The following is a 44,232-nucleotide window of genomic DNA, read 5'->3' as shown; positions in this document are numbered from 1 at the left end:
AGCAGTCGCGAATGAAGGTGTCACTGTGAGTGGCAGCGCCAGCATCGACGACCTGCTCACCTTCGAGGAGGAGCCGGCGAGGCGCGACGACCGGAACGGGGGCAGCCGGGCCGGGCGGGTGCTGCGTGCCCTGGCCGGCAACGCGGCGGTGGTCGTCGTGCTGATCGTCGGCCTCCGCGCGGTCGGCCTGAAGGTCTCGCTGGTGATCCTGGTCGCCGGGGTGTTCGCGGTGTTCGCGGTGCGCCGGGTCGCCGCCGCCGTGGCACCGCCGGCGGCGGGCAGGTCCCGGCCTCCGACCATCCGCTACGACGACGGCGCCTGGAACTGGGGCGCGCGGGACGCGCTGCGCGCCGCCATCAACGGCTGGGAACTGCCGCTGGACTGGTCCACGACACGGCCCGAACGCTTCAGCGGGGTGATCCTGCCTCGGCTCGCGGAGCTGGCCGACGAGCGGCTGCGCCTGAAGCACGCCGTGACCCGTGAATCGGACCCAGCCCGCGCTCGTGCCCTGCTGGGTGACCGGCTGTGGACGTTCCTGGAAAGCCCGCCCCGACGCCCCCCGTCGCCGCGCGATCTCGCGGTGATCGTCGCCGAACTGGAGAAGATCTGATGAACGACGTGGACCGGAGCATGCCCGCCGCCGAGGTTGGCCGCCTGGCCCGGGCGGTCCTGGACGCGGTCGGCACCGTCGTGGTCGGCAAACGGGACGCGTTGGAGTTGGTCCTCGCCGGCATCCTGGCCGGTGGGCACGTGCTCCTGGAGGACCTGCCGGGCCTGGGCAAGACGCTCACCGCGCGGTCCTTCGCCCAGGCGTTGGGGTTGGATTTCCGCCGGCTCCAGTTCACCCCGGATCTGCTCCCCGCCGACGTCACCGGCTCGTTCCTCTATGACCAGCGCAGCGGTGACTTCGCCTTCCGGGCGGGGCCGGTCTTCACCAACCTGCTCCTCGCCGACGAGATCAACCGGACGCCACCGAAGACCCAGTCCGCGTTGCTGGAGGCCATGCAGGAGAAGCAGGTCTCCGTGGAGGGCGTCACGTACAAGCTGGACGAGCCGTTCCACGTGCTGGCCACCGCCAACCCCATCGAGTACGAGGGCACGTACCCGCTGCCCGAGGCGCAACTGGACCGGTTCCTGCTGCGGGTCTCGTTCGGCTACCCGGAGCACGAGGAGGAGTGGGAGGTGCTGCGCCGCCGGATGGGCCGTCGCCGTGAGGAGGCGGACATCAAGCCGGTGGTCGACGCGGCCACCCTGCGGGCGATGCAGGCCGCTCTGGAGGACGTGGTGGTGGAGGACTCCATCGGCCGCTACATCGTGTCCCTCACCGCGGCCACCCGGGAACACCCGTCGGTGCTGGTCGGCGCCTCGCCGCGCGGCTCGCTGGCGCTGCTGCTGCTGGCCCGGGTCCGCGCGGTGTTCGGTGGCCGGGACTACGTGGTGCCGGAGGACGTCAAGGAGGTGGCGGCGCCCGCGCTCGCCCACCGGATCACCCTGCGCCCGGAGATGTGGCTGCGCCGGGTCGACCCGGCCTTTGTGGTCGGTGAGGTGTTGGAGGCGACGCCCGCCCCGGCCAGTGGCGCCCTGCCCAGCTACGCCGCCGGTGGGCTCCGACGCTGATGACCGGACCGACCGCGCCCGTGCCGCGATCTACCGAGCCGGACTCGACCGCCGGCTGGGCCCCCACCCCCGCGCTCGCCCGCGCGGTGCTGCTCGCCGGCCTGTTGCTGGTGGCGGGGGTGCTGCTGGGGCGCATCGACCTCGTCGTACTGGCCGCCCCGTTCGCGCTGGGCACCGCGTACGCGCTGCGTCGCCGGCCCACCGCGCTGCCGCAGGTCTGGGTCACCGCTGGTGACGACGGGCCGCTGGTGGAGGGCGGTGCGGTAGCGGCGACGGTCAGCGTCGGCAACCCCGACACGGTCGGCTACGACCTGGTGGTGGTGCGGTCCCGGGTCTCTCCGTGGCTGCGGATCACACGGGCGGGCTTCGCCGGTGCCGAACCCGCCGACGGTGCTGCTCCTCCGGGTGTGGCGCCTACCGGGGAGCCGGCGGACGGCACGGGTCGTTCCGCCGCCGACCGGCCGTTCGTGACCTCGGTGCCCGTGGCCGCGGTGGTGGATCTGGAACTGGCCGGCCGGGCTCTGCGCTGGGGCCGGCACCCGGTCGGCCCGGCCGGTGCCCGGGTCGCCGCGGCCGGTGGTCTGCTGGTCTCCCGGTCGGTGATCGTCGAGCCGGAGGCGGTGCGGGTCTACCCGCGTACCGAGCCGTTCGAGGCGGTGGAGGCGATGCCCCGGGCCGCCGGCCTGGTCGGCGCGCACCACTCCCGCCGGCCCGGTGAGGGCGGCGAGTTGGCCGGCGTGCGGATCTTCGCCCCGGGCGACCGGCTGCGCCGCATCGACTGGCGGGTTTCGCTGCGCGCCCGACAGTTGCACGTGGCGGCGACCCTGTCCGACCGGGACGCCGAGGTGGTGGTGCTGCTCGACGTACTCGCCGAGGCTGGGCGCTCCGGCGGGGTGGGCGGTGCCGCCTCGGTGCTGGACACCACCGTGCGGGCGACCGCCGCGATCGCCGAGCACTACCTGCACCGGGGTGACCGGGTCTCGCTGTTGGAGTACGGGCCGGGTGCTCGACGGCTGCGCCCGGCCGCCGGCCGCCGGCAGTACCTGACCGTCCTGGAGTGGCTGCTCGACGTACGGGCCGAGGCCTCCCAGCACGAGCCGTACGACCAGGTCTTCGGCCCGCAGATGCTCTCCTCGGACGCGTTGGTGGTGGTCCTCACCCCGCTGCTGGACGAGCGGTCGGCGCAGATGCTGGCCCGGCTGGCCCGCTCCGGGCGGTTCGTGGTGGCGGTCGACACGCTGCCGACGGACCTGGCGCCGCCGAAGGACCGGGGCTGGGCCGAGGTGGCGTACCGGCTGTGGCGGCTGGATCGGGACACCATGATCGGGCAGCTCCGGGAGCACGGCGTGCCCGTCGTGCGCTGGGCCGGCGCCGGCAGCCTGGACCAGGTGCTGCGGGACGTGGCGCGGCTGGCAACGGCCCCAAGGGTCGGTTCCCGGTGAGCGCGAGGAGTGAGCCGGTTTTGCGAGCCCCGCAGTCGCGAGCCCAGGGCGGTCCGGTGAGCGCGAGGAGTGAGCCGGGTTTGCGAGCCCCGCAGCCGCGAACGAATTGTGGCCCGGTGAGCGCGAGGAGTGAGCAGGGTGGGTGCAGATGATCGACGCGGTCACTGGGCGGGTCCGGGCGGCGCAGAACGCCGTGGCCCGGGTCAGCGCCGTTCCGCTCCTGGTCCGGGCGGGGATCTTCGTCACCGTGTTGGCCGGGTTCGCGCTGGCGTTTCCCGCCGAGGTGTTGCCCGGTCGGCCGTTGCTGTTCCTGGCGGTGGCCGCGCTGCTGCCGGCGGTGGGCCCGCGCCGGCCGTGGCCGACCTTCGTGGCCCTGGTCACGGTAGGTGGTTGGCTGCTCGCCACCGACGGGTACGGCCGGCCGGTGGCGCTGTGGCGGCTGCTGGCCGTCGCCGCGTTGCTGTATCTGTCGCACTCGCTCTGCGCGTTGGCGGCGTTGCTGCCGTACGACGGGGTGGTGGATCCGGACCTGATCAGCCGGTGGTTGCTGCGGGCGGCGGCGGTGCTGCTGGGTACGTCCGTGTTGGCGGTGCTGCTGTTGCAGGTGGCGGGCCTGAGTGGTGAGGTCGGCTACCAGTGGGTGACGGTGCTGGGGCTGCTGGTGGCGGTGGGTCTGGTCGGGCTGCTGGGTTGGTTGCTGCGGCGCAAGTAGACCGGTGGGGCGGCTGGGTTACCCAGGTCACACGGGTTGTGCTCCGTCACAGATGGGGGGCGCGAGCGGGATTACCTGAGCCGGCCGGGGAAAGATAGATGGCGTGAATCCGAAGCGGATCCTTGTGGTGGGTGCCGGGCATGTTGGTCTTTATGCCGCCCTGCGACTGTCGAAGAAGCTCAGCTCCCGTGAGGCTGAGGTCATTGTGGTGGACCCTCAGCCCCACATGACCTATCAGCCGTTCCTGCCCGAGGCGGCGGCGGGCAACATCTCCCCACGCCATGCGGTGGTGCCGCTGCGTCGGGAGTTGCGCCGATGCACGGTGGTGGCGGGCACGGTCACCCGTATCGAGCACGACCGCAAGGTGGCCTCCGTGCAGCCGATCGCCGGCCCGGCCCGGGAGATCGCGTACGACCACGTGATCGTGGCGCCGGGTTCGGTGTCCCGTACGTTGCCGATTCCGGGCCTGCACGAAGAGGGCATCGGGTTCAAGACGATCGGTGAGGCGATCTACCTCCGCAACCACGTGCTGGACCGGCTGGACGTGGCGGCTGTCACCCCGGACCCGGACGTTCGCCGCTCGGCGCTGACCTTCACGTTCGTCGGTGGTGGGTACGCCGGCATCGAGGCGCTCGCCGAGATGGAGGACATGGCCCGCGACGCCCTGCGCTACTACCCGGAGCTGAAGCCGGAGGACATGCGCTGGGTGCTCGTCGAGGCCACCCAGCGGGTGCTGCCCGAGGTGGACCGGGACATGGGCGCCTACACGGTGCAGCAGCTCCTCAAGCGGAACATGGACATCCGGCTGGACACTCGCCTGGAGTCCTGCGTCGACGGGGTGGTCAAGCTCTCCGACGGTGACAGCTTCCGGTCCGACACGATCGTCTGGACGGCTGGCGTGAAGCCGTCGCCGATGCTGGACGCGACCGACTTCCCGCGCGACGAGCGGCGGCGGGTCACCTGCCTGCCGACCCTCCAGGTCGTCGACGGCGATCGGGTGGTCGAAGGTGCGTGGAGCGCCGGCGACTGCGCCGCCGTTCCCGACCTGACGAAGGAGCCGGGCAACTTCTGCTCGCCGAGCGCGCAGCACGCGGTGCGTCAGGCCGCCCGGATGGCCGACAACATCGCGGCGGTGGTCCGGGGCCGAGAGCCGGTCGACTACAAGCACAAGCACGCGGGCAGCGTCGCCAGCCTCGGCCTGCACAAGGGCGTCGCCCAGGTGTACGGCATCAAAATGACCGGCTGGCCGGCGTGGTTCATGCACCGTACGTACCACATGAGCCGTATCCCGTCGTTCAACCGCAAGGTCCGGGTCGTGGTGGACTGGTCGTTGGCGTTCTTCCTCAAGCGTGAGGTCGTCGCCCTGGGTCAGCTGCACGATCCGCGCGAGGAGTTCGTCGAGGCGTCCCAGCCCGTCGGCGCCCCGCGGGTCTAACCCCGTCACCCACCCTCGCCGATCTTGCACTTCCGGACGCCGATACGCGTCTTTTGGCACGTATTGTCCGGGCAGCAAGTGCAAGATCGGCGGGCGGGTCGGCGTGGTCGGGCGGGTCGGCGTGGTCAGACCCGCCAGGTCCAGGCGTCGGCGATGCGGGTTGCCGGGCCGTAGAGCTGCTCCAGGGTTGCGCGGAGGCTCTCGGCGTGGGGGGCGTCGTCGGTCAGCGCCACGCAGGAGGCACCCCAGAACTCCGCGTCGCGGGCGGCCTGCCGGCGCTGCTCGTCGCCGATTGCCGGTTGGTCGCCGCGCCGGGCGACGTCGGCCAGCAGGGCGGAGGTGGGCTGCTTGAAGGTGCCCATGGCCGCGGTGCCGCCCCGCCCGTACGGGCCGATGAAGAAGCCCTCGGGCAGGCCGAATCCGGCGTTGGCGGCGGTTGCCCAGCGCATCGGCCAGGGCTCCTTGGGCGTGGGCAGCGGCACCGGGACGAGCACCCCGCCGGGGCGTACGCACTGCCGCCAGTGCCCGCCGGTGATGAACTCGGGAACCTCGGGCCGCTCGGCGGTCGGCAGTGGAGTCGGGAAGATCGGCAGCAGCGTCGCGACGACCGCCAGCGGCACCAGCCGTCGCGCGCGTCCGGTGGTACGCAGGGCCCGGTCGACCGCCAGCACCAGCAGTGTCGCGATGATCGGGAGCAGCGCCAGGGCGAACCGCATCGGCAGCGCGCCGTCCACCACCGGCAGCCCGGCCAGCAGGGCGTACGGCCCGGGCAGCGCGGTGCGGGTGCCGCCGAGCACCACCTCCGGGCCGAGCGAGAGGGCGCCCATCACCAGCGCGGCGACCACGCAGCTGAACACCAGCCGGCGTCGGCCGGCCCAGATCGCGCAGACCGCGGTGACCAGCAGCAGCGGCCAACCGAGGAACGTGTTGTACTCGGCGGGGCCGGTCGTCAGCCGGGACGCCTGGTCGCTGCCGGCGACCGACAGCGGGGAGATCGCCCACCAGCTGCTCAGGTCGGCCGAGAAGTAGGCCGGGCTGAACATGCCGTCGGCGACGCCCTGCGGCCCGGCGAACTGGAACCACAGCGGGTATCCGAGCACCATCAGTGCCAGGCCGGCGGCGATCGCCAGTCCGCCGGCGAAGCCGGGCAGGGCCCGCCGGGCCAGGTCCCGGTCCGCCACGGCGTAGCTGATCGCCATCACCAGCAGGGTGACGGCGGCGAGGAAGAGCACCTCCTCGCCGATGAAGACCTGCGCGGTGACCGCCGCGGCCAGCCCGGCGGCTGAGCTGACCATCCGTCGCCGGTCCGGCCCGGTGGGCAGGGCAGCCACGGAGCCGGCCGGCGTGGGGCCTGGATCGGCGGCCCGCAGCAGCCGGACCACCAGCCAGACGATCACCGGCACCAGCCACTGGGCGGTCATGTGCAGGTGACTGTTGGTCTGCGAGACCATGCCCGGGCCGAAGCCGCAGAGCCCGCCGCCGAGCGCGGCGGCCAGCCGGCGGGCGCGCAGCGTCCGGTGGAACAGCAGGTACCAGGCGAGGGCGGTGCCGGCCAGGTTGGCGGCGGCGAGCAGCGCGAAGGTGACCGGCGCACCGAACAGGAGGGTGAGCGGCGCGCAGACGATGCCGAGCGCGATGACCGTGGTGTTGGCCATCAGGTTGACACCGTCGGGGGCGTTGAGCCGGTCGGTGAGCAGGCTGAAGTCGCCGAGCAGCGCCCTCGCGTCGACCGCCAGGAACCACTCGTAGAGGGCCTGGTCCTCGGGGTTGAGCGCCAGCGTCCGCCCGCCCGGGTCGGGCCACAGCCCGTGGGTCAACCAGCCGGCCAGCACCACCCAGATCAGCGCGACCAGCAGGTCAGCCCGGTGGCGGCGCACGGCGGCCAGCAGCCGGACGGCCCGGGTTCGGCGGTCGACCTGATCGACGAGGCGCAACGCCTGGTCAGGGGCGGCGTCGGGGGCCGTGGGGGCTGCGCTGCTCACGGCATCGACCCTAATGTGGCCTGCCCGTCGGGGTACGCCGGGTTGCCGACGACCGGCTACGGTGACACTGCACCCGCGCGTGTCGGCGCGCCGGTGCCACCCGCCCGGGTGGTGGAAAGGCAGACACGGCCGCCTTAAAAGCGGCTGCCGCAAGGCGTGCGGGTTCGACCCCCGCCCCGGGCACCGGTCGGCTCGCACACATTCTCATTCGTGATCACCAGGACTTGGCTGGGCCGTTTACTCTTGGAGGGCACGTTCACGTGCAAACGACCCCCTGAGGGAGGCCAGAAAGTGAAGACCTCGAACCCGGTGCTCGCCCGGCTCGGCCAGGCGGCCGAGCGGGAGCGCTCCGCCGGGTACGCACCGACCGGGCCGTACGGACAGCCCGGCATTCCCCAGCAGTACCCGTCCCAGGCCGGTTACCCGGTCGCACCGCCCGCCGTGGCACCCATGACCGTCGACGACGTGGTCGTCAAGACGGTCGCTCTCCTCGGCATCCTCGGCATCACCGCCGCGGCCGCCTGGGTGCTCGTGCCCGACTCGCTGGTCGGGGTCGCCTGGATCGGCGCGGCAGTGGTCGGCCTGGCCCTTGGCTTGATCATCTCGTTCTCCCGGATGGCCAACCCGGCACTGGTCATCGCGTACGCGGTCGTCGAAGGTGTCTTCGTCGGCATGGTCAGCAAGGCGTTCGAGACGCGCTACGACGGCATCGTGCTCCAGGCCGCCGTCGCCAGCTTCGGCATCTTCTTCCTGATGGCGATGCTCTACAAGGCGAAGGTCATCCGGGCCACCCCGGCCTTCGTCAAGGGCATGATCGCGGCGATGGTCGGCCTCTTCGCCGTCATGATGATCAACCTGGTGCTGTCGCTGTTCGGCGTCAACACCGGCCTGCGCGACGGCAGCCCGCTGGCCATCGGCTTCAGCCTGGTCTGCATCGTGGTCGCGTCGCTGAGCTTCGTGCTCAGCTTCAAGGAGGTCGAGGACGGCGTCCGGATGGGCCTTCCCCAGCGCTACTCCTGGGTGGCCGCGTTCGGCATCCTGGTCAGCCTGGTCTGGCTCTACATCGAGATCCTGCGTCTGCTGAGCTACTTCCAGGGCGACGACTGACCTCGTCCGCTCTGTCGACCGGCGCCCGCCCCCGCTTCCGTGGGGGCGGGCGCCGTCGTCCGCGCCGTTTCGCCGTCGCCGCCGGGCCGCCCGGGGCAGAGTGACTGCGAGGGGTACGCGGGTGAGGGAGGCGACGGTGCGCAGCAACAATCCGGTGCTCAACCGGCTGGACGAGACCGGCCGGTTCGAGAGCCGGGTGCTCGGCTCCCGGGATGTCGAGCCGATGACCGTCGACGACGTGGTGGTCCGTACCGTCGGGTTGCTCCTGCTCACCGGCGTGGCCGCGGCGGTGTCCTGGGTGGTGGTGCCGGAGGCGGCCTGGCTGGGCGCCGCGCTGGCCGGCAGCGCTCTGGCCTCGATCGCGCTGGTCCTGGTCATCTCGCTGCGGGGGATCACCAACCCGGTGCCGATCGCCGGCTACGCGCTGTTGCAGGGGCTGCTGCTGGGGGTGGCCAGCCGGACCTTCGAGCAGATCTACCCGGGCATCGTGGCGCAGGCGGTGGCCGGCACCTTCGGCGTCTTCCTCGGCATGGCGGCGCTGTACCGGGCCCGGGTGATCCGGGCGACGCCCCGGCTGGCCCGACTGGTGATCGGCACGCTGCTCGGCATCGCCGTGCTCAGCGTGGTCAACCTGGTGTCGTACCTGATCTCCGGGCGACCAGGGCTGGCGACGTACAGCGTCAGCGGGGAGGTCGGCTGGCTCGCGTACGCCTTCTCGGTGGTGGCGATCATCGCCGGCGCGTTCAGTTTCATCCTCGACTTCGATCTCGTCGAGCGCTCGGTGCGCGACGGCCGACCCCGCCGGTACGCGTGGCTGAGCGCGTTCGGCCTGGTCACCGGCCTGGTCTTTCTCTACTGGCAGTTGCTGCGGCTGCTCAGCTACCTGCGCCGGTGACCGGCCGGGGGTGTCGGGGCCGACGCCGGCCGTAGACTCGGCGGCGATGAGCGCAGCGGAGTTGGATGAGGTTGTTCGACTGCTGGTCCGTCAGGTCGGGCACTGGCAGCAGCCGCGCTGGGCGGCGGCAGCGACGACGGCGAACATGTCCCGCGCCGACCTGATGCACCGGCTCGTGCAGGAGGTCGCCAACCTGGCCGCCGACGCCGAGGGCGAACCTCGCCGCACGGTCCCTCGGCTGGTCAACGACCTGGCGCTGCCCGACCAGTTGCGGGTGGTGACGGCGGACCTGCTGGCCGCCGGGGCTGATGCCGAGGCGCTGGCGCGGGCCGCCGCCGAGGTGACGGCGACCCGCGCGGCGCTCTGACGTCAGCTCAGTTCAGCCGCTCGAGGACCATGGCCATGCCCTGGCCGCCGCCGACGCACATCGTCTCCAGGCCGATGGTCTTGTCGTGCCACTCCAGCGCGTTGAGCAGGGTGCCGGTGATCCGGGCGCCGGTCATGCCGAACGGATGGCCGACCGCGATCGCGCCGCCCATCACGTTCAGCTTCTCCTCCGGGATGCCCAACTGCCGGTAGGAGGGGATCACCTGGGCGGCGAACGCCTCGTTGATCTCCACCAGGTCGACGTCGTCGATCGTCATGCCGGCCCGCTTCAGCGCCTGCCGGGACGCCTCGACCGGGCCGAGGCCCATGATCTCCGGTGACAGGGCGGTGACGCCGGTCGAGACGATCCGGGCCAGCGGGGTCAGCCCCAACTCCTCGGCCCGCTGGGCGCTCATCACCACCACGGCGGCGGCGCCGTCGTTCAGCGGGCAGCAGTTGCCGGCGGTGATCCGACCGTCGGGGCGGAACACCGGCTTCAGCCCGGCCACGGCGTCCAGGGTGACGCCCGCGCGCGGACCGTCGTCGGTGCTGACCACGGTGCCGTCCGGCGTGGTGACCGGGGTGATCTCCCGGGCCCAGAAGCCGTCGGCGATGGCCTTCTCGGCGAGGTTCTGGCTGCGAACGCCGAACTCGTCCATGTCGGCGCGGGAGACGTCGTGCACCTGGGCCAGGTTCTCGGCGGTCTGGCCCATGCTCAGGTAGATGTCCGGCAGGTCGCCGGACTCGCGCGGGTCGGTCCACACGTCGGCGCCGCCCTGCGCGCGGCGCTTCGAGCGGTCGTGGGCCGCGGCGAACCGCGGATTCTCCCAACCGCCGCCGACCAGCGCCTGAGCCTCCGGCGGCAGACCGTCGGAGTTGCCCCGGGCGAACCGGGAAACCATCTCGACGCCGGCGGAGACGAACACGTCGCCCTCGCCGGCCCGGATCGCGTGCAGGGCCATCCGGGTGGTCTGTAGTGACGAGGCACAGTAGCGGGTCAGCGTGGCGCCGGGGACGGTGTCGAGCCCGAGCAGGGTGGTCACCACGCGGGCCATGTTGAAGCCCTGCTCACCGCCGGGCAGGCCGCACCCGAGGTAGAGGTCGTCGATGGTGGTCGGGTCGAGCTGGGGGATCTTGGCCAGGGCGGCCTGGACGATGGTCGCGGCGAGGTCGTCGGAGCGGACATCGCGCAGGGACCCCTTGTACGCCCGGCCAATGGGGGAGCGGGCGGTAGCGACGATGACGGCGTCGCGGGACGACTCAATCGGCATGGGCCCAACGTTAACGCGGCGGTAACATGGCGCGGAAGAAGCAGAGACGGCGGGAAATGTCACCCTGAGCGGGTCTGATCTAGCGTCGGGAGGCGACCGCCGCGGCGGCCGCGACCGCCGGCAGCAGGGCGTGCGCCCACACCCGGTAGCCGTCGGCGGAGGGGTGGAAGCCGTCGTGGCAGAGCGTCCCCGCGTCGGCCCGGAACACCGGCCCGGTCTCGGTGGCGAGATCGACCACCGAGCCGCCGGCCTCCAGCACTGCCGCGGTCTGTGCGCGTGCCATCCGCCGGCCGGACCAGCCCACCAGCTGCCGCAGCGGGGGCGCGATGGCGCGTACGGCGCCGAGGTCGGGGCAGGTGCCCACCACCACCTCGACGCGGGCCTCCCGCAGCCGGTGCACCGCCGCCGCGAGGTACGCCGACGCGTCGGCGGGCCGGCGCATCCCGGTGGCGTCGTTCGCGCCGATCAGGATCAGCGCCACGTCGGGTCGCTCGCCCAGCAGGGCCCGGGCCACCTGGGTCGCCAGATCGGTCGAGCGGGAGCCGGAGACGCCGACGCTGGACAGGTGCACCCGACGGCCGGCCGGACCCTCGGCGAGCAGGTTGGCCAACTGCCCGCCGATGGTGTCGTCGAGCCGGTCGACGCCCACACCCAGCGCCGACGAGTCGCCGAGCAGCACCAGCCGCAGCGGCGTCGCGCCGGCCCGGCCGACCGTGGCGCGCAGCGCCAGACCCAACTCCGGCTGGGCGTACCGCCGGTGGCGTGCGACGAACGCCTCACCGGCGAGGACGGCCGCGCTGCCCACCGTGCCGGCGAGCAGCGACAGCGCCGCCGCCCGACCCAGTCGGCCGGGAAGGCCGGCGGTCACGTGCCGCTCGCTGCGCTGGTTCATGCCAGTCCCTCCACTGTCGACGTGTCCGGTGCGGCGCCGTGCTGCGGCACCGCGTTGACACCGAAGAACGCCCGGCGGCGCAGTTGCGCCCACCGGCCGGCCGGCCCTCGGTCGCGGCCCCGGACCTGGACGCCACTGACCTCGGTGCCGGCGTGCCGGGCCGCCTCCTGCGCGGCCTTAGGCAGCGACCGTACGCCCTCACCCCGTGCCGTGGTGGCCCGTCGTTCCTGCCCCGTGCCGAGCGCGGAGAGCATCGTCGGCAGCAGGGCTGCGGCGGCGACCGCGTACCCCTCGGCGGAGGGGTGGAACCGGTCCCAGGCGAACATCCGGTGCGGCTCGGCGGCGAACCGTGGACCGAGCAGGTCGCCCAGGGACACCGTCCAGCCGCCCGCCTCGACCACCGCGACCGTCTGGGCGGCGGCGAGCTGGCGGCTCCACCGGTGTGCCAGCCACCGCAGCGGTGGTTGGATCGGCCGGATCGCACCCAGGTCGGGGCAGGTGCCGACGACCACCTCGCAACCCGCGTCCCGCAGAGTCTGGACCGCCTCGATGAGGTATCGCACGGCCAGCCCGCGCGGGGTGCGGTTGGTGATGTCGTTGCCGCCGATCAGGATCACCGCGATGTCGGGCTCACACTCCAGCGCCGCCTCCACCTGGTGCCGAAGCGCCGACGAGATGGCCCCGACCACCGCGAAACGGCGCAACAGAACCGGACGGTGCAGCCGGCGGGACAGGCCGGTGGCGAGCAGCGCGCCGGGCGTCTCGCGGCGGCGGTGCACGCCGTAACCGGCCGCCGACGAGTCACCGAGCACGACCACCGTGAGCGCGGGGCCGGGGAACTTCGCGCCGTACATCCCGTCGCAGCGCGGCGGGGGCGCCTCGGCCATCGGAATGGTGCGCCGGGCCTGCCGGGCCTGGCCGAGCAGCACCCCGCCGGTCGCCATCACGGCCGCCGCGGTGGCGCCCGTGCCGATGGCCGCCAGGCGAGCGATCCGCCAGGCGTGTCGCCAGCGCGGACCAACGGGCACGACAGAACCAGCCACCCCCATACAGCGACATTATCGCGCCGGCCCGACACGCCGCTGTCGTCGTCACGGCTGGCGGATGCCTGGAACCCGACGCGACGGGGTATCTGTCCGGTGGAGGCCGGCCATACTTGCGCCGACCCGCCACGCTGATCCGGCGGAGAGGAGCGCAACCATGGGTAAGACACTGAAGCGCAGCGCGGCGTTCGCGGCCCTGGCCCGGGCACTGACGGCGGGGGCGCGCGGCGGACCCTCGCTGGGGACCCGGTTGGCAGCGCTGCCCCGGATGATCCGCGCCACCACCAAGGGCGAGTACGACGGCGGCCTCCGACTGGCCCTGATGACCGCGGCGACGGCGTACATCGTCTCGCCCTTCGACCTGCTGCCGGAGATCCCGCTGGCGATCTTCGGGCTGGCCGACGACGCGGTCATGGTCACCTGGCTGGCCGGCAGCGTGCTCGCCGAGACCGAGCGTTTCCTGGAGTGGGAGGCCCGTCGCAGCTCGGTCATCCCCGGCGGGTTGGTGCCCTGACAGCACGTACGCTGGGCGGCGAGGATAATTCTGCCCGGCCGCCGTTGCCGGTGCCGCGACGAAGGGCACACCGTGCAGTTCTACGACAACGTCGTCGACATGATCGGCAACACCCCGCTGGTACGTCTGCGTAACGTCACCGAGGGCATCCAGGCCACCGTGCTCGCCAAGGTGGAGTACGTCAACCCGGGTGGCTCGGTGAAGGACCGGATCGCGCTGCGGATGGTGGAGGACGCCGAAGCGGCGGGCCTGCTCAGGCCCGGCGGCACCATCGTCGAGCCGACCAGCGGCAACACCGGCGTCGGGCTGGCCCTGGTGGCCCAGCTCAAGGGCTACAAGTGTGTCTTCGTCTGCCCCGACAAGGTCAGCCAGGACAAGCAGGACGTGCTGCGGGCGTACGGCGCCGAGGTGGTGGTCTGCCCGACCGCGGTCGCCCCGGAGGACCCGCGCTCCTACTACAACGTCTCCGACCGGCTGACCCGGGAGATCCCCGGCGCCTGGAAGCCCAACCAGTACAGCAACCCGGCCAACCCGCGCTCGCACTACGAGACCACCGGCCCCGAGCTGTGGAAGCAGACCGAGGGCGGGCTCACCCACTTCGTGGCGGGCGTCGGCACCGGCGGCACCATCTCCGGCATCGGGCAGTACCTCAAGGAAGCCTCCGACGGCCGGGTGAAGGTCATCGGGGCCGACCCGGAGGGCTCGGTCTACTCCGGCGGCACCGGCCGGCCGTACCTGGTGGAGGGCGTCGGCGAGGACTTCTGGCCGGAGACGTACGACCGGGGTGTGGCCGACGAGATCGTCGAGGTCTCCGACAAGGCGTCCTTCGAGATGACCCGGCGGCTGGCCCGCGAGGAGGGGCTGCTGGTCGGCGGTTCCTGCGGGATGGCCGTGGTCGCTGCACTGGAGGTGGCCCGCCGGGCCGGGCCGGACGACGTGGTGGTGGTGCTGCTGCCGGACGGCGGCCGGGGCTACCTCTCGAAGATCTTCAACGACTCGTGGATGGCCCGGTACGGCTTCCTCGACAACTCCGGCGCCGAGCCGACGGTGGCCGACGCGCTGGCCAGCAAGCCGGGCGGCCTGCCCGAGCTGGTGCACGTCCACCCGACCGAGACGGTCCGCGACGCGATCGACTACATGCGCGAGTACGGCGTCTCGCAGTTGCCGGTGCTCAAGGCCGAGCCGCCGGTGGTGACCGGTGAGGTCGCGGGCTCCATCGCCGAGCGGGACCTGCTCGACGCGCTGTTCACCGGTCAGGCCCACCTGCACGACACGATCGAGCGGCACATGGGCGACCCGCTGCCGATGATCGGTGGTGGCCAGCCGGTGAGCGAGGCCGTCGGGCTGCTGGAGAAGTCCGACGCCGCACTGGTCCTCGTCGACGGCAAGCCCCGGGGGGTCCTCACCCGCCAGGACCTCCTGGCACACCTCGGCGCCCACTAGCTCTCTATTTCGGGCCCGTCGCCTGCCCTGCCCACCTCGGGGCGGGCGGCACCGGATACCTCTGCCGCGTCCTTTGCTCTGCTTCACTCCACGCACCACCGAGTGTCCGATTACCGGACACTCGGTGTTGCGTATGTTGAAGCAGAGCAAAGGGCGCTGAAGTAGGGGTGGGTGGGCGCGCCCCACGCACCGCACGAGCGCCGGGGCGGGGCGTCAGAGGAGGCGGGTGTAGCGCAGTTGGGGGGTCGGCGCAGCGCCGATGAACTCGTCGCGTTGCATTCCCGTCGGAGTCCAGCCGCCGCTCTCGTAGAAGGCGCGGGCGTGGGCATTGTCCCGAAGCACCCAGAGCGCGGCGCGGCGCCAGCCCAGCGTGCGCATGGCGTCCAGGGCATCCACCATCAACAGGCGGCCGGTGCCCCGGCCCTGCTCGGCCGGGTCCAGGTGGATGGCGTTGAGCAGCCCTGTCGCCGGGTCGTCCTCGTCGTCCGGGCCCAGGTAGCTGAACCCCACCAGCGCCCCGGCCCGCTCCGCGACCGTCAGCCGGTGGGTGTCCCGCTCCCATCTCCACCGCTCGGCCCAGTACGCACCCATCGCCTCGGCCGTCGGGTCGGCCAGCGCCTCGGCCGGAACGAACGAGGAGTACGCGGCGACCCGGGAGCGCTGGTGCAGGGCGCCCACCCCCATCAGGTCGTCACTGGTCGTGGGACGGAGCGTGACGGTCATCCGGCCGAGGCTACCCGGCGCGGCGGCACCTGCACGGTGCTCAGATCCTCGGCGATGATCAGATCCCCGTCGAAGTGCGCGCGGGCCTCGTCGTGGAACCGGCGCGGATCGGGGTAGCGCTGGGAGAAGTGCGTGAGCACCAGCCGGCGTACCCCGGACTCGGTGGCCACCCGCGCGGCCTGCGCCGCGGTCAGGTGGCCGACCTCGGCGGCGAGCGCGGCCTCCGACTCCAGGAAGGTCGACTCGATGACCAGCAGGTCGGCGTGCTCGGCGAGCGCGTAGACCCCGTCGCAGAGGCCGGTGTCCATCACGAAGGCGAACCGCTGCCCCGGCCGTGGCACGCTCACCTCGTCGCGGGTGACGCGACGCCCGTCGAGGTCCAGGTGCCCGACGCGGATCAGCTCACCGACGGCCGGCCCCGCGATGTCGTACGCGGCCAGCTTCTCCGGCAGCATCCGGCAGCCGTCCGGCTCGACCAGCCGATAGCCGTACGTCTCGATGGGGTGCCGCAGCCGGCGGGCCTCCAGCGTGCCGCAGCGCAGGGCGATCCGCTGCCCGTCGGCCTCGATCGGGGTGACGGCCAGCTCCGCCGTCTCGTAGAACGAGGTGGCGTGCCGCAGCCGGGCGAAGTATTCGGCGCCACCAGCCGGGAAGTGCACGGCGACCGGGTGGGCCACCCGGTCCAGGGAGAGCCGCTGGATGGTCCCGGGCAGGCCCAGGCAGTGGTCGCCGTGGAAGTGCGTGACGCAGATCCGGGTCAGGTCGGTGGCGGTGACCGTGGTGTGCAGCAGTTGGCGCTGGCTGCCCTCACCAGGGTCGAAGAGGATGACCTCGTCGTCCCAGCGCAGCACGTACCCGTTGTGGTTGCGCTGCCGGGTCGGCGCTTGGCTGGCCGTTCCCAGGACCACCAGCTCGCGCATCGACATCGCCGGTCCTCCGGATATGAAGCGACCCCCGGGGTGCTCCACGCTTGCGCGCGGGCCGGCTGGACTGAGGCCGGCACCCCGGGGGTCGGGTGGCTGTCGTGGATTCGCCGCACCGCTGCCACACGGTCTCGACGATGGTGCTGGTGCCCGCCTGTTGGCGAACCGATCACTGTCGAGGACAGCGGCTAGCGGACAGCCACCTCACGAGTCCGATTGCTATACAAGTCTGGACCACCTCCTTTCACGTGTACCTGCACGCTATCGAGTCCCCGCCGGGCTCGGCAACGGATTTCGATCACACGGCCAGACGGGAATGCCCGGCCACCTCGTGGGTGGCCGGGCATCGCGGTTTCGTGCAGGTGGTGACGGTCAGCCGGCGGTACGGGCCACGCCGACCGGGCAGCTCAGCCCGTTCGGGCCGTGGTTGCAGTACCCGTTCGGGTTCTTCGTCGGGGCCAGGTACTGCTGGTGGTAGTCCTCGGCGAAGTAGTAGCTGCCGAGTGGGGCGACCTCGGTGGTGATTTCACCCTTGCCGGCGCGGGTCACGATCGGCTGGAAGGCGTCCCGGGACGACTCGGCGATGGCGCGCTGCTCGTCGGTGGTCGTGTAGATCGCCGACCGGTACTGGGTGCCCACGTCGTTGCCCTGGCGCATGCCCTGGGTCGGGTCGTGGTTCTCCCAGAAGACCTTCAACAGGTCCTCGTACGTGATCTTGCTGGGGTCGTACACCACCTGGACGACCTCGGCGTGCCCGGTCCGCCCGGAACACGTCTCCTCGTACGTCGGGTTCTTGGTGATGCCACCCGCATAGCCGGCGGAGGTGGTGAACACGCCGGGCAGCGTCCAGAACAGCCGCTCGGCACCCCAGAAACAGCCCATGCCGAAGACGGCGACCTGGAGCCCCTCGGGGAACGGGCCCTTGAGCGGCGTACCCAGCACCTCGTGCCGGTCGGCGACCGGCATGGCGATCGGGCGGCCCGGCAGGGCCTGCTCGGGCGAAATCATCTCGGCGTTCATACGGCGCAGGAACACGGTGGGACTCCTCTCGTACCTCTCCCAGCGTGTAACACCGGTGGGTCTTCCTTCCTTACCCGCGTGATTGTGACTCAGGCCCGCTCAGAGGGCGGCGGCGATCCGGTCGGCGTAGGTCTGGGCCTCGGCGTCGTCCCGGTAGCGGGTGCGGGGCCAGAAGAAGCCCCGCAGCCCGTCGCCCTTGGTCCGGGGCACCACGTGGGTGTGCAGGTGCGGGACGGACTGGGACACCCTGTTGTTCATCGCCACGAACGTCCCACCGGCGCCCAGTGCGGTCTCCACCGCCACCGCCAGCCGCCGAACCAGGGCGAAGTAGCCGGGCAGCAGGTCGGCCGGCAACTCGGCCAGGGTCACCAGGTGGACCCGGGGCACCACCAGCACGTGCCCCGCGAAGACCGGACGGGTGTCCAGGAACGCCACCCCGTCCGGCTCGTCGGCGACCCGAAACGCCGCAACCTCACCCGCCACGATCCCGCAGAACACACACCCGCTCATCCCTGCAGGCTATGCCGGCGCCCCCGCGTACATATCGATTGGTCTGTCCATTTGTCTGCCTGGATGCTGCGTGCGTAGCCAACCTGGTCGCCCGGCAGGGCAGGTTCCGTTCCAGCGCGTGGGACGGGGGCACTAGCCTCACAGAATGAACCACGGCTTTGAGACGCTCGCTATCCACGCCGGTCAGGACCCTGAGGCCCGCACTGGCGCGGTTATCCCACCGATTTACCAGACCAGCACCTATGCCCAGGACGCCGTCGGCGCGCCCCGGCTCGGTTACGAGTACAGCCGCTCCGGCAACCCCACCCGCGATGCCCTCCAGGAGTGCCTGGCCGCGCTGGAGGGTGGCCCGGTCGGGCTCGCCTTCGCCAGCGGCCTGGCGGCCGAGGACACCCTGCTGCGGACCGTCTGCCAGCCGGGCGACCACGTGGTGATCCCGGACGACGCGTACGGCGGGACCTACCGGCTCTTCGCCCGTGTCGCCCAGCGATGGGGGATCGAGTTCACCCCGGCCAAGGTCTCCGACCCGGCCGCCGTCCGCGCCGCCGTGCGGCCCGGCCAGACGAAGATCGTCTGGGTGGAGACGCCCACCAACCCGCTGCTCGGCATCGCCGACATCGCCGCCCTCGCCGGTGTGGCGCACGACGTCGATGCGTTGCTGGTGGTCGACAACACGTTCGCCTCGCCGTACCTCCAGCAGCCCATCGCGCACGGCGCCGACGTGGTGGTGCACTCCACCACCAAGTACATCGGCGGGCACTCCGACGTGGTGGGTGGCGCGCTCGTCGTCTCCGACGCCGCTCTCGGCGAGGAGTTGCGCTACCACCAGAACGCCATGGGCGCGATCAACGGACCGTTCGACGCCTGGCTCACCCTGCGCGGCATCAAGACCCTCGGGGTACGCATGGACCGGCACTGCGACAACGCGGAGCGGCTCGCCGCGTACCTCGACGGGCACGCCAAGGTGGCCCAGGTGATCTACCCGGGGCTGCCCTCGCACCCCGGTCACGAGGTGGCCGCCAAGCAGATGCGCCGGTTCGGCGGCATGATCTCGTTCCGTGCGTCCGGCGGCGAGGACCACGCCGTGGAGATCTGCAACCGGGCCAAGCTCTTCGTGCTCGCCGAGTCGCTCGGCGGCGTGGAGTCCCTGATCGAGCACCCGGGCCGGATGACACACGCAAGTGCTGCCGGCTCGCCGCTTGAAGTTCCCGGGGATCTCGTGCGACTGTCTGTCGGCATCGAGACGGTCGACGACCTGCTCGCCGATTTGGAGCAGGCACTGGGCTGACCGCTGGGGAGGATGGCCGTGCAGGACATCATGGCGACCTGGGTCGGGGCGACCGCCAAGCAGATCGCCCGGGGCGTACGCCGGGGTGACGTCTCGGCCACCCAGGTCGTCGCCGACCACCTCGAGTACATCGCCTCCGCCGACCGCGATCTGGCGGCGTTCCGCGCCGTTCGCGGCGGCGAGGCGATCACCGAGGCGGAGAAGGTCGACGAGCAGGAGGACCTGGCCAACCTGCCGCTGGCCGGGGTGCCGGTGGCGGTCAAGGAGAACACCCCGGTCGCCGGCCTGCCCACCTGGAACGGGTCGCCCGCAGCGCGTACCGAGGTCGCGGAGGCCGACCACGAGGTGGTTCGCCGGCTCCGCGGTGCCGGGGCGGTGATCCTGGGCGTGACCCGGATGCCGGAGCTGGGCCTGTGGGCGCTCACCGACGACGACAGCGCGGTGACGCGTAACCCGTGGGACAGCACGCGTACCCCCGGGGGCTCCTCCGGTGGCGCCGCCGCGGCGGTGGCGGCCGGGCTGGTGCCGATCGCGCACGGCAACGACGGCCTCGGGTCGATCCGGATCCCGGCGGCCTGCTGCGGCCTGGTCGGGCTCAAGCCCGGCCGGGGCGTGGTGCCCTGCCAGCTCGGCGCGGACGACTGGTTCGGCCTCACCGAGCACGGGATGCTCACCAGTACTGTCGCGGACGCGGCGGTCGGCTTCTCGGTGCTGGCCGGTCGGCGTCCGGAGAAGCTCGTCCCACCGCAGCGGCTGCGGGTGGGCGTCTCGCTGCGCTCCCCGGTGCGCGGCGTCTCGCCGGACGCGCCCAACCGGGACGCCGTCGCCGTCGCCGGCCGGCTGCTCGCCGCCGCCGGGCACGACACAGTGCCGGCCGATCCGGTCTACCCCACCGCGCTGGGCCTGCAGGGCATCGCCACCTGGTTCGCCGCCGCCGCCACCGACGTTCGGGCCTCCGGATTGGACCGGCGTGGCCTGCAACGGCGTACCCGTCGGCACGTCGCGCTTGGCGAGTGGGCGCAGCGTCGGGGGTACGTCCGGGAAGCCGACCGGACCGCCTGGCGGCAGCGGTCGATCGACTTCTTCACCGATCACTCGGTCGACCTGCTGCTCACCCCGGCGCTGGCAAGTGCCCCGCCGGAGGCCGGGCGCTGGTCCGAGCGGTCCTGGCGGTCGAACATGTCGGCCAGCATCCGGTACGCCCCGTACGCCGCTCCGTGGAACATCGCCGGGCTGCCGGCGGTCGTGGTGCCGGTCGGCCGCCGCCCGGATGGTCTGCCGGTCGGCGTGCAGATCGTCGGTCCACCCGGTTCGGAGCTGCTGCTGCTCGGTGTGGCCGGCCAGTTCGAGATGGCCGCCCCCTGGTCACGGCACGCGCCCGGCTATCCCCGCGTCGGCACGGGGTCGCCGGCCGCCGCTTGATCGTCGCTGGTCCTGCTGATCCAGCGGATGATCCACTCCGGATCGCGGATATCGCGCCAACGGGGCGAGGTTGATACCGCCAGATCGGGGATGTCGAGTGGATCTATCGGGGTGGGAGCCTCTCGACCCGGTGTCGGCGCAGAGGGCCGCCGACCCGGGTGGCACGATCGGGGCATGACGGAACTGGTCGGCCTCGACGACGTACGGGCCGCGCGGGAACTGCTCGCCGACGTCGTCCGGATCACCCCGCTGGAGCCCTCGCGACCGCTGAGCGCGGCGCTGGGCGGGCCGACCTGGCTCAAGTGCGAGAACGTCCAACGCGCCGGCTCGTACAAGGTGCGCGGCGCGTACGTGCGGATCTCCCGGCTGTCGGCGGCGGAGCGGGAACGCGGCGTGGTGGCGGCGAGCGCCGGCAACCACGCCCAGGGTGTCGCGCTGGCCGCCGGTCTGGTCGGCACGCACGCGACGGTCTTCATGCCGGTCAACGCGCCGCTGCCGAAGGTCGCCGCCACCAAGGGGTACGGCGCGCAGGTGGAGTTGGCCGGCAACACCGTCGACGAGTCGCTGGTGGCCGCGCAGACGTACGCCGAGCGCACCGGCGCGGTGCTCATCCACCCGTTCGACCACCCGGACGTGATCGCCGGCCAGGGCACGGTGGCGCTGGAGATCCTCGAACAGTGCCCCGAGGTGCGGACGATCATCACCGGTGTGGGCGGCGGTGGTCTGATCTCCGGCATGGCAGTCGCCGCCAAGGCGCTGCGACCGGACGTCCGCATCATCGGTGTGCAGGCGGCCGGCGCGGCGGCGTTCCCGCCCTCGCTGGTGGCGGGGGAGCCGGTTCGGCTGCCCACGTTCGCCACCATCGCGGACGGCATCGCGGTCGGGCGCCCGGGGGAGATCACCTTCAACCATGTCCGCAAGCTTGTCGACGAGATCGTCACCGTCTCCGAGGAGGACATCTCCCGGGCGCTGCTGATGCTGCTGGAGCGGGGTAAGCAGGTCGTCGAGCCGGCCGGCGCGGTCGGTGTGGCCGCGCTGCTGGCCGGTGTGGTGCAGGTCGAGACGCCGGTGGTCGCGGTGCTGTCCGGCGGCAACATCGACCCGCTGCTCATGATGCGGGTGATCGAGCACGGCCTGGCCGCCGCGGGCCGCTATCTGCGGGTCACGGTGCGGTGCTCCGACCGGCCCGGACAGCTCGCCTCGCTGCTCAGCCAGATCGCCGAGCACCGGGCCAACGTGGTGGACGTGGAGCACCAGCGGGCCAACCCCCACCTGGGCCTCGGCGAGGTGGAGGTGGCGCTGTCGGTGGAGACCCGTGGAGTGGAGCACTCGGACACGCTGATCAGCGCGCTGCGGGCCAGCGGTTACCAGGTGGTCTTCGCCGCCGAGGGGTGACACGGCGGGTGCCACACCTCGGCGGCGGTACGCCTCAGACGGCCGGGGGCCGGTGCTCAGCCGGAGAACGGCTCGAAGCTGACCACGGTCACCTTGATGTCGGCGCCGCTCGGTGCCGTGTAGGTGCAGGTCTGCCCGGGACGGCCGCCCAGGATCGCCTTGCCGAGCGCGGACTCGGGGCTGTAGACGGTCAGATCGGTGGTGGCGGCGATCTCCCGGGAGCCGAGCAGGAAGGTCTCGGTGTCGTCGGTGTCGTCGTCGAAGTAGATCGTCACGACCATGCCGGGCGACACCGCGTCCGTCGTCGGCGCCTCGCCAACCTTGGCGGTGCGCAGCAGCTCCTGCAGGTAGCGGATGCGCCCCTCAGCCTTGCCCTGCTCCTCGCGGGCGGCGTGGTAGCCACCGTTCTCCCGCAGGTCGCCCTCCTCGCGCCGGGCATTGATCTCGGCCGCGATCGCCGGGCGGTTGGCGATGTGCTCGTCGAGCTCGGCCTGGAGGCGGTCGTACGCGTCCTGGGACAGCCAGGTGGCGGGCGCCTCGTTGCCAGTGGACACAGGCGGTCTCCTCAGATGTGCGTGGCTGGCTGACAGGTGAACTACCAAGTTACCAGTGCGGTACGACACAGCGTGTCGGCGATCATCACCGCTGTCCGGATCGGGCAACCGGTGGTAAGGGCGCTCGCGAGCTGCTCGCAGACGTGGTTGCGCAGCTCAGGCGGGCGGACGACAGCGCAGCACCTCGCCGATGAACGGCCGGGCGGTGGTGGTCAGGCGATGCCGGGTGGTGACGTGCCGATCGCCCGGGGCCGCGGTCACCGTGATCTGCTCGCGGGCGACCTCGGCACCGGCGCGGTCACGGGCACGCAGGACGCAGACCGCCGATCCGCCCGACGGCACGGTCACCCGGAAGTCGAGCAGCAGTTGGTTGTCCGTGATGTCGGTGTAGGTGATCACCTGGGCGCTGTAGTTCGGATCACCGTACTGCTGGTAGAGCCGCACGGAGATCAGACTCAGCGCGCCCGCCAGCACCAGCAGCGCCAGCGCGGCCAGCAGCGTACGACGGCGGCCTCCGCCGGGTGCCCGGCGGCGGCCGTAGCGCCCGGCCGGAAAAACCGGCGCGCCCGGTGAAATTGTGGCGTGCGTCTCGGTCACCGGCGGGTATCTCCTGGCGTTGTTGTCGGCGGCATCAGCAAGAATGACAGGGTCCATCCTCCCACCCGGCCCAACGGCCGCAATGGCAGGCCGGGTCGGGGCCGCAGCGCCGACCGGCGGCGGAGTGCGGAAGATCCCGGCAGGTCAGCCGGTCGATACCGGTCGGGTCCACCCGGTCGGCACAGACGAGGAGCGCCGAAGTTGGCAGAGCAACTGCGTCTCATGGCCGTTCACGCGCACCCGGACGACGAGTCGAGCAAGGGTGCGGCGACCATGGCGAAGTACGTCGCCCAGGGCGTCGACGTGCTGGTGGTGACGTGCACCGGCGGTGAGCGCGGCAGCGTGCTCAACCCCAAGCTCGACCGGCCCGACGTGTGGGCCAACATCGCGGACATCCGGCGCGCCGAGATGGACGCCGCGCGGGCGATCCTCGGCGTCGAGCAGGCCTGGCTCGGCTTCGTCGACTCCGGCCTGCCCGAGGGAGACCCGCTGCCCCCGCTGCCCGAGGGCTGCTTCGCCCTCCAGGACGTCGAGGTGGCCGCCGGCCCGCTGGTGCGGCTGATGCGCGAGTTCCGTCCGCACGTGGTGACCACGTACGACGAGGAGGGTGGCTACCCCCACCCCGACCACATCATGTGCCACAAGGTGAGCGTGGCCGCCTTCGAGGCCGCCGGCGACCCGAAGCGCTACCCGGAGCTGGGCGAGCCCTGGCAGCCGCTGAAGCTCTACTACGACATCGGCTTCTCCAGGGCCAAGATCATGGCCCTGCACGAGGCCATGCTCGCCACCGGCGGCGACTCTCCGTACCAAGAGTGGCTCAAGCGCTGGGACGAGCGACCCGACAAGGGCCCTCGGATCACGACCCGGGTGGAGTGCGGCGAATACTTCCCGGTCCGCGACGACGCGCTGCGCGCCCACGCCACCCAGGTCGACCCGGACGGCTTCTGGTTCCACGTGCCGATGGAGCTGCAGCAGCGTGCCTGGCCGACCGAGGATTTCGAGCTGGCCCGCACCGTGGTGGACAGCCCGTTGCCCGAGTCCGACCTCTTCGCCGGCGTGCGGGAGACGGCGCACGCGCGCTGATTTCCGCCGGGTCTACCCTGGTAACCAACCGCACATCGGAGGAACGCCATGCTGACCGCTGCCCAGGTGCTCGCGGAGAACAACTTCGGGGACACCCGCACGGGTGGTCTGGCCGGGCCGATGGGCCTCTTCCTCATCCTGCTGCTGGCCACCGCGACCATCCTCCTGATCCGCAACATGAACGCCCGCCTGCGCCGGCTGCCGGACCGGTTCCCGCAACAGGGGCGGCCTGCCGACCCGACCAGGGCGGACACGTCAGTCGTCGATCCGACAGATGGGACCGGAGCGCGTGATTCATCCACGCCCGCTCCCAACGGGCACCAGCAGCACCGGAACGGGTAGTCCGCGCATGATTCACGCCGAACCGGGTGGTCGGCCCCTGTTGCGACCACCCGGTTTGGCTTAGCCTTCCGCCGGGGGGACCAAAAGTCTCCGAGCCGTGCGCGGAAGGGGGCGCCGATGACCGACACAGCACCGGTGGCCCGTCGTCGCGTCGGTCGGCCGTCCAACGAGGGCGATCGATGACCTCCGGCCCGGCCGCCGACCCGTCCGACCGAGTCGGGGCGCGCCGCATGCCGGCCCGGCTGCTCGTGCTGACCGGCGCGGTGACGCTTACCGCTCTGGTCTCCGCCGCTGTCGGGTTGACCCTCCCGACCCGGCTGCCGGCCGACGATCCGCTCGGCGCTCCGGCCCGCTTCGGCATCGCCGTGGCCGTCCTCGCCGTCGCCCAACTCGCCCGACTGCGGTTCCGCGCGGGCGCGGGCATGGTCAGCATCAGTTGGGGCGAGGCGGCGCTGATCGTCTGCCTCTACCTCGCGCCGGCCGGCTGGCTGCCCGCAGCCACCCTGCTCGGTGCGGGCCTGGCCTGGACGGCGCTCTCGCTGTACAGCGACCACCGTCCACCACTGGAGATCGTCCGCATCGCCGCGTCGCTGGCCGCCGCGTCGGCGCTGGCGGTGTCCGTGACGACGGCCCTGGGGCAGCCGCTGCTCGCTCCGCCGACCCCGATGTTGGCGCTGGCCGTGATCGCCGGCTCGGTGACCTACCTGTTGGTGACCGCCTGGCTCGGTGGGGTCACCCTGGGTCTGCGGCACGGGCTGCCGATCGGGCCGCCGCTCCTCGCCGCGCTGCGCGGCAAGCTGCTGATGTTCGTGGGCAACGTGGCGGTCGGCCTGGTGGTCGTCGCGCTGCTGGAGCTGGACGCGCGCTGGTTGCTGCTGCTTCCGCCGCTGCTGTGGTTGCTCCAGCAGACCTACCGCTACCGGCTGCGCGCCGACCAGGAACGCCGGACGTGGCGGGCCTTCGCCGAGGCCACCGCGGCCCTCAACCAGCTCGACGAGAGGGGCGTGGCCAGCGCCGCGGTGAGCGGCGCGCTGACGCTGTTCAACGCCGAACTGGTCGACGTCGACGTGGCCCGGGCCGATGGCAGGTGGCGCCGGTACCGGGGCGACGCCGGCGGCCAACTGATCGACCGGGAGGTGAGCCCACCGGGCCGGTCGGAGGCCGACGAGCACGAGCTGATCCGTCCCCTGTCGGTGGGCGCCGCGCCGGTCGGCCGGTTGCGTGTCCGGTTCCCCCGATCCGCCCCGCCCACGACCCGGGAGCGCGACGCGGTGGCCGCGTTCGGCGATGCCCTCGCCGCCGCCCTGCACGACGCCGCGACGCACCGTGAGCTGCGACTGGTCACCGCCCGATCGTCGTACGAGGCGGTGCACGACCTGCTCACCGGGCTGGCCAACCGGACGGCGATGCTCGGCAAGGGCGACCAGTCGCTGCGGCAGCTCGCGCACGAGCACCCGGTGGCCCTGCTCCTGTTGGACATCAACCAGTTCAAGGAAGTCAACGACACCCTCGGGCACGCGGCCGGCGACCAGTTGCTGCGGCTGACCGCCAACCGGCTCAGCGCGTTGGCCCGCCCCGGCGATCTGCTCGCCCGGCTCGGCGGTGACGAGTTCGCGCTGCTGCTCACCTCGGTTCCTGTGCTGGGTGACCGGACCGCCCCGATGGCGTACGCGCTGCGGCAGGCCCGGGAGATCGCCGAGCGGCTGGCCGCGCCGACCGAGGTGGCCGGGGTGCGGATGTCGATCGAGGTATCCGTCGGTGTGGTGGTCGCCGACGCGGGCGCCGCCGACCTGACCGAGCTGCTGCGCCGGGCCGACATCGCGATGTACCAGGCGAAGGAGGGCGGCGGCAGCGTCGCCGCGTACGACAGCACCCGGGACGCGGCCAGCACCGACCAGCTCGCTCTGCTGGCCGAGCTGCGCGAGGCGCTGGAGGTCGACGACCAGCTCGTGCTGGCGTTGCAGCCGGCGGTCGACCTGGCCACCGGCGCGCCCACCGGTGTGGAGGCGTTGATCCGCTGGCAGCATCCCCGGCGGGGCTGGCTGAACCCGGTCGACTTCATCCGCCCGGTGGAGAACAGCGAGCAGCTCGGCACGTTCACCCGGTACGTGCTGAACAAGGCGCTCGCCGTGGCCGCCGGCTGGGCCCGCGAGGGGCTCGACGTCCCGATCTCGGTCAACCTGTCCGCGCGTAGCCTGCTCGACCCGCGCCTGCCGGCGGAGATCGCCGAGGCGTTGCGCCGGCATCAGGTGCCGCCGCACCGCCTGGTCCTGGAGATCACCGAGACGGTGGTGATGAGCGAGCTGGAGGTCATCGACGAGGTGCTGGCCACGCTCCGGTCGATGGGCGTGCAGCTCGCGGTGGACGACTTCGGCACCGGCTTCTCCTCGTTGACCTTCCTCACCCGGATCGCCGTGGACGAGTTGAAGGTGGACCGCTCGTTCGTGATCCGGATGGCCGATTCACCGGAGGCTGCGGCGATCGTGCGGACCACCGTGGGGCTCGCCCACGAGCTGGGGCTGCGCGTGGTCGCCGAGGGGGTGGAGACCGCCGAGCAGCGGCTGGCCCTGGCCGAGCTGGGCTGCACGTCCGCGCAGGGCTACCACTTCTTCAAGCCGATGCCGGCGGACAAGATCGGCGCGGTGCTGGGGTCGCTGCGCGACTCGGCGGAGTCGAACGTCTTCCGGCTCCGCGCCGACGGCGCCTCCTGACGGCCGGGCGCGGCCCGTCGGTGCTGGTTATGGTCGTCGGGTGAACCGACTCGCCAACGCCACCAGTCCATACCTTCTCCAGCACGCCGACAACCCGGTCGACTGGTGGCCGTGGTGCGACGAGGCGTTCGCCGAAGCGAAACGGCGCGACGTCCCGGTGCTCATCTCGGTGGGCTACGCCGCCTGCCACTGGTGCCACGTGATGGCGCACGAGTCGTTCGAGAACGAGCAGGTCGGCGCCCTGATGAACGACGACTTCGTGTCGATCAAGGTGGACCGCGAGGAGCGCCCGGACGTCGACGCGGTCTACATGACCGCCACCCAGGCGATGACCGGTCAGGGCGGCTGGCCGATGACCGTCTTCGCCGCCCCCGACGGCACCCCGTTCTTCTGCGGCACCTACTTCCCGCGCGCCAACTTCGTCCGGCTGCTCCAGTCGGTCGCCACCGCCTGGCGCGACCAGCGTGCGGAGGTGCTGCGCCAGGGTGCCGCAGTGGTCGAGGCGATCGGCGGCGCGCAGGCCGTGGGTGGCCCCACCGCGCCGCTGGACGCCCCGCTGCTCGACGCCGCGGCCGCCAACCTGGCCGGTGAGTACGACGGGACGAACGGCGGTTTCGGGGGCGCCCCGAAGTTTCCGCCGCACATGAACCTGCTCTTCCTGCTGCGCCACCACCAGCGCACCGGCGACCCGCGCAGCCTGGAGATCGCCCGGCACACCGGTGAGGCGATGGCGCGGGGCGGCATCTACGACCAGCTCGCCGGCGGCTTCGCCCGGTACTCGGTGGACGCGCACTGGACGGTGCCGCACTTCGAGAAGATGCTCTACGACAACGCGCTGCTGCTGCGGGTCTACACGCAGCTCTGGCGGCTGACCGGCGATCCGCTGGCCCGCCGGATCGCCCGGGACACCGCCCGGTTCCTCGCCGACGAGCTGCACCGGCCGGGGGAGGGGTTCGCGTCCGCGCTGGACGCCGACACGGAGGGCGTCGAGGGGCTCACCTACGCCTGGACGCCCGCCCAGCTCGTCGAGGTGCTCGGCGAGGAGGACGGCCGTTGGGCCGCCGACCTGTTCGCCGTGACCGAGGAGGGAACCTTCGAGCACGGCATGAGCGTGCTGCGGCTCGCCCGGGACGCCGACGATGCCGCGCCCGAGGTCCGCGCCCGCTGGCAGCAGGTGGTGGGACAGCTGCTCGCTGCCCGGGACGTGCGTCCCCAGCCGGCCCGTGACGACAAGGTGGTGGCCGCGTGGAACGGCCTGGCGATCACCGCGATCGCCGAGTTCCAGCAGGTCGCCGCCCTGTACGCGTCGCCGCAGGACAAGGACGCCAACCTGATGGACGGCGTGACCATCGTCGCCGACGGCGCGATGCGCGACGCCGCCGAGCACCTGGCGACCGTGCACCTGGTGGACGGCCGGCTGCGCCGGGTCTCCCGCGACGGCAAGGTCGGCGAGCCGGTTGGGGTGCTGGAGGACTACGGCTGCGTGGCCGAGGCGTTCTGCGCGCTGCACCAGCTCACCGGCGAGGGCCGCTGGCTCACCCTGGCCGGCGGGCTGCTGGACACCGCGCTGGAGCACTTCGCCGCGTCCGGTGGCGCCTACTACGACACCGCTGACGACGCGGAGCAGCTGGTCACCCGCCCGGCCGACCCGACCGACAACGCCACCCCGTCGGGCCGGTCGGCGCTGGTGGCCGGGCTGGTGGCGTACGCCGCGCTGACCGGCGAGACGCGGTACCGGGAGGCCGCCGAGGCGGCGCTGGCCACCGTGGCCCCGATCGTCGGGCGGCACGCCCGGTTCACCGGGTACGCGGCCACGGTCGGTGAGGCGCTGCTGTCCGGGCCGTACGAGATCGCCGTGGTGACCGACGACCCGGCCGGCGATCCGCTGGTGGCCGCCGCACGCCGGCACGCCCCGCCCGGGGCGGTGGTGGTCGCCGGGGCCCCGGACCAGCCGGGGGTGCCGCTGCTCGCCGACCGGCCGCTGGTCGACGGGCGGTCCGCGGCGTACGTCTGCCGGGGTTTCGTCTGCCAACGGCCGGTCACCTCCGTCGAGGAGCTGGTCGCCCAGCTCGCCTGAGCGCAACGGCCGACGTAGCGCCCGGTAGTTGCCCGCGACCCGGGCCCGGTGGTGGTCGGCGCCTCGCGAAAGCGTGGGCGCCGGCCCTCCGGGTGGGCCCGCCGACGGCCCGGATAGGCTGGCCGCGCTATGGATTCCCGTACCGGACTGCCTGTTGTCGGCATGGTGGGTGGCGGCCAGTTGGCCCGGATGACCCACCAGGCCGCGATCGCCCTCGGCCAGTCACTGCGTGTGCTCGCTACCGCCCCGGAGGACGGTGCGGCGCTTGTCGCCGCCGACGTCCAGTACGGCGATCACACCGACCTGGCCGCCCTGCGCACCTTCGCCAAGGGCTGCGACGTGGTCACTTTCGACCACGAGCACGTGCCCACCGGGCACATCCGCACTCTGGCGGCGGAAGGGGCGACCCTGTACCCGCCGGCGGACGCGTTGCTGCACGCCCAGGACAAGCAGGTCATGCGGGAACGCCTCACCGAGCTGGGTGCGCCCAACCCGGCGTGGCGGCCGGTCGGTCAACCCGCGGACCTGGTCGGCTTCGGTGAGCAGGTCGGCTGGCCGGTGGTGCTCAAGGCAGCCCGGGGCGGCTATGACGGCCGGGGCGTCTGGATGGTCGACGACGCCGCGCAGGCCACCGAGCTGGCAGAGATGCTGCTCGCCGGCGGCACCCCGCTGATCGTCGAGGAACGGGTGCCGCTGCGCCGGGAGTTGGCCGTGCAGGTGGCCCGGTCGCCGTTCGGCCAGGTGGCCGCGTACCCGGTGGTCGAAACGGTCCAGCGGGATGGCATCAACGTGGAGGTGCTGGCCCCGGCGCCCGGCCTGGACGAAGAGCTTGCCGTCGCCGCCCAGCAGCTCGCCATCGACCTGGCCACCGCGCTCGGCGTGGTCGGCCTGCTCGCCGTCGAACTCTTCGAGGTGCGTGACGAGGCCGGACGGCCGGCGATCGTGGTCAACGAGCTGGCGATGCGGCCGCACAACTCGGGGCACTGGACCATCGAGGGCGCCCGGACCTCCCAGTTCGAGCAGCACCTGCGGGCGGTGCTGGACTACCCGATGGGCGACACCGCGCTGACCGCGCCGGTGGTGGTGATGGCGAACGTGCTCGGCGGCGAGCCGGGCGGAATGTCGATCGACGAGCGGCTGCACCACCTCTTCGCCGCCGAGCCGGGCGCGAAGGTGCACCTCTACGGCAAGCAGGTCCGGCCCGGCCGCAAGGTGGGGCACGTCACCGTGCTCGGTGACGACCTGGACGACGTACGGGCGCGGGCCGCGCGGGCCGCGCGTTGGCTGCGCGAGGGGCACGAGTGAGCCACATGAACGATGAGGGGGTCGGTGTGAGCACGGTCGGGCTGATCATGGGCAGTGACTCGGACTGGCCGACCATGCGGGCTGCGGCCGAGGTGCTGGACGAATTCGGTGTGTCGTACGAGGTCCGAGTGATCTCGGCGCACCGGACCCCGGTCGCGATGATCGAGTACGGCCAGGACGCCGCCGACCGGGGCCTCAAGGTGATCATCGCGGGTGCGGGCGGAGCAGCCGCCCTGCCGGGCATGGTGGCCTCGGTGACGCCGCTGCCGGTGATCGGCGTGCCGGTGCCGTTGAAGCACCTCGACGGCATGGATTCGCTGCTGTCCATCGTGCAGATGCCGGCGGGCATCCCGGTCGCCACCGTGTCGATCGGCAACGCGCGCAACGCCGGCCTGCTGGCCGTACGAATCCTCGGTGCCAGCGACGAGCCCCTGCGCGCCCGAATGACGACCTACCAGCAGAACCTGGACCAGCTCATCAAAACCAAGGACGCAGCCCTCCAAGAAACCCTGTAACCGCCCCCACCCCCCGGCGATCTTGCACTTTCGGTCACCGATAGGTGCAGATGTGCCCCTTTAGTCCGGGCAGGAAGTGCAAGATCGCGGGGGAGGGGACGGGCGGACCCGGCACGCTCACCGTGCCCACTCACTCACGCCGCTTGTTCCTCAGATTCATCTCATGGAGCGCAGGGCGGTCTGTAGGCGTTCCTGGGCGCGGCGGCGGCGTTCGTTGCTGGCGCCGAGGACGAGCAGCAGGAAGCCCACGGGGATCAGCGCCAGCCACGGGCCGAAGCTGAACAGCGCGTGGATCGCGGTGATCGCGGTGACCGACGCGCCGACGATCACCGGTGCCTGCTGCTGGCTGGACGATCCGAAGATCAGCACCGCCACCGCGCCGAGTAGCAGCAGCATCTGCCGCAGCGTGCTGGTGTCGGTGGCCAGCACGATCGCCAGTGTCGGCACGAACGCGGCGACCAGCGCCGGCCCGTACGCCACCCAACTGCTCATGTCCGGTCGGTGGCGCAACTCCAGCACCCCGACCAGCAGGGCCAGAACGGCGAAGGGCAGCGTGTACGCCTCGGGCAGCGCCACGTCGGCGACGCGCATCAGGATCCACCAGGCGGTGATCTCGCAGAACACCACCGCCCAGAAGAGGATGCGGCGCTCCACCGGCCGGCGACCGGGCCGGGTGGCCGCCACGCCGAGGACCGCGCCCCATGCGGCCAGCAGGGCGGCGATGTGGCGGGGCGAGTCGAAGGCGAGGGCCAGCGCGATCAGTGCCGCCGCGTACCCGCTCCACTCCACCGTGGACGCTTCGCGCTGAGCCTCGGGGCGGCGCAGCCGGGGCAGGGTCGCGGCGAGCACCTGGAGGACCGCGCCGACGGCGAGGACGCCGAAGGCGGACCAGACCGGGGCCAGCCCGGCGACCAGGCCGGCGGTGAGTACGAAGAGCTGCGCCATCAGCGATGCGAAGAGCCAGCCGAGGATGCGCGCCCGCTGTGTGATGCCGAACAGCGCCGCCACCGCGCCCACACCGACGGCGCTGCCGAGGGTGAACAGGGTCAGCTGCCGATCGGCCAGGCTGCCGGCGAGCCCGGCGCTGCCGCCGGCCAGCCCGATGACGAACACCAGCACCCGGGCCAGCCGCAGCGAACGGGCCGGCTCGACGAGCGCGGGCGGTGGGGTCAGCGCGAGGCCGAGCATCGCGATGGTGAAGACGGCGAGCGCGGCGACGGTGCTCGCGGGCCAGCCCCGGCCCAGCGCGATGGGTGCGATCAGCAGTGTGACGGCCGCGCCGGGCAGCACCACCGGCACGGCACGGGACCGCCGCCCGCCGCTGAACCCCGTGGCGGCCAGCGCGGCGGTCGCGGTGAGCAGCAGCGCGGTAAGCACGTGGGTCGGGTTGACCACGTCCGACGGCGGGGTGAGCAGCTCTGGGGGCGGGCCCTGCCAGATCCGGGTCAACGTGCGGTGCGGCTCGACGAGGGCGGTGTACAGGGCGGGCCCGATCGACACGAGTGCCAGGACGGTCGGCAGGGCGGCTGCGGCGAGGGCGCCGGCGGACGGGCTGACCCGCCACTGCCGCCGTTCCGGGTCGTCCGGCAACCGTCGCAGCGCACCGTCGAGGAGCACGGCCCACCGCCGGACCGGCTGGGCCGAGTCGGTGGGCGGCGCGGTCGCCGCCCGGACCAGTTCGGCGAGGACGCCGAGCAGGGCGGCGGCGGCCGCGTAGACCCCGGCGGGGAGGCCGGTGGGGATGGCGGCGAGGGCGCTGATGGTGGCACCACCGACCACTGCCACGCTGACCCAGGGCAAATACTGCGGCACGTGCCGGCGAACGGCGGCCACGGCCGCGAGACCGAGGCTGGACGCGGCCAGCGCGGCGGTCAGCACCACCTGCGCCGAGTGCTGGAACTCGACGGCCAGCGCCGCCACCGCGCCGGGCAGGGCCAGCAGCGCGGCCCCGGCGGCCGCACCGCCGATCTGGGCCAGGTGCGGTGGCATCCCCTCGGTCTCCAGGTCGGTCACCTGCGGCCCGGCCAGTACGCGGGCCACCGCGGCCACGACCACGCCGATCAGCGCGATGCTGCCCAGCGCCAACGCGGTGGTCCACGGGCGGACCAGGCCGGCGCCGGCCGCGTGCAGCGCGACCACCCCGGCGACGGTGGCCCGGGACAGCCCGGCGCGGGCCTCCTCGGTGGCCACCGAGGCCATCCCGAACACGGTGGCGACCATGCCGCCGATCAGCACCGGCGACCACCAGGGCAGGTCGAACGCGGCCGGGGCACCGATCGTGGCGAGCACGACGGCCGCGCCGGACACGTCCCACCGCCAGGGTGGCGGCAGCAGGATGCCGGCGGCGACGGCCAGCAACAGCAGCGCGATCGGGGCCTGCCAGGTCGACCCGCCGGTCGGCGCGGCCGGCCAACCGCTCAGGTCGCCGTCCCAGATCGGGCCGGGCGTGGCCAGCACGCCCACCCCGCCGCGCAGCGCCGACCAACCGGCGAGCACACCGATGAGTACGCCGCCGACGGTGATGCCGAGGATCGGCCCGCGCCGCCACTCCTCGGGCATGGCACGGGCACCCACGGCGACCACCAGCACGAGGCCGGCGGCCACCGCCAGTTGCCCGCCGGGGGCGAGGACCGCGCCGATGCGGACCATCGTGGCGATCAGCGCGGTGGTGACCGCCGCGGCGGCCAGGTCGGAGCCGTCCAGGGTGAGGTCGGAGCGGCGGCCGGCGTCGATCGAGGGCGCCAGGTAGAGCAGCACCGCGGCGACCAACAGGAGCGCGCCGACCCAGGCGTCGGCGACGGTCGCCCCCGGGGCGCCGAAGGCGGCGGCGGTGACCACCAGCGCGCCCAGCCCGGTGCCGACCGACAGGGGCGCCGGGATGCGCCGCTGGGAGACCTGCACCATGGCGGCGTACCCGAGGGTCACGCAGACCGCCAGGAAGCTCGCCGCCAGCACCGGGACGGTCACCTCGCGGAGGCTGGCCGAGTTGGGCGTCGGGTCGACGGATGCGGTGGCGGCCACGAACGCGGCCACCGCGCCGGGCAGCGCGAACGCGGCGCCACCGGCGGCCCAGTCGGTGACCGTGTCGGCGGCGGCGGACGCGATCCGGACGCGGGGGGCCAGCGCGACCAGCGCGGTCGCCGCGAAGATGGTGAGCAGGACGGCAGCCGTGAGCGCTGGTCTGGACAGGCCCGCCCCGACGCCGAACAGGCCCACCACGGCGGCGCCGACGGCGTGTGCCAACGCGGCCCGGGAGGTCCGCGCGGAGAGGCCGATCACCCCGATGCCGATCGCGGTGAGCACCATCGGCCAGGGTGCCGCCGCCCAGCCGAGGCCGAACGAGGCCGGTACGGCGAGCGCGGTCAGCGCGGCTCCCGCGACGGCGAACTCACGGCGGATGTCCGGTGGCAGTGCCAGCACCGCGGCGATGGTGAGCAGGAACGCGGCGGCGGCGAGTTGCCAGGTGTTCGCGCCGACGGCGGCGGCCAGCTCGGCCGCGTACCCGTCGAGGTCGGCGCCCCACGCGGGCAGCGCCGCCCGGACCGGGGCGACGCCGGCGCGCAGCGCGCCCCCGGCGACCACTATCCCGCTGACGGTCAGCGCGACCGCCGACGCGACCTGCGGGCCACGCCGGGCGGCCTCGGGGACCGCGCGTACCGCCAGCCCGGTCACCGTGATGACCGCGGCGATCAGCAGCAACGACTGGCCGGGCAGGGCCACGGAGGCGATCCGGCCGAGGGCGCCGATCACGGCCAGGGTGAGGATGCCGGCCCCGACGTCGGGCAGCGGTGGGCGGCGCAGCACCAGCGCGCCGGCCAACCCGACCGCCGCGGCCAGCACCAGCACCAGCCCCGCGCTGGTCGCCGTCGGCACGGTCTGCGCCCGGAGCAAGGCCGTGACCGCGTACGCCAGGGCGACGGCGACCGCCACCGCGTGCAGCGACCAGGTCAGCTCGCGCACCCCGGGCACCGGACGGGCCGGCGAGGGTTGGGCGGTACCCACGCCGGCGTCGATCAGTTCGCCGGCCTCCTCCGGGTCGCCCTCCGGCCGGCCCTCCGCGTCGCGTTGGCGGGGCGGGGCCGGGGTGCTCGGCTCCGGCAGGTCCTGCCGGACGGGCCGCTCCACCATCAGCCCGGAGCGGGCCAGCCAGAGGTCGAGGAGGGCGACCAGGGTCAGCACCAGGGCCCAGCCACCCGGCCCCGTGATCCAGTCGTACGCGAGCAGCGGCAGCACCGGCTGTGCGGCGAGCACGGTGGCGAAGCGGGGTGCGCGCAGACCGGTCCACGCGGCGTACCCGACCGAAACGGCGGCGGTGCCGGTGAAGATCAGACCGGCGAAGATCGCGCCGGAGGTGCCGCCGTCGCCGATCCGGTCCACCGCCCAGAGGGCGTACCCGGCCAGTGGCACGAGCAGCAGACCCACCGCGGCGATCGTCTCCGCGGTCGAGGTGAGCCCACGCCGGGCCAGCGCCGGTGGGGCGAGCAGCATCAGCACGGTGGCGAGCAGCAGGACACCGAGGCGGGCCAGCGCGTCCATCGAGCTGGTCGCCACTGCGGCGAAGACCACGGCGGCCACGCCGAGCAGCAATGCACCCAGACCGAGGGGGATGTTCTGCACCTCCCGGGAGGACGCCTCCGGGGGGTGCTCCGGGTCGTCTGCGTCCAGCCAGGTCGGCGGGGGAGGCGGCGGTGGCGGGTCCTCCGGTGCGGCCGGGGTGCCCTGGCGGGGGACCCGCGGCGGGGCGCCGGTGGTGGCCGTCGGCGGGCGGCGACCGGGGCGGCGGCGCAGCACCCGGCGAGGGCGCGTGGCCTGCTTGAGTCGTTCCTCCCCGGCGTGGGCGAGGATGTCCCGCTGGAAGAGGGCGGCTTGCATCTTGGCGGCGATCTGCCGCTGCTCGCGGGCGATGGCGGCGTCGCGCGCCTTCATCTCCGCGATCGAGCGCTCGATGTTGGCCAGGTGCTCGGACCACTGTGGCTGGTCGGCACCGCAGTGCGGGCAGCGGACGGCCGGCTTGATCTCCCGGCCGCACGAGGAGCATTGAAAGGTCGCCACGACACCCCTCCACCCGCACTGTGGACTCCCACTGTCGCAGCATGCCCAAAGCTGGCGCGGATTTCGACTCTTGTCGGCGGGTCCGGGGCAAACAACGTCATCGGCCGGCCGCCGGAGGGGTGCTCCGCGACCGGCCGATGGGTGGGGACCGTCAGGGGCGGCCCATGCCCCGGTACTCCCAGCCGGCCTGGGCCCACAGCGCCGAGTCGAGGCAGTTGCGCCCGTCGACGACCTTGCGGCCGGCGACCAGTTCGCCCAGGGCGACCGGGTCGGCGTTGCGGAAGTCCGCCCACTCGGTGAGGACGCAGACCAGGTCAGCGCCGGTGACCGCCTCGTTGATGCCGGTCTCGTAGGTCAGCTCCGGAACCGCGCGGCGGGCGTTCTCGGTGCCCTGCGGGTCGTACACGTGCACGTCGGCGCCGGCCTTCTGCAGCAGCGCGGCGACGGCGAGCGCCGGGGCGTCGCGGACGTCGTCGGTGTTGGGCTTGAAGGTGGCGCCCAGCACGGCGATGCGGGTGCCGGAGAAATCCGGACCGGCCGGGCCGGAGCGGCGACCGAGCAGGTCCGCCGCGAGCTGGAGCACGCGGGTACGGCGGCGCAGGTTGATCAGGTCGACCTCGTGCAGGAAGCGCAGCGCCTCGCCGGCACCCAACTCCTGCGCGCGGGCCTGGAAGGCGCGGATGTCCTTGGGCAGGCACGCGCCGCCGAAGCCGAGGCCCGACTGGAGGAACCGGTTGCCGATCCGAGGGTCGTACCCGATTGCCCGGGCCAGCTGGGTGACGTCCCCGCCGGAGGCCTCGCAGACCTCGGCCATCGCGTTGATGAAGGAGATCTTCGTGGCGAGGAAGGCGTTCGCGGCGACCTTGACCAGCTCGGCGGTGGCGAAGTCGGTGACCACCAGGGGCACCTCGCGGTCCTCGGTGGCGGCCAGGTCGAAGACGCCCTTGTGCGCGGCGTAGAGCATGCCGTTGGCCCACTCGCTCTTGACGCCGACCACGATCCGGTTGGGGCGCAGCACGTCGTCGACGGCGAAGCCCTCCTGGAGGAACTCGGGGCTCCACGCCACCTCGACGCCCAGGTTGTCGGGGGTGTGCTTGCCGACGAGCTGCTCCACCCACTCGGCGGTGCCCACCGGCACGGTGGACTTGCCGACGATCAGCGCCTTGCGGGTCAGGTGCTGCGCCAGGCTGGTCACCGACGCCTCGACGTACGACAGGTCGGCGCCCATCCCGTCGGCCCGCTGGGGGGTGCCGACGCAGATGAAGTGCACGTCGCCGAACTCGGCGGTCTCGGCGATGTCGGTGCTGAACCGCAGCCGGCCGGCGGCCAGGTTGCGCTTGAGCAGCTCGTCCAGGCCGGGCTCGTGGATCGGCACCGCACCGGCGTTGAGTTTGGCGATCTTGTCCGCGTCGACGTCGTACCCGAGCACCTCGTACCCGAGCTCCGCGTAGCAGATGGCGTAGGTCGCACCGAGGTAGCCGGTCCCCAGGAAGGTCACCCGCGGCCGAGGCGCGCCCGACGGCGGTGTCACCGCGGCGATGGCGGGGCTCGGCTGGATGGTGGGGTAGGGGATCGTCACGCCTGTCTTCTCCACTCGCGCTGGCGGCGCGTCGTCGCGTCGCGTTCTGCTACGGCGCCTGGCGGGCACCGGAGGGGTGGCTCAACTGTTTGTATTCCATCATCGTCCGGCGGCGTGGGTGCTCCGTCATGCCCGTACCTACGCGCCGGTAACATCACCTGAACTGCAGTCGCTATCCTTCAGTCTGCGCGGTCGGCGGTCAGGGGAAGTCACAGACTGCGCATGATAGCGGTGAAAGGGAGGGTCGACATGGCCGCAGGGGAGTCCTTCGACGCCTACCGGTTGCCCGACGAGCACGAGGCGATCCGGGAAGCCGTACGCGACGTCTGTGCCGCCAAGGTGGCCCCGAACGCCGCGGAGGCGGACGAGACCGGGGAGTTTCCCAAGGCGTCCTACGACGCCCTGCGGGCCGCCGACTTCCACGCGCCGCACATCCCCGAGGAGTACGGCGGGGCGGGCGCGGATGCCCTGGCCACGGCGATCGTGATCGAGGAGGTGGCACGCGCCTGCGCGTCGTCCTCGCTCATCCCGGCGGTCAACAAACTCGGCACGATGCCGCTGCTGCTGTCGGGTTCCGAGGAGATCAAGCGCCGCTACCTGACCCCGGTCGCCGCCGGCGAGGCGATGTTCTCGTACTGCCTCTCCGAGCCCGAGGCGGGCAGCGACGCCGCGTCGATGACCACCCGCGCGGTGCGTGACGGGGATCACTGGGTGCTCAACGGCGTGAAGCGCTGGATCACCAACGCCGGGGTGTCCGAGTTCTACACCGTCTTCGCCGTCACCGACCCGGCTGCACGCTCCCGGGGCATCTCGGCCTTCGTGGTCGAGAAGTCCGACCCCGGGGTGAGCTTCGGCGCGCCGGAGAAGAAGCTCGGCATCAAGGGCTCGCCCACCCGCGAGGTCTACCTGGACAACGTGCGGATCCCCGCCGACCGGATGATCGGCGCCGAGGGCACCGGCTTCGCGACCGCCATGAAGACCCTGGACCACACCCGGGTCACCATCGCCGCGCAGGCCGTCGGGATCGCGCAGGGCGCGCTCGACTACGCCAAGGGGTACGTGGCCGAGCGCCGGCAGTTCGGCAAGGCGGTCGCCGAGTTCCAGGGCATCCAGTTCATGCTCGCCGACATGGGCATGAAGCTGGAGGCGGCCCGGCAGCTCACGTACGCCGCCGCCGGCAGGTCCGAGCGGGGCGACGCCGACCTGACCTACTTCGGCGCGGCGGCCAAGTGCTTCGCCTCGGACGCGGCCATGGAGATCACCACCGACGCGGTGCAGTTGCTCGGTGGCTACGGCTACACCCGCGACTACCCGGTGGAGCGGATGATGCGGGACGCCAAGATCACGCAGATCTACGAGGGCACCAACCAGGTGCAGCGCATCGTCATGGCGCGTCAGCTGCTGGCCGACACGGTCTGACCGTCACCTGATCGAACCCGGCTGCCCCATCGCCACCCGGCGGTGGGGCAGCCGGCGTCTGCGCGTGAGTCCGCGCACAGTCGCGATGGCGGACGGGCCTGCGACGTTGCTGGATAGGCAGACTCACAGGACAACCACCCGCCACCACCGCCCTGCCTCGTCCCCTCGCAGCCCACCGTCGGGCATGCACCACGACGTACGAACACCCGCAGAGAGATCGAGATGATGAAGCAGTTGGTGGAGAAGACCGCCGCCGAGCAAGAAGTCCTGCCGGGTGACCTGATGACCAATCGCCAGCGGGCGCAGCTCGTCCTGGTGCTCGGCGCGTTGGTCGCGATCGGCCCGCTGACCATCGACATGTACCTGCCGGCGTTGCCCGCCATCACGTCCGGCCTGGAGACCACCGAGACCGCTGTCCAGTTGACGCTGACCGGCACGCTGGTCGGCCTCGCGCTGGGCCAGTTGCTGCTCGGGCCGCTCTCCGACGTGATCGGCCGGCGCAAGCCCCTGCTGGCCGGGTTGGTCCTGCACATCGTGGCCTCCGTGCTGTGCGTCTTCGCACCCGACATCGCCGTGCTCGGCGTGCTGCGCGTCCTGCAGGGGCTCGGCGTCGCCGCCTCCGCCGTGGTCGCCACGGCCATCGTGCGCGACCTGTTCAGCGGCTCCTCCTTCGCCCGGATCTTCTCCCGGCTGATGCTGGTGATGGGGATCGCGCCGATCCTCGCGCCGACGCTGGGCAGCGCCATGCTGGGCTGGACCGACTGGCGGGGCGTCTTCGCGGCGTTGGCGGTGCTCGGCGTGCTGCTGATCATCGTCGCCGCGCTGCGGCTGCCGGAGACCCTTCCCACCGCTCGTCGCCGCCGCGGCGGGGTGGGAGCGACCCTGCGCGACTACCGGCGGCTGCTCAACGATCGGGCCTTCGTCGGTCTGGTGCTGGTCGCGGGGCTGGCGATGGCCGCCCTGTTCGCGTACGTCTCGGGGTCGTCCTTCGTGTTGCAGGAGCAGTACGGCCTCGACGAGCAGGAGTTCGGCATCGCCTTCGGTGCGGGTGCGGTCGGCCTGATCGCGGCCACCCAGTTCAACGTGCGGTTGCTGCGCTGGTTCACGCCGCAGCAGATCCTGGCCAGCGCCCTGATCGCCGGAACTGCATTCGGCATGCTGCTGATCGTGGTCGCCGCGACCGGCTTCGGTGGCCTGGGTGCCCTGCTCGCGATCCTGTGGCTGGTGCTGGCCGCGACGGGCCTGGCCATGCCGAACGCCCCCGCGCTGGCGATGAGCCGGCACAGCGAGGCCGCCGGAACGGCTGCGGCGTTGCTCGGTGCCGTGCAGTTCGGCATCGGCGCGTTCTCGGCGCCCCTGGCGGGTCTGTTCGGCACCGGAGCCGTACCGATGGCGGTCGTCATCGCGGGTGGCATGGCCGCGGCGCTGGCGGTCATGCTCCTGGTCGTGCCCCGCGCCGCCCTCAACGAGACGGTCGACCCGGACCTGGCCGTCGGCCTGCACTAGCGCGGACGGCGGGTTGGTCGGGCGGGCCGGGTGACCGGCCCGCCCGATGATCAGCGGATCTCGGTGGTGTCCTCGGGGCGCGGCTGGCCGCGCGGCGGGGCGGACCACGGTGACTCGCCGCCCACCCGACGGGGCAGTGGTTCGGTCGGTGTCGGATCGGCCGGGTAACCCAGGGTCAGCGGGGCGGTGTCGCGCTCCGCGGACTCGGGCGCCGGCCAGTCGGTCAGGGTGAAGTCGTCGTTGCGCGGGCCGTCCGCCGGTGCCGTCACCGTGGCCGGTGCGGTCGCCGCCTGCGGCCAGGGCCGCCAGCGCTGCCCGCTGAACGTCGCCATCAGCAGCAGCAGGCCGATCAGGAAGAGCGTGCCGTTCTCCACCGGCAGTTGCAGCGGCAGTGGGTCACCGAAGACCTTCCACCCCTGCGGGATGGCGTCGCGCACCTCGAACGGCGCCACGAACATCCCGACGTACGGGGTGGCCAGCAGCAGCCCGGCGACCAGCGGGCCGGCCGGCGAGAAGCGCAGTGTGCCGAGCAGGCCCAGCAGGACCCCGCCGACACCGAGGTACACGGCCGGCTCGATCAGGTTGGCCGTGTTGAATGTGCCGATCTCCACCCAGCGGTCGACCGTCCGGCTCGACCCGTCCTGCCCCAGTGTGACGAGCACCCAGGTGATGGGTGCCACCACCAGCCCGGCGAGGAAGCTCCAGAGATGTCGCATCCGCGCACCGTACCGTTTCCGGCATGACCGAGCACCTCTCCGACGCTCCGACGGGCAAGCCGACCTCGTACTCGCGGGTCACCCTGAGCAAGATCATGACTGCCGTCGACGTGAACCTCCATGGCACCGTGCACGGCGGGGTTCTGATGAAGTTCGTCGATGACGTGGCGGGCGCCGCTGCTGCCCGGCACAGCGGCGGCACAGCGGTGACCGCGGCGATCGACGAGATCGTCTTCTCCGAGCCCGTCCGGGTCGGCGACCTGGTGCACGCGCACGCCCAGGTCAACTGGACCGGCCAGACCTCGATGGAGGTGGGCGTCCGGGTCGTCGCCGAGCGCTGGGACTCCGCCGAGGACGCGCCGGTCCGGGTGGCCACCGCGTACCTGGTCTTCGTCGGCGTGGACGTCGGCGGCGCGCCGCGCACGGTCCGCCCGGTGCTGCCGGAGACACCCGAGGACGAGCGTCGCTACAAGGAGGCCGAGATCCGTCGCGCGCACCGCCTCGCCCGCCGCCGTGCCATCCAGGCCCACCGCGCCAGCTGACCCACATGGGCGGCTGGGCTGGAGTGTGGGCCGGGCACGCGTCGGTGACCGTACCCGCTGCGAAGAATGACGCTTCGAGGTAGGGCAAGATGGCGCCACGGCCCAAACACATTGGCGTGCCGGGCCAGGGGGAGGGTTGAGCAGTGGGTGACGTGCTGTGGACGCCGCCGGCGGACGTACTCGATCGGTCCCGCATCGGCGGCTACCTGCGCTGGCTGCGGGAGCACCGTGGGTTGGACTTCGCCGACTACGACGCGCTGTGGCGCTGGTCGGTCACCGACCTGGACGGGTTCTGGCGCTCGATCTGGGACCACTTCGAGGTCGTGGCGCACACCCCGCCGACCGCCACCCTGGCCGAGCGGGGCATGCCCGGAGCCCGCTGGTTCCCCGGGGCAACGCTCAACTACGCCGAGAACGTGCTGCGGATGCCGGGGCGCGCCGACGACGACCCGGTGGTGATCGCGCACGGGCAGACCCGCGCGCCGGTCACCCTGACCGCCGGGGAACTGCGCGAGCAGGTCCGCCGGGTGTCGGCCGGGCTGCGCCGGCTCGGCGTCACCGCCGGTGACCGAGTGGCGGCGTACGCCCCGAACATTCCCGAGACGTACGTCCTGCTGCTCGCCACCGCCAGCCTCGGCGCGATCTTCTCGTCCTGCGCACCCGAGTTCGGCAGCCGCAGTGTCACCGACCGGTGGCAGCAGACCGAGCCGACCGTGCTGGTCGCCGTGGACGGCTACCGGTACGGCGACAAACCGGTGGACCGGCGCGCCGAGGTCGCCGCCATCCGCGCCGCACTGCCGTCGGTGCGCCACACCGTGAGCATTGGATACCTGGACCCGGCCGGCGTACCGCCGGAGGGCGCGCTGAGCTGGGCCGACCTGGCCGCGCCCACCGACGAGCCGTTGACGTTCACGCCGGTGCCGTTCGACCACCCGCTGTACGTGCTCTACTCCTCGGGCACCACCGGGCTGCCGAAGCCGATCGTGCACGGCCACGGCGGCATCCTGCTGGAGCACCTGAAGATGCTGGCCCTGCACCACGACCTGGGCCCGGCCGACCGGTTCTTCTGGTTCACCACCACTGGCTGGATGATGTGGAACTTCCTGGTCTCCGGCCCGGCGGTGGGCGCGACCATCGTGCTCTTCGACGGCAATCCGGGCCACCCCGACCTCGGTGGGCTGTGGCGGCTGGCGGCCGAGACCGGCACCACGTACTTCGGCACCTCCGCGCCGTTCCTGCTGGCCTGCCGCAAGGCCGGCCTGGTGCCCCGGGACTTCGCCGACCTGTCCGCGCTGCGCGGCGTCGGCTCCACCGGTGCGCCGCTGCCCGTCGAGGGCTTCCGATGGGTGTACGAGACCGTCGGCGACCAGGTCCAACTCCAGTCGCTCTCCGGCGGCACCGACGTGTGCACCGGCTTCGTCGGCGGGGTACCGCTGCTGCCGGTGTACGCCGGTGAGATCGCCTGCCGGGCGCTCGGCGCCAAGGTGGAGGCCCGCTCCGCCGACGGCACCCCGGTGATCGGTGAGCTGGGCGAGTTGGTCATCACCGAGCCGATGCCGAGCATGCCGGTGGGCTTCTGGAACGACCCGGACGGCACCCGCTACTCCGAGGCGTACTTCGACGTCTACCCGGGCGTCTGGCGGCACGGCGACTGGATCACCATCAACGAGCGGGGCGGTTGCGTGATCACCGGCCGCTCCGACGCCACCCTCAACCGGGGCGGGGTGCGGCTGGGCACCGCCGAGTTCTACTCGGTGGTCGAAGGGCTCGACGAGGTGGTCGACTCGGTCGTCGTGCACCTGGAGGACGACGAGGGTGGCGCCGGCGAGCTGCTGCTCTTCGTGGTGCTGGCCGAGGGCCTGCAGTTGGACGACGCGCTGCGCGCAAAGATCAGCCGCGAGCTGCGTACCGCCCTCTCGCCCCGGCACGTGCCCGACGAGATCCACCAGGTACGCGCAGTGCCCCGCACCCTGTCGGCGAAGAAGCTGGAAGTCCCGGTCAAGAAAATCCTCACCGGTGTCCCGGTCGACCGCGCCGCGGCCAAGGGTGCGCTGGCGAACCCCGAGTCCCTGAACGCCTTCGCAACCTTCGCCCAGTCCCGCACCCAAGCCTAAAACCGCCCGGCCCTGCCGGCCCTACCCGGCCCTGCCGGCCCTACCCGGCCCTGCCGGCCCTACCCGGCCCTGCCGGCCCTACCCGGCCCTGCCGGCCCTACCCGGCCCTGCCGGCCCTAC

At 72.6% G+C, this 44,232-nt stretch carries 36 protein-coding genes and 1 tRNA gene; 24 read left to right on the top strand and 13 right to left on the bottom strand.

The window, feature by feature from the left end:
• Positions 1 to 25: 25 nt before the first annotated feature.
• The 5 genes from ABZ808_RS21005 to ABZ808_RS20985 all read left to right on the top strand — a co-directional run bounded on the left by ABZ808_RS21005 (position 26) and on the right by ABZ808_RS20985 (position 5,206).
• Positions 26 to 610, top strand: coding sequence for a hypothetical protein (locus ABZ808_RS21005; protein ID WP_357008958.1), 585 nt, complete (start codon positions 26 to 28; stop codon positions 608 to 610).
• A complete protein-coding gene (locus ABZ808_RS21000) occupies positions 610 to 1,617 on the top strand; it encodes a MoxR family ATPase (protein ID WP_357008955.1) in 1,008 nt (335 codons plus the stop codon). The genes ABZ808_RS21005 and ABZ808_RS21000 overlap by 1 nt, the downstream gene beginning before the upstream one ends.
• Positions 1,617 to 3,059, top strand: coding sequence for a DUF58 domain-containing protein (locus ABZ808_RS20995; protein ID WP_357008952.1), 1,443 nt, complete (start codon positions 1,617 to 1,619; stop codon positions 3,057 to 3,059). The genes ABZ808_RS21000 and ABZ808_RS20995 overlap by 1 nt, the downstream gene beginning before the upstream one ends.
• Before the next feature lie 148 nt (positions 3,060 to 3,207).
• Positions 3,208 to 3,771 (top strand): hypothetical protein, encoded by a 564-nt coding sequence (locus tag ABZ808_RS20990; protein WP_357008949.1) that lies wholly within the window; start codon positions 3,208 to 3,210, stop codon positions 3,769 to 3,771.
• A 103-nt stretch (positions 3,772 to 3,874) separates the two neighbouring features.
• Positions 3,875 to 5,206: an NAD(P)/FAD-dependent oxidoreductase gene (locus ABZ808_RS20985; protein ID WP_357008947.1), complete on the top strand. Its 1,332-nt coding sequence runs from the start codon at positions 3,875 to 3,877 to the stop codon at positions 5,204 to 5,206.
• Positions 5,207 to 5,331: 125 nt separating this feature from the next.
• Here ABZ808_RS20985 and ABZ808_RS20980 read toward each other — a convergent pair whose 3' ends face one another.
• Positions 5,332 to 7,188, bottom strand: a complete 1,857-nt coding sequence (locus ABZ808_RS20980) for a hypothetical protein (protein WP_357008944.1) — start codon at positions 7,186 to 7,188, stop codon at positions 5,332 to 5,334.
• Between the two features lie 102 nt (positions 7,189 to 7,290).
• Here ABZ808_RS20980 and ABZ808_RS20975 point away from each other — a divergent pair.
• The 4 genes from ABZ808_RS20975 to ABZ808_RS20960 all read left to right on the top strand — a co-directional run bounded on the left by ABZ808_RS20975 (position 7,291) and on the right by ABZ808_RS20960 (position 9,557).
• A tRNA-Leu gene (locus ABZ808_RS20975) sits at positions 7,291 to 7,371 on the top strand.
• Between the two features lie 108 nt (positions 7,372 to 7,479).
• Positions 7,480 to 8,295 (top strand): Bax inhibitor-1/YccA family protein, encoded by an 816-nt coding sequence (locus ABZ808_RS20970; RefSeq protein ID WP_357008941.1) that lies wholly within the window; start codon positions 7,480 to 7,482, stop codon positions 8,293 to 8,295.
• A gap of 136 nt (positions 8,296 to 8,431) precedes the next feature.
• Positions 8,432 to 9,190: a Bax inhibitor-1/YccA family protein gene (locus ABZ808_RS20965; protein WP_357008938.1), complete on the top strand. Its 759-nt coding sequence runs from the start codon at positions 8,432 to 8,434 to the stop codon at positions 9,188 to 9,190.
• Positions 9,191 to 9,236: 46 nt separating this feature from the next.
• Complete coding sequence (locus ABZ808_RS20960) at positions 9,237 to 9,557, top strand: hypothetical protein (RefSeq protein ID WP_357008935.1); 321 nt, start codon at positions 9,237 to 9,239, stop codon at positions 9,555 to 9,557.
• 7 nt (positions 9,558 to 9,564) lie between these two features.
• On the opposite strand, the gene ABZ808_RS20955 is transcribed toward ABZ808_RS20960, so the two are convergent.
• The 3 genes from ABZ808_RS20955 to ABZ808_RS20945 form a co-directional block, all read right to left on the bottom strand.
• Positions 9,565 to 10,827, bottom strand: coding sequence for an acetyl-CoA C-acetyltransferase (locus ABZ808_RS20955; protein ID WP_357008932.1), 1,263 nt, complete (start codon positions 10,825 to 10,827; stop codon positions 9,565 to 9,567).
• Between the two features lie 79 nt (positions 10,828 to 10,906).
• Complete coding sequence (locus ABZ808_RS20950; protein WP_357008929.1) at positions 10,907 to 11,719, bottom strand: SGNH/GDSL hydrolase family protein; 813 nt, start codon at positions 11,717 to 11,719, stop codon at positions 10,907 to 10,909.
• Positions 11,716 to 12,768 (bottom strand): SGNH/GDSL hydrolase family protein, encoded by a 1,053-nt coding sequence (locus tag ABZ808_RS20945; protein WP_357008926.1) that lies wholly within the window; start codon positions 12,766 to 12,768, stop codon positions 11,716 to 11,718. Before ABZ808_RS20945 ends, ABZ808_RS20950 begins: the two co-directional genes overlap by 4 nt.
• A gap of 151 nt (positions 12,769 to 12,919) precedes the next feature.
• Here ABZ808_RS20945 and ABZ808_RS20940 point away from each other — a divergent pair, with 151 nt between their 5' ends.
• Both ABZ808_RS20940 and ABZ808_RS20935 read left to right on the top strand, forming a co-directional pair.
• Positions 12,920 to 13,276 (top strand): YkvA family protein, encoded by a 357-nt coding sequence (locus ABZ808_RS20940; RefSeq protein WP_357008924.1) that lies wholly within the window; start codon positions 12,920 to 12,922, stop codon positions 13,274 to 13,276.
• Positions 13,277 to 13,348: 72 nt separating this feature from the next.
• On the top strand, positions 13,349 to 14,719 hold the full coding sequence (locus ABZ808_RS20935) for a cystathionine beta-synthase (RefSeq protein ID WP_357008921.1): 1,371 nt from the start codon (positions 13,349 to 13,351) through the stop codon (positions 14,717 to 14,719).
• 213 nt (positions 14,720 to 14,932) lie between these two features.
• Here the strand turns inward: ABZ808_RS20935 and ABZ808_RS20930 are convergent, their stop codons facing one another.
• From ABZ808_RS20930 to ABZ808_RS20915, 4 genes are all read right to left on the bottom strand, one after another.
• The gene (locus ABZ808_RS20930; RefSeq protein WP_357008919.1) at positions 14,933 to 15,442 is read right to left on the bottom strand and encodes a GNAT family N-acetyltransferase; all 510 of its coding nucleotides are present in this window, start codon (positions 15,440 to 15,442) and stop codon (positions 14,933 to 14,935) included.
• A complete protein-coding gene (locus ABZ808_RS20925) occupies positions 15,439 to 16,368 on the bottom strand; it encodes a ribonuclease Z (RefSeq protein ID WP_357008917.1) in 930 nt (309 codons plus the stop codon). Before ABZ808_RS20925 ends, ABZ808_RS20930 begins: the two co-directional genes overlap by 4 nt.
• A 369-nt stretch (positions 16,369 to 16,737) precedes the next feature.
• A complete protein-coding gene (gene msrA, locus ABZ808_RS20920) occupies positions 16,738 to 17,400 on the bottom strand; it encodes a peptide-methionine (S)-S-oxide reductase MsrA (protein WP_357008914.1) in 663 nt (220 codons plus the stop codon).
• Positions 17,401 to 17,484: 84 nt separating this feature from the next.
• Complete coding sequence (locus ABZ808_RS20915; RefSeq protein ID WP_357008912.1) at positions 17,485 to 17,895, bottom strand: HIT family protein; 411 nt, start codon at positions 17,893 to 17,895, stop codon at positions 17,485 to 17,487.
• Between the two features lie 145 nt (positions 17,896 to 18,040).
• Here ABZ808_RS20915 and ABZ808_RS20910 point away from each other — a divergent pair, with 145 nt between their 5' ends.
• The 3 genes from ABZ808_RS20910 (at position 18,041) to ilvA (ending at position 22,000) form a co-directional block, all read left to right on the top strand.
• Positions 18,041 to 19,183 (top strand): cystathionine gamma-synthase, encoded by a 1,143-nt coding sequence (locus tag ABZ808_RS20910; protein ID WP_357008909.1) that lies wholly within the window; start codon positions 18,041 to 18,043, stop codon positions 19,181 to 19,183.
• Between the two features lie 12 nt (positions 19,184 to 19,195).
• Positions 19,196 to 20,605, top strand: coding sequence for an amidase (locus ABZ808_RS20905; RefSeq protein WP_357008906.1), 1,410 nt, complete (start codon positions 19,196 to 19,198; stop codon positions 20,603 to 20,605).
• A 174-nt stretch (positions 20,606 to 20,779) separates the two neighbouring features.
• A complete protein-coding gene (ilvA, locus tag ABZ808_RS20900) occupies positions 20,780 to 22,000 on the top strand; it encodes a threonine ammonia-lyase (RefSeq protein ID WP_357008903.1) in 1,221 nt (406 codons plus the stop codon).
• A 56-nt stretch (positions 22,001 to 22,056) separates the two neighbouring features.
• Here ilvA and greA read toward each other — a convergent pair whose 3' ends face one another.
• A complete protein-coding gene (gene greA, locus ABZ808_RS20895; protein WP_053655285.1) occupies positions 22,057 to 22,554 on the bottom strand; it encodes a transcription elongation factor GreA in 498 nt (165 codons plus the stop codon).
• 156 nt (positions 22,555 to 22,710) lie between these two features.
• Positions 22,711 to 23,151: a DUF4307 domain-containing protein gene (locus ABZ808_RS20890; protein ID WP_357009554.1), complete on the bottom strand. Its 441-nt coding sequence runs from the start codon at positions 23,149 to 23,151 to the stop codon at positions 22,711 to 22,713.
• 201 nt (positions 23,152 to 23,352) lie between these two features.
• On the opposite strand from ABZ808_RS20890, the gene mca reads away from it, so the two are divergent.
• From mca to purE, 6 genes are all read left to right on the top strand, one after another.
• Positions 23,353 to 24,234: a mycothiol conjugate amidase Mca gene (mca, locus tag ABZ808_RS20885; RefSeq protein ID WP_357008900.1), complete on the top strand. Its 882-nt coding sequence runs from the start codon at positions 23,353 to 23,355 to the stop codon at positions 24,232 to 24,234.
• Positions 24,235 to 24,282: 48 nt separating this feature from the next.
• Positions 24,283 to 24,576, top strand: a complete 294-nt coding sequence (locus ABZ808_RS20880; RefSeq protein WP_357008895.1) for a hypothetical protein — start codon at positions 24,283 to 24,285, stop codon at positions 24,574 to 24,576.
• Between the two features lie 230 nt (positions 24,577 to 24,806).
• Complete coding sequence (locus tag ABZ808_RS20875; protein ID WP_357009551.1) at positions 24,807 to 27,287, top strand: bifunctional diguanylate cyclase/phosphodiesterase; 2,481 nt, start codon at positions 24,807 to 24,809, stop codon at positions 27,285 to 27,287.
• 40 nt (positions 27,288 to 27,327) lie between these two features.
• Positions 27,328 to 29,364: a thioredoxin domain-containing protein gene (locus ABZ808_RS20870; RefSeq protein ID WP_357008893.1), complete on the top strand. Its 2,037-nt coding sequence runs from the start codon at positions 27,328 to 27,330 to the stop codon at positions 29,362 to 29,364.
• A 129-nt stretch (positions 29,365 to 29,493) separates the two neighbouring features.
• Positions 29,494 to 30,669 (top strand): 5-(carboxyamino)imidazole ribonucleotide synthase, encoded by a 1,176-nt coding sequence (locus tag ABZ808_RS20865; protein ID WP_357008890.1) that lies wholly within the window; start codon positions 29,494 to 29,496, stop codon positions 30,667 to 30,669.
• Positions 30,670 to 30,695: 26 nt separating this feature from the next.
• On the top strand, positions 30,696 to 31,184 hold the full coding sequence (purE, locus tag ABZ808_RS20860) for a 5-(carboxyamino)imidazole ribonucleotide mutase (RefSeq protein WP_357009548.1): 489 nt from the start codon (positions 30,696 to 30,698) through the stop codon (positions 31,182 to 31,184).
• A 156-nt stretch (positions 31,185 to 31,340) separates the two neighbouring features.
• On the opposite strand, the gene ABZ808_RS20855 is transcribed toward purE, so the two are convergent.
• Together ABZ808_RS20855 and ABZ808_RS20850 are read right to left on the bottom strand one after the other, a co-directional pair.
• On the bottom strand, positions 31,341 to 36,236 hold the full coding sequence (locus ABZ808_RS20855; protein WP_357008888.1) for a permease: 4,896 nt from the start codon (positions 36,234 to 36,236) through the stop codon (positions 31,341 to 31,343).
• 151 nt (positions 36,237 to 36,387) lie between these two features.
• Positions 36,388 to 37,815: a UDP-glucose/GDP-mannose dehydrogenase family protein gene (locus ABZ808_RS20850; protein ID WP_357008886.1), complete on the bottom strand. Its 1,428-nt coding sequence runs from the start codon at positions 37,813 to 37,815 to the stop codon at positions 36,388 to 36,390.
• Positions 37,816 to 38,064: 249 nt separating this feature from the next.
• Here ABZ808_RS20850 and ABZ808_RS20845 point away from each other — a divergent pair, with 249 nt between their 5' ends.
• On the top strand, positions 38,065 to 39,234 hold the full coding sequence (locus ABZ808_RS20845; RefSeq protein ID WP_357008884.1) for an acyl-CoA dehydrogenase family protein: 1,170 nt from the start codon (positions 38,065 to 38,067) through the stop codon (positions 39,232 to 39,234).
• Positions 39,235 to 39,456: 222 nt separating this feature from the next.
• On the top strand, positions 39,457 to 40,740 hold the full coding sequence (locus ABZ808_RS20840; protein ID WP_357008882.1) for a multidrug effflux MFS transporter: 1,284 nt from the start codon (positions 39,457 to 39,459) through the stop codon (positions 40,738 to 40,740).
• Positions 40,741 to 40,790: 50 nt separating this feature from the next.
• On the opposite strand, the gene ABZ808_RS20835 is transcribed toward ABZ808_RS20840, so the two are convergent.
• Positions 40,791 to 41,456 (bottom strand): hypothetical protein, encoded by a 666-nt coding sequence (locus ABZ808_RS20835; RefSeq protein WP_357008880.1) that lies wholly within the window; start codon positions 41,454 to 41,456, stop codon positions 40,791 to 40,793.
• Between the two features lie 23 nt (positions 41,457 to 41,479).
• Here ABZ808_RS20835 and ABZ808_RS20830 point away from each other — a divergent pair, with 23 nt between their 5' ends.
• Positions 41,480 to 41,998 (top strand): hotdog domain-containing protein, encoded by a 519-nt coding sequence (locus ABZ808_RS20830; RefSeq protein ID WP_357008877.1) that lies wholly within the window; start codon positions 41,480 to 41,482, stop codon positions 41,996 to 41,998.
• Between the two features lie 143 nt (positions 41,999 to 42,141).
• Positions 42,142 to 44,112, top strand: a complete 1,971-nt coding sequence (locus ABZ808_RS20825) for an acetoacetate--CoA ligase (protein WP_357008875.1) — start codon at positions 42,142 to 42,144, stop codon at positions 44,110 to 44,112.
• The last annotated feature ends 120 nt before the right edge of the window (positions 44,113 to 44,232 follow it).

Origin of the sequence: Micromonospora sp. NPDC047527 (assembly GCF_040643015.1) — a bacterium.
In the GTDB taxonomy this organism is placed as follows: domain Bacteria; phylum Actinomycetota; class Actinomycetes; order Mycobacteriales; family Micromonosporaceae; genus Micromonospora.
Note: the sequence above shows the minus strand (reverse complement) of the source record. Positions and strands in the feature narration are given on the sequence as shown.

Bases quoted from the DNA above. Each gene is read 5' to 3' on its own strand.
- ABZ808_RS20840 (WP_357008882.1), top strand. From the start codon at position 39,457: ATGATGAAGCAGTTGGTGGAGAAGACCGCCGCCGAGCAAGAAGTCCTG.
- ABZ808_RS20925 (WP_357008917.1), bottom strand. From the start codon at position 16,368: ATGTCGATGCGCGAGCTGGTGGTCCTGGGAACGGCCAGCCAAGCGCCG.
- ABZ808_RS20880 (WP_357008895.1), top strand. From the start codon at position 24,283: ATGCTGACCGCTGCCCAGGTGCTCGCGGAGAACAACTTCGGGGACACC.
- ABZ808_RS20845 (WP_357008884.1), top strand. From the start codon at position 38,065: ATGGCCGCAGGGGAGTCCTTCGACGCCTACCGGTTGCCCGACGAGCAC.
- ABZ808_RS20865 (WP_357008890.1), top strand. From the start codon at position 29,494: ATGGATTCCCGTACCGGACTGCCTGTTGTCGGCATGGTGGGTGGCGGC.
- ABZ808_RS20875 (WP_357009551.1), top strand. From the start codon at position 24,807: ATGCCGGCCCGGCTGCTCGTGCTGACCGGCGCGGTGACGCTTACCGCT.
- ABZ808_RS20950 (WP_357008929.1), bottom strand. From the start codon at position 11,719: ATGAACCAGCGCAGCGAGCGGCACGTGACCGCCGGCCTTCCCGGCCGA.
- ABZ808_RS20940 (WP_357008924.1), top strand. From the start codon at position 12,920: ATGGGTAAGACACTGAAGCGCAGCGCGGCGTTCGCGGCCCTGGCCCGG.
- ABZ808_RS20960 (WP_357008935.1), top strand. From the start codon at position 9,237: ATGAGCGCAGCGGAGTTGGATGAGGTTGTTCGACTGCTGGTCCGTCAG.
- ilvA (WP_357008903.1), top strand. From the start codon at position 20,780: ATGACGGAACTGGTCGGCCTCGACGACGTACGGGCCGCGCGGGAACTG.
- ABZ808_RS20910 (WP_357008909.1), top strand. From the start codon at position 18,041: ATGAACCACGGCTTTGAGACGCTCGCTATCCACGCCGGTCAGGACCCT.
- ABZ808_RS21000 (WP_357008955.1), top strand. From the start codon at position 610: ATGAACGACGTGGACCGGAGCATGCCCGCCGCCGAGGTTGGCCGCCTG.
- ABZ808_RS20905 (WP_357008906.1), top strand. From the start codon at position 19,196: ATGGCCGTGCAGGACATCATGGCGACCTGGGTCGGGGCGACCGCCAAG.
- ABZ808_RS20930 (WP_357008919.1), bottom strand. From the start codon at position 15,442: ATGACCGTCACGCTCCGTCCCACGACCAGTGACGACCTGATGGGGGTG.
- ABZ808_RS20830 (WP_357008877.1), top strand. From the start codon at position 41,480: ATGACCGAGCACCTCTCCGACGCTCCGACGGGCAAGCCGACCTCGTAC.
- ABZ808_RS20995 (WP_357008952.1), top strand. From the start codon at position 1,617: ATGACCGGACCGACCGCGCCCGTGCCGCGATCTACCGAGCCGGACTCG.
- ABZ808_RS20955 (WP_357008932.1), bottom strand. From the start codon at position 10,827: ATGCCGATTGAGTCGTCCCGCGACGCCGTCATCGTCGCTACCGCCCGC.
- ABZ808_RS20990 (WP_357008949.1), top strand. From the start codon at position 3,208: ATGATCGACGCGGTCACTGGGCGGGTCCGGGCGGCGCAGAACGCCGTG.
- ABZ808_RS20915 (WP_357008912.1), bottom strand. From the start codon at position 17,895: ATGAGCGGGTGTGTGTTCTGCGGGATCGTGGCGGGTGAGGTTGCGGCG.
- ABZ808_RS20835 (WP_357008880.1), bottom strand. From the start codon at position 41,456: ATGCGACATCTCTGGAGCTTCCTCGCCGGGCTGGTGGTGGCACCCATC.
- ABZ808_RS20945 (WP_357008926.1), bottom strand. From the start codon at position 12,768: ATGGGGGTGGCTGGTTCTGTCGTGCCCGTTGGTCCGCGCTGGCGACAC.